Annotated in this window: 44 protein-coding genes; 25 read left to right on the forward strand and 19 right to left on the reverse strand. The window is 43.0% G+C overall.

The genetic code is table 11. The annotated features are described in order from the left end of the window. Positions 1–4,151 (forward strand): VWA domain-containing protein (locus QQ041_RS21670; RefSeq protein WP_285955030.1); only part of this gene is annotated, 4,151 nt, incomplete at its 5' end. Positions 4,152–4,226: 75 nt separating this feature from the next. Here the strand turns inward: QQ041_RS21670 and QQ041_RS21675 are convergent. Together QQ041_RS21675 and QQ041_RS21680 are read right to left on the reverse strand one after the other, a co-directional pair. Next, complete coding sequence (locus tag QQ041_RS21675) at positions 4,227–5,420, reverse strand: class I SAM-dependent methyltransferase (RefSeq protein WP_285955031.1); 1,194 nt, start codon at positions 5,418–5,420, stop codon at positions 4,227–4,229. Between the two features lie 129 nt (positions 5,421–5,549). Then, the gene (locus tag QQ041_RS21680) at positions 5,550–6,953 is read right to left on the reverse strand and encodes a methyl-accepting chemotaxis protein (RefSeq protein ID WP_285955032.1); all 1,404 of its coding nucleotides are present in this window, start codon (positions 6,951–6,953) and stop codon (positions 5,550–5,552) included. A gap of 88 nt (positions 6,954–7,041) precedes the next feature. Between QQ041_RS21680 and yccX the strand changes: the two genes are divergently transcribed. Then, positions 7,042–7,329 (forward strand): acylphosphatase, encoded by a 288-nt coding sequence (yccX, locus tag QQ041_RS21685; protein WP_146489708.1) that lies wholly within the window; start codon positions 7,042–7,044, stop codon positions 7,327–7,329. 58 nt (positions 7,330–7,387) lie between these two features. Here the strand turns inward: yccX and QQ041_RS21690 are convergent, their stop codons facing one another. The 6 genes from QQ041_RS21690 to QQ041_RS21715 form a co-directional block, all read right to left on the reverse strand. Further along, positions 7,388–7,717, reverse strand: a complete 330-nt coding sequence (locus QQ041_RS21690; protein WP_017057205.1) for a TusE/DsrC/DsvC family sulfur relay protein — start codon at positions 7,715–7,717, stop codon at positions 7,388–7,390. Between the two features lie 160 nt (positions 7,718–7,877). Continuing rightward, positions 7,878–8,543, reverse strand: a complete 666-nt coding sequence (locus tag QQ041_RS21695) for a Bax inhibitor-1/YccA family protein (RefSeq protein ID WP_017057206.1) — start codon at positions 8,541–8,543, stop codon at positions 7,878–7,880. A 295-nt stretch (positions 8,544–8,838) separates the two neighbouring features. After that, the gene (locus tag QQ041_RS21700; protein ID WP_017059704.1) at positions 8,839–9,603 is read right to left on the reverse strand and encodes an amino acid ABC transporter ATP-binding protein; all 765 of its coding nucleotides are present in this window, start codon (positions 9,601–9,603) and stop codon (positions 8,839–8,841) included. A 22-nt stretch (positions 9,604–9,625) separates the two neighbouring features. Continuing rightward, entirely contained in the window at positions 9,626–10,723 is a 1,098-nt protein-coding gene (locus tag QQ041_RS21705; RefSeq protein WP_060982096.1) for an amino acid ABC transporter permease, read from the reverse strand. Between the two features lies 1 nt (position 10,724). After that, a complete protein-coding gene (locus QQ041_RS21710) occupies positions 10,725–11,930 on the reverse strand; it encodes an amino acid ABC transporter permease (protein ID WP_146489709.1) in 1,206 nt (401 codons plus the stop codon). A gap of 71 nt (positions 11,931–12,001) precedes the next feature. Beyond that, positions 12,002–13,030: an amino acid ABC transporter substrate-binding protein gene (locus tag QQ041_RS21715; RefSeq protein ID WP_004733634.1), complete on the reverse strand. Its 1,029-nt coding sequence runs from the start codon at positions 13,028–13,030 to the stop codon at positions 12,002–12,004. 479 nt (positions 13,031–13,509) lie between these two features. On the opposite strand from QQ041_RS21715, the gene QQ041_RS21720 reads away from it, so the two are divergent. After that, entirely contained in the window at positions 13,510–14,451 is a 942-nt protein-coding gene (locus QQ041_RS21720; RefSeq protein ID WP_146489710.1) for a bifunctional precorrin-2 dehydrogenase/sirohydrochlorin ferrochelatase, read from the forward strand. A gap of 149 nt (positions 14,452–14,600) precedes the next feature. Here QQ041_RS21720 and QQ041_RS21725 read toward each other — a convergent pair whose 3' ends face one another. Together QQ041_RS21725 and QQ041_RS21730 are read right to left on the reverse strand one after the other, a co-directional pair. Next, entirely contained in the window at positions 14,601–15,083 is a 483-nt protein-coding gene (locus QQ041_RS21725) for a YajQ family cyclic di-GMP-binding protein (protein ID WP_004733632.1), read from the reverse strand. A 12-nt stretch (positions 15,084–15,095) separates the two neighbouring features. Beyond that, positions 15,096–16,154, reverse strand: coding sequence for a 3-deoxy-7-phosphoheptulonate synthase (locus tag QQ041_RS21730; protein ID WP_060982093.1), 1,059 nt, complete (start codon positions 16,152–16,154; stop codon positions 15,096–15,098). 207 nt (positions 16,155–16,361) lie between these two features. Here QQ041_RS21730 and QQ041_RS21735 point away from each other — a divergent pair, with 207 nt between their 5' ends. Both QQ041_RS21735 and QQ041_RS21740 read left to right on the forward strand, forming a co-directional pair. Further along, positions 16,362–17,249 (forward strand): putative PEP-binding protein, encoded by an 888-nt coding sequence (locus tag QQ041_RS21735; RefSeq protein WP_146489711.1) that lies wholly within the window; start codon positions 16,362–16,364, stop codon positions 17,247–17,249. Positions 17,250–17,425: 176 nt separating this feature from the next. Then, positions 17,426–17,911, forward strand: a complete 486-nt coding sequence (locus QQ041_RS21740) for a PaaI family thioesterase (RefSeq protein WP_017082222.1) — start codon at positions 17,426–17,428, stop codon at positions 17,909–17,911. Positions 17,912–17,984: 73 nt separating this feature from the next. Here the strand turns inward: QQ041_RS21740 and QQ041_RS21745 are convergent, their stop codons facing one another. Continuing rightward, on the reverse strand, positions 17,985–19,340 hold the full coding sequence (locus QQ041_RS21745) for a hypothetical protein (protein WP_285955033.1): 1,356 nt from the start codon (positions 19,338–19,340) through the stop codon (positions 17,985–17,987). A gap of 28 nt (positions 19,341–19,368) precedes the next feature. On the opposite strand from QQ041_RS21745, the gene QQ041_RS21750 reads away from it, so the two are divergent. Then, positions 19,369–20,277 carry a S1-like domain-containing RNA-binding protein gene (locus tag QQ041_RS21750; RefSeq protein ID WP_285955034.1) on the forward strand — a complete coding sequence of 303 codons (909 nt, stop codon included), beginning with the start codon at positions 19,369–19,371 and terminating at the stop codon, positions 20,275–20,277. A gap of 303 nt (positions 20,278–20,580) precedes the next feature. Here the strand turns inward: QQ041_RS21750 and rsmF are convergent, their stop codons facing one another. From rsmF to QQ041_RS21770, 4 genes are all read right to left on the reverse strand, one after another. Next, positions 20,581–22,002: a 16S rRNA (cytosine(1407)-C(5))-methyltransferase RsmF gene (rsmF, locus tag QQ041_RS21755; RefSeq protein ID WP_285955035.1), complete on the reverse strand. Its 1,422-nt coding sequence runs from the start codon at positions 22,000–22,002 to the stop codon at positions 20,581–20,583. Between the two features lie 149 nt (positions 22,003–22,151). Then, positions 22,152–24,809: an MlaD family protein gene (locus tag QQ041_RS21760; protein WP_285955036.1), complete on the reverse strand. Its 2,658-nt coding sequence runs from the start codon at positions 24,807–24,809 to the stop codon at positions 22,152–22,154. Next, positions 24,796–26,079 carry a paraquat-inducible protein A gene (locus QQ041_RS21765; protein WP_285955037.1) on the reverse strand — a complete coding sequence of 428 codons (1,284 nt, stop codon included), beginning with the start codon at positions 26,077–26,079 and terminating at the stop codon, positions 24,796–24,798. The genes QQ041_RS21760 and QQ041_RS21765 overlap by 14 nt, the downstream gene beginning before the upstream one ends. A gap of 54 nt (positions 26,080–26,133) precedes the next feature. After that, positions 26,134–27,930 carry an ABC transporter ATP-binding protein gene (locus QQ041_RS21770; protein WP_285955038.1) on the reverse strand — a complete coding sequence of 599 codons (1,797 nt, stop codon included), beginning with the start codon at positions 27,928–27,930 and terminating at the stop codon, positions 26,134–26,136. An 89-nt stretch (positions 27,931–28,019) separates the two neighbouring features. Here QQ041_RS21770 and QQ041_RS21775 point away from each other — a divergent pair, with 89 nt between their 5' ends. From QQ041_RS21775 to rmf, 14 genes are all read left to right on the forward strand, one after another. After that, on the forward strand, positions 28,020–28,511 hold the full coding sequence (locus QQ041_RS21775) for a GAF domain-containing protein (RefSeq protein ID WP_086711493.1): 492 nt from the start codon (positions 28,020–28,022) through the stop codon (positions 28,509–28,511). A gap of 97 nt (positions 28,512–28,608) precedes the next feature. Beyond that, complete coding sequence (gene proQ, locus QQ041_RS21780) at positions 28,609–29,232, forward strand: RNA chaperone ProQ (RefSeq protein WP_017057223.1); 624 nt, start codon at positions 28,609–28,611, stop codon at positions 29,230–29,232. 17 nt (positions 29,233–29,249) lie between these two features. Next, on the forward strand, positions 29,250–31,244 hold the full coding sequence (gene prc / locus QQ041_RS21785) for a carboxy terminal-processing peptidase (protein WP_146489716.1): 1,995 nt from the start codon (positions 29,250–29,252) through the stop codon (positions 31,242–31,244). A 274-nt stretch (positions 31,245–31,518) separates the two neighbouring features. Beyond that, entirely contained in the window at positions 31,519–32,202 is a 684-nt protein-coding gene (locus QQ041_RS21790) for a hypothetical protein (RefSeq protein WP_285955039.1), read from the forward strand. A gap of 218 nt (positions 32,203–32,420) precedes the next feature. Continuing rightward, on the forward strand, positions 32,421–35,027 hold the full coding sequence (gene pepN, locus QQ041_RS21795; RefSeq protein ID WP_285955040.1) for an aminopeptidase N: 2,607 nt from the start codon (positions 32,421–32,423) through the stop codon (positions 35,025–35,027). 194 nt (positions 35,028–35,221) lie between these two features. Beyond that, positions 35,222–35,440, forward strand: coding sequence for a DUF2835 domain-containing protein (locus tag QQ041_RS21800; protein ID WP_004733645.1), 219 nt, complete (start codon positions 35,222–35,224; stop codon positions 35,438–35,440). A gap of 228 nt (positions 35,441–35,668) precedes the next feature. Beyond that, positions 35,669–40,510 (forward strand): NAD-glutamate dehydrogenase, encoded by a 4,842-nt coding sequence (locus tag QQ041_RS21805; RefSeq protein WP_146489720.1) that lies wholly within the window; start codon positions 35,669–35,671, stop codon positions 40,508–40,510. A gap of 348 nt (positions 40,511–40,858) precedes the next feature. Then, the gene (pyrD, locus tag QQ041_RS21810; RefSeq protein ID WP_017059681.1) at positions 40,859–41,869 is read left to right on the forward strand and encodes a quinone-dependent dihydroorotate dehydrogenase; all 1,011 of its coding nucleotides are present in this window, start codon (positions 40,859–40,861) and stop codon (positions 41,867–41,869) included. A 206-nt stretch (positions 41,870–42,075) separates the two neighbouring features. Next, a complete protein-coding gene (locus tag QQ041_RS21815) occupies positions 42,076–42,624 on the forward strand; it encodes a cell division protein ZapC (protein ID WP_285955041.1) in 549 nt (182 codons plus the stop codon). Positions 42,625–43,131: 507 nt separating this feature from the next. Further along, positions 43,132–45,252: a bifunctional 23S rRNA (guanine(2069)-N(7))-methyltransferase RlmK/23S rRNA (guanine(2445)-N(2))-methyltransferase RlmL gene (gene rlmKL / locus QQ041_RS21820; RefSeq protein WP_146489723.1), complete on the forward strand. Its 2,121-nt coding sequence runs from the start codon at positions 43,132–43,134 to the stop codon at positions 45,250–45,252. Positions 45,253–45,277: 25 nt separating this feature from the next. Further along, positions 45,278–45,538 carry a glutaredoxin family protein gene (locus tag QQ041_RS21825; protein ID WP_019823251.1) on the forward strand — a complete coding sequence of 87 codons (261 nt, stop codon included), beginning with the start codon at positions 45,278–45,280 and terminating at the stop codon, positions 45,536–45,538. Continuing rightward, positions 45,516–47,432 carry an ABC transporter ATP-binding protein gene (locus QQ041_RS21830; protein WP_285955042.1) on the forward strand — a complete coding sequence of 639 codons (1,917 nt, stop codon included), beginning with the start codon at positions 45,516–45,518 and terminating at the stop codon, positions 47,430–47,432. The genes QQ041_RS21825 and QQ041_RS21830 overlap by 23 nt, the downstream gene beginning before the upstream one ends. Before the next feature lie 9 nt (positions 47,433–47,441). Further along, positions 47,442–49,151: a DUF3466 family protein gene (locus QQ041_RS21835; protein WP_285955043.1), complete on the forward strand. Its 1,710-nt coding sequence runs from the start codon at positions 47,442–47,444 to the stop codon at positions 49,149–49,151. 161 nt (positions 49,152–49,312) lie between these two features. Further along, on the forward strand, positions 49,313–49,486 hold the full coding sequence (rmf, locus tag QQ041_RS21840) for a ribosome modulation factor (RefSeq protein WP_017059676.1): 174 nt from the start codon (positions 49,313–49,315) through the stop codon (positions 49,484–49,486). A gap of 251 nt (positions 49,487–49,737) precedes the next feature. Here the strand turns inward: rmf and fabA are convergent, their stop codons facing one another. Then, on the reverse strand, positions 49,738–50,253 hold the full coding sequence (gene fabA, locus QQ041_RS21845) for a bifunctional 3-hydroxydecanoyl-ACP dehydratase/trans-2-decenoyl-ACP isomerase (protein ID WP_017059675.1): 516 nt from the start codon (positions 50,251–50,253) through the stop codon (positions 49,738–49,740). 70 nt (positions 50,254–50,323) lie between these two features. Next, positions 50,324–51,976 (reverse strand): Lon protease family protein, encoded by a 1,653-nt coding sequence (locus tag QQ041_RS21850; RefSeq protein WP_017066880.1) that lies wholly within the window; start codon positions 51,974–51,976, stop codon positions 50,324–50,326. Positions 51,977–52,165: 189 nt separating this feature from the next. Here QQ041_RS21850 and matP point away from each other — a divergent pair, with 189 nt between their 5' ends. From matP to QQ041_RS21870, 4 genes are all read left to right on the forward strand, one after another. Then, complete coding sequence (matP, locus tag QQ041_RS21855) at positions 52,166–52,621, forward strand: macrodomain Ter protein MatP (RefSeq protein WP_010440786.1); 456 nt, start codon at positions 52,166–52,168, stop codon at positions 52,619–52,621. A gap of 23 nt (positions 52,622–52,644) precedes the next feature. Next, on the forward strand, positions 52,645–52,953 hold the full coding sequence (locus QQ041_RS21860; RefSeq protein WP_017059672.1) for a DUF3634 family protein: 309 nt from the start codon (positions 52,645–52,647) through the stop codon (positions 52,951–52,953). Between the two features lie 104 nt (positions 52,954–53,057). Continuing rightward, positions 53,058–53,369 (forward strand): hypothetical protein, encoded by a 312-nt coding sequence (locus tag QQ041_RS21865; RefSeq protein WP_146489727.1) that lies wholly within the window; start codon positions 53,058–53,060, stop codon positions 53,367–53,369. Between the two features lie 142 nt (positions 53,370–53,511). Further along, positions 53,512–54,732, forward strand: coding sequence for a hypothetical protein (locus QQ041_RS21870; protein ID WP_146489728.1), 1,221 nt, complete (start codon positions 53,512–53,514; stop codon positions 54,730–54,732). Between the two features lie 96 nt (positions 54,733–54,828). On the opposite strand, the gene QQ041_RS21875 is transcribed toward QQ041_RS21870, so the two are convergent. Beyond that, the gene (locus QQ041_RS21875) at positions 54,829–55,431 is read right to left on the reverse strand and encodes a DUF2971 domain-containing protein (RefSeq protein ID WP_146489729.1); all 603 of its coding nucleotides are present in this window, start codon (positions 55,429–55,431) and stop codon (positions 54,829–54,831) included. Between the two features lie 845 nt (positions 55,432–56,276). Continuing rightward, on the reverse strand, positions 56,277–56,546 hold the full coding sequence (locus QQ041_RS21880) for a helix-turn-helix transcriptional regulator (RefSeq protein WP_016800762.1): 270 nt from the start codon (positions 56,544–56,546) through the stop codon (positions 56,277–56,279). A 152-nt stretch (positions 56,547–56,698) separates the two neighbouring features. On the opposite strand from QQ041_RS21880, the gene QQ041_RS21885 reads away from it, so the two are divergent. After that, entirely contained in the window at positions 56,699–57,295 is a 597-nt protein-coding gene (locus QQ041_RS21885; RefSeq protein WP_285955044.1) for a hypothetical protein, read from the forward strand. The last annotated feature ends 376 nt before the right edge of the window (positions 57,296–57,671 follow it).

The following is a 57,671-nucleotide window of genomic DNA, read 5'->3' on the forward strand; positions in this document are numbered from 1 at the left end:
CGGTGACTCAGACCAATGACAGCAGCCTGACAGGCACAGACAGCGATACCCCAGTGGTGACGGACGTGAATGACGCGCCGGAAATCACCGTGACAGCGCCAATCACAACTAATGAAGACACCCCAACCTTCATTGAATGGGATTCATTCGGAATTACCGATGTTGATTCACCTGATTCAGCTCTAGGTATTGAGATTACCAATTTACCAGATAACGGTCAGTTTGAGCATTTCGGTGATGATGGTCAGTGGCATGACATTTCGGTTGGTCAAGTTATTGACAAGGGCGAGTTTGATGCAAATAGAGTTAGATTTACTCCGGATGAAGATGAATCTGGATACGATAGCCACTCAACCCCAGGTATCGGTGATCAACAACAAGATTATGCTCATATTGGATTCAAACCAACGGATGGCGTAAACGTAGGCCAAGAGTCGACTATAGCGATAAATGTTACTCCAATTGCTGACGCGCCTAACTTGTTCACCAGCATCGATGGAATTCAACTTCCAGACCAACAATTCAACGTAAGTATGTGGAATGGTGTCTCTGTTGGTTATCAATATGGTGTTGGTAATGGTGTGGACCCTGATACCTTGATAGATGTCATTGATGGTTTGGATAGCAACAGTAGTTCTCTAAGTAATGTCAATGATGTGCGTGATGCTAGTCAAGGTGCGGGTCAAGCTACACTCATCACTGGCTTGATCTATTTAGAAGCAGGTAAATCTTATGATTTCGTTGGTAACGCGGATGATAGTTTAGCGATAAAAATTGGTGGTGATCTTACAGATGATGCTCGATGGGGGGACAGTAGTGGGAGTATCCAAGGAATTGCATTTACACCGACTGTGTCCGGTTTCTATCCGATAGAGGTTTACCACCACAACCAGAGCGGCCCTGGTAATTTTGATGTCAATGTTTCTGTAGATGGCGCGAGCCCTGTCAACTTAGACAACACAAACTTTGGTGTAGTCAGTGATGTATCTCAGCTCGATAGTATTGATATACGTACATCACAACTAATAAACGAAAATGGCGTTGAGTTCTATCAGGTCTATAAAACGAATGAAGGTCCACAAGACACGCGTATTCCACTGACGGAGCTGCAAGCATCTTTAAATGACACTGATGGTTCAGAAAGTTTGGCTGTCAATGTTAGTGGTTTCCCTATTGGTTCTGAGCTAAGTGACGGAGTTAATTCTCACACATTCACTAGTACCAATGAGACATTTGATATCAGTAGTTGGGATCTGACAAGTCTAACGGTCTTACCGCCTTCTGGGAGTCACGACGACTTTACTATTGATGTGGAAGCGATCGCTAGTGAAAAGGATTCAACAAGTACTGCTACGACTACGACCAGTATTGATGTGGTTGTTCATGAATACAATGCTACAAACACACAGCCAGATACTCGCACTGTAGATGAAGATACAAGCGTCTCTGGTAACGTTTTAACAAACGATACTGATACAGATAACACATTATCACTGCAGTCAATTGAAGTCGGAGGAACGTCCTATAACGCTGGTGACACTATCACGCTAACTGGTGGTGAGTTGACGGTTGAGCAAGATGGTAGTTACGCGTTTGTACCATCTGATCATTGGTCAGGTAACGTTCCGACGGTGACTTACACTACAAATACTGGTGTGAGCGATACTCTCGATATTACCGTTAGTGCGGTTGCTGATGCTCCTCGCGTAACTATTGCGGTCGGAGAGCTGCAACAATCACAAGCTGTACCTGAATTTGGTACTTCACCTAGTGATATTAGAGACCTTGTAAGTAGTGGTGAGACATCTATTGGGGGTGTTAACTTCGACCACGTTGTTCAGTCTCCAGCTTTCAATAATGGCAATCAAGGCGATGACTTGATGATCGCACCGGATAATGCGGCTGCTCAGCAGTTTGTTGGCGATCAGCAAGCCGTTAACCTGAGTCAACAGGGTAGCGATACGTTTGTTGGTACTAGTGGCAATGATTCGTTTTATGGTGGTAATGGGTCTCAGGATAGCAAAGTTGAAACGGATACAGTTATCTATCAAGGTAAATTGTCTGAATACGATCTTGATTTTAGAGGCCTGGAGCATAGCCAAGTACCTTATTGGTTAGTTAAAGATTCTCTTGAAAGAGATACATCTAGTGACAATTCGCCTTCTACCGAAGATGGTGACCATTTATATGGTATTGAACGAATTATTTTCTCAGATGCTGTTGTTGAGATTGATAGTGAGACCGGAGAATATACAGTCCTACAAGACAGCGTAATACCGCTAGATATTTCAGCGGAACTCGTTGATAACGATGGTAGTGAATCGCTAGGTAATGAATTTACTCTTGAAGGCATCCCTCATGGCGTTGACTTGTACGTTGATGGTCAGCTTATATCTCCAAACATCGACGGTTCGTATTCAATTGTTATACCTGCTTCTGGTGATGTTAGTGCAGAGCTTCGAATTCCTTATTCTTATGAAGGAGACCTTGATTTTGAGCTTTCTGTGTCTGCATCATCTTCTGAATTGATTAATAGTGATGAAGCAATAACTAACACGGCAGCAGATATAAGTTTCAGAAGCTATGATTTGGAATCTGGTTCTCACGGTGACGATACTATCAAAGGGACAGAGAACAACGATTTGATTGTTGGTGACGTTCAAGGGATTCAAATTGTTGCCGGTGAAGACTACAACATAGCGTTCATTCTCGATACGTCGGGTAGCATGGGAAGAGATGTTGAAACCGCAAAAGATGAACTGTTGGTTGTTTTTGACGCGATTTTTGCTAGTTCTCAGGGGCAACATTCAGGGCAAGTTAATATTCTAATCACGGATTTTTCAAACAACTCAAATACGTCAGTATCTGTCGACTTGAGCAGTCAGAACCCAAGAGAACAGTTTGTCGCAGCACTTGACTCCATCACTGATGTTGGCGGAGGTGGTACCAATTACGAAGCTGGATTTCAATCTGCTGTTGAATGGTTCGCTGACCAAAACGGTGGGAACAACATTTCATATTTCATTTCTGACGGTGAGCCGACTTCCTTTACTGACAGTAGGTTAATGAAAAGTGAGTTCGATGAAATATTGATCGATTATGATTTGAGTTCGAACCAAGTTATAACACTGGCCGATTTATTGCCCGCCGGATATACAAGTGGTGTTGTTAATTATAAAGGTAGTGTATTAATTGATGATAATGCCAAGTTATATTCACCATTAACAGGGGATAGAATTGGTGACTTAAGCATTAATGGTAATTCTTACGATTACTATGATAAGGGTGGCGTCAATAAACAAGGTCAACATATGTATCAATTACTCGCATTGATGTCATCTGTTGATGCTATTGGGCTCGGTAATTCATTAGATGAAGATGTTCTCGAAGATTACGACTCTGATGGCCTAGTTGAAACGTCAATAGACGTAACGAAATTATCAGAGGTTATTCTTGGTAAAGAGGTTAGCTTGTTGCAAGGTGAAGACCAGATCGATGCCTTGGCTGGAGATGACATCATGTTCGGTGACTTAGTGCAATTTGACGGTATTTCAGGACAGGGCGTCGCAGCGATACAGAAGTACGTAGCTCAAGAAACTGGTGAGCAATTATCTTCTGTGTCAGCGCGAGATATACACAACTATATTTCAGATAACGTACAAGATTTTGATCAATCTCGAGCGAACGACAAGGACGATGTTTTATCGGGCGGCGAAGGCGACGATATTTTGTACGGTCAAGGTGGTAAAGATACGCTTATTGGTGGTCTTGGTGATGATATCTTAACTGGTGGTGACGGTGATGATCTGTTCAAGTGGGTCGACGAACCTTTCCAAGGTGATGTTGATACGATAACCGATTTCGCTCTAGGTGAAGACCATCTTGATATCTCGCAATTATTGCCAACGGAAAATTCAATGTCTGATCTTCTGGAACATATCACTATTGAGAAAGTCGATAACGGTGGCGGTGATAAAGATTTGGTTATTACTATTTCTGAAGACGCGAATAATGGAGGTCAAACACAAACTATCATTCTTGATAATACGGGGAACCAGTTTGATTCAGTGAATGCTCAAGGTGATGGTAGTGTAATAAGTAGCGATTTGAGTAATTTGGTCAATCAATTATTCGTTAACTTACCAGACTAAAAACAAAAAAGGGCCGAAAGGCCCTTTTTTAATACTTCTGCTGTGCTATAAAAGCTAGATTCTAAAGCACGAAAATTAAAGCACCTTACAAGCAAAACCTTTTAGGTAGAAGCCTTCTGGGTAGGCCGTGTCCGTTAGGTGGTCGGCTGCTTGCTCGAAGCGTTCTACGAACTTAACAGTGCGGCCTGCGTCTAATGCAGCGTCGGCGATGATTTTCTGGAACAAATCAGTACCCATTAAACCAGAGCAAGAGTAGGTGAGTAGAGTACCACCTGGTTTCAGGATTTGCATCGCAAGCATGTTAACGTCTTTGTAGCCGTTAGCGCCTGAAGTCAGGTTGTTCTTACTTGAAACAAACTTTGGTGGATCCATGATCACTACGTCAAACTTAGTACCTTGGTCACGGTATTCACGAAGCAGTTTGAAAACGTCAGCATTTAGGAATACAGCGCGTTTTTTCGAGATATCAAACTCGTTAAGTTCAGCGTTGAACTTAGCCGTATCAAGAGCAAGTTGAGATACGTCAGCGTTGATAACACGTTTCGCGTCGCCTTTAAGTGCGTAAAGGCCAAAACCACCTGTGTATGAGAAACAGTTAAGGACATCTTTGCCTTTAACGTATTTCATAGATTCTTTGCGGCTATCACGTTGGTCCATGTAAAAGCCCGTTTTGTGGCCTTCCATAATGTTCACGCTGATTTTGACGGCATTCTCTTCAATCACTATTGACTTAGGTGGCTCTTCACCATGAAGTACGCCTACAACTTGTTCTAGGCCTTCTTTTTTACGAACCGCTACGTCTGAACGCTCGTAGATGTTGCAGTCAGGGAAGCACTCGATTAACGCTTCAACCAACACGCTTTTGTTAAACTCAGCGCCAGCACTTAGCAGTTGGCAAACAAGAAAGTCTTGATACTTATCGATTGTGATACCTGGCAGGCCATCAGATTCTGCTGCGGTAAGGCGGTAGCCCGTTAGACCATCACGTTTGATAATGTCTTCACGTAAAGACTGTGCGTCTTGAATTCGTTTTACGAAGAAGGCCTTGTTGATTTCTTCTTTTTCAAATGTCCAAACACGAGCTCGAATTTGAGATTCCGGTGAGTAAGCCGCTTTTGCAAGCCACTGACCATTTTGAGCATATACGTCTACAGTTTCACCTTGTTTTGGTTCGCCTTCGACCTTATCGATACCGCGTGAAAATACCCAAGGGTGTTTGCGGCGTAGTGATTTATCTCGGCCTTTAGCTAGATGAATTGAAGGAGTCATAATTTACTCTGTTTGTTGAATTTGAAGGAGGGGTATTGTCGGGGAAGTACAGGTGAAAAGCAAATAAGAAAGGGTTGCCAAAGCAACCCTAGTAATGATTAATCAACACATTGTGGTTGGATATCAGTATTAAGCTTTAAGACCTGTCAGCAAACCTTCCATCGTATCGCTTTGTTTACGGAGTTGGTCTACATTTGAATTACTCTTACTGATCATCTCGCAGATACTGTCTGATTGATGGCGAATCTCTTCAACACTTTGTGCAATGTTGTCAGCTACTACGCCTTGTTCTTCAGCCGCGGTAGCAATTTGAGTACTGCTATCAGAAATAGACTGGTTCTTTTCTGCTAATGAACCGATCTCGACGTTTACTTCCGACATCAGTGTTTGGCCTTCATTAGCATTGTTTACAGTTACTTCCATCAGTTTGGTCAGTGATTGGCTGTTACGTTGTAATGACTCAATCATACTTTGGATTTCAACCGTTGCTTGTTGAGTACGACCGGCAAGGGCACGAACTTCATCGGCAACAACAGCAAATCCACGACCTTGCTCACCGGCACGTGCAGCTTCGATAGCAGCGTTCAACGCTAACAGGTTAGTCTGTTCTGAAATACCGTTGATGGTTGTGACTACTTCATCGATCTGCGCCGCGTTGGCATCAAGCTCTTCTACTGCTTGTGAAGCGGATTGGATCTCTTGAGATAGGTTAGAGATAGACTCCAATGTATTTGAAACCTTGACTTGACCACTTTGAGCAACGCCGCGAGCGTCCATTGTTTGTGAACTAGACTCATGAGCAAGGGTAGCGACTTCGCGAATCGTAGCAGCCATTTGCTCCGTTGCACTTGCTAAGCTATTCAGGTGTTCTTGTTGGTTACCAGAGATGTCTGAACTTTGTTGTGTTGACTGGTTTAAGTCCGAGCTGATCTGCTGCATGAGAGCGACAGACTCTTGGATTGATAGAACCATGTTTTGTTCACGCTCTGCTACCTTGTCGATCGTAATCGCAATTTCACTGAACTCATCACGAACTAAGAAGTAGTTCATGCGGCAAGTTAGGTCACCATTCGCAAGCGTATTCAATGCTTTGTTCATAGAGAACATCGCACCACCGATGAAGGTCATGATGTAGTAAACACCCAGCGCGATAAGCGTTAGGGTTACAGCGATGATAGAAACCTGAGTCGTAGACAGAGCAGACCAAAGGTTTTGGTCATGGTTAGCAACTAGGCTGAATGCACCATTCATCACCGAAACAGAACCAGCACCGTAGCCCAAAGAGATGGTTTCAGAGCTGCTGACAAGTTGAGCGACTTGATCTTTAGTGAGTTGACCCGCTTCGATAAGCCCTTTCATCAAGAGCATTTCTTCTTGATAAAGGTTAGCCAATAAAGAGTCCGCGGCGCTATCTAAAACGAGAGTTAATATGACTAGGGCGAGAAGAGGCAATAAGAAGAGTAGATAGAACTTTTCTTGGATTTTTAGGTGAATGAGATATTTGTCAATCCAACGAAATGGGATTTCTTTCATAATCGTTATACTCGAAGTAAGTCCACCAATAAGTGGTGAATGAATAGAAGCTCAACTATATCATTCATATAATTTATGAGGCAACGTTATGGAAAGTTCACAATATATTTTTGTCGTGTCAGGCGTAGTTCAATGTGTTGGTTTTCGTTATCACACCAGTAGGAAGGCGCAAACTCTAGGTCTTTCAGGCTATGCGAAGAACTTAAATGATGGTCGAGTTGAAGTATTCGCTGTTGGAGAGAGTCAGCAAATAGAGAAGTTACATGCTTGGCTCAATATTGGCCCTTCGAGCGCAACAGTAGACAACGTAGTGATGCATCAAGTGAAAGATAGTGAGCGTCAGGACGTACGCGTAGGGGCCTTTAAAATACTGTAGTTATAGCACTACAGTATTTATATTGAACGTAACTTAATGGCCTAAAGCAGATTAGGCACTACAAGCACTTTGCTGGTTTAGGTAAACCGGCGAGCTTGGTTGCTTGTTTTGCAGGGCCTTTTTTGAATAACTTGAAAAGGTACTTACTGTTGCCTTTTTCTGGGCCGTGCGCTTTTTCCATCGCTTTCACTAGCATACGAACTGCTGGTGACGTATTGAACTCTTCGTAAAAGCTCCTTACAAAATGTACGACTTCTAAGTGCGCATCCGTAAGTTCAATAGCTTCATCTTGAGCAAGAATTTCAATCATGCCTTCTTCCCATTGCGTGTAATCCAATAGGTAGCCTTGAGCGTCGGTTTCGATTTGCTTGCCGTTATATTCAAACATGTTTAATCCAGAATCCAATTAACTATGTGGGTAGGGTACATGACCAAGTTTATCTTTCTCAACAGAAATTGTAGCTATCCATAGAAATATCGCACTTATAGATACAAAAAAGCCCAAGAGGTAGGCTCTTGGGCTAGATATTCTTCAATGATGGAAACGATTAGTCGTCGCTGCCCATGATGCCTAGAATACTTAGTAGGCTGATGAAGATGTTGTAGATTGATACGTACAAGCTGATCGTTGCAGAGATGTAGTTTGTTTCACCGCCACGAATGATGTTTTGCGTTGTAAGCAAGATAACACCAGTCGAGAATAGGATGAACATACCGCTCATTGCCAATGATAGTAGAGGCATTTGTAGGAAGATGTTTGCAACCATACCTACAAGTAGTACTACGAAACCAGCTAATAGCATGCCGTTAAGGAACGACAGGTCACGCTTAGTTGTTAGTGCGTAAGCTGATGCGCCCATAAACGCCAGTGCTGTACCGCCAAGTGCAGTTAGGATTACATCACCCATGCCTGCGCCAACGTACATATTGAGAATTGGACCAATGGTGTAGCCTAAGAAACCCGTAAATAGGAATGTGAAGACTAGACCCATGCTGTTGTCGCGGTTCTTCTCTGTTAGGAAAAGTAGGCCGTAGAAGCCAACAAGCATGATAATAAGACCCGGGCGAGGAAGGTTCATCGCCATGGATACGCCTGCTACAACAGCAGACCAAAGTAGTGTCATAGACAGTAATGCGTAGGTGTTACGCAACACTTTATTGGTTTGCAGAGCACTTTCTTGAGATGCTGTGCGTGAAAACATAGGGCTGTTCATAATCTTCCTCGTAAGGTGACTTCAATAGTTATTAGTACATTTATGGGGGTGAAAGTTCGAAAAATCAAGTCTTTCATTCCTCTTGTATACATAAAATAATAATCAAAATAGTCGGTTAAGTGTTTCTGAAGGTGTAACAAAGTATTTCTTTAGGCTGTAATTAAGCATAGCTAAAATACGATCTTCAACCTTTAGTAGTCATAGCCTGTTATTTAGAACTTTAGAAAACCATCTATAACCTTGAAAAATAAAGAGGCGACCTAAGCCGCCTCTATAGTTTATGCATCATAACACATTAATGGTGTAAGATTTGGCTTAAGAAGTTCTGCGTTCTGTCTGATTGTGGGTTTTCAAAGAAGTCGACAGGGTTGTTCTCTTCTATGATTTCACCGGCATCCATAAAGATAACGCGATCTGCTACCTCTTTAGCAAAGCCCATCTCATGCGTTACACAAAGCATTGTCATGCCTTCTTCCGCTAGCTCAACCATTACGTCTAATACTTCTCGAACCATTTCTGGATCGAGGGCTGACGTTGGTTCATCAAACAGCATCACTTGAGGGTTCATACACAAAGAGCGAGCGATAGCTACACGCTGTTGTTGGCCACCAGAAAGCTGACCTGGGAATTTGTCTGCTTGCTCAGGAATTTTTACACGCTCTAGGTATTTCATCGCAATCGCTTCAGCTTCTTCTTTCGGCATCTTTTTGACCCAGATAGGGGCGAGAGTACAGTTCTCTAATACCGTCAGGTGTGGAAACAGATTGAAGTGCTGGAAACACATGCCGACGTCTCGGCGAACAGCTTCGATGTTCTTTAGATCTTCCGTCAATTCATTACCTGAAACGAAGATATGACCTTTTTGGTGCTCTTCTAATCGGTTGATACAGCGGATCATTGTTGATTTACCAGAGCCAGAGGGGCCACAGATAACGATTTTCTCGCCTTTTTTAACTTCTAGATTGATGTTCTTAAGTACGTGGAATTCACCGTACCATTTGTTCATGTCTTTCAACTCGATCATAAGACCTTGAGAGTTGTTTTCTGTCTGCTGCGTCATAATACGTCCTTGATCTTGTTAATTATCGTTTGTGACCGGTGTGAAGTCTGTTTTCTAGCCATATCGAATATCTCGACATGCCAAAACAAAACACCCAGAACACTAACGCGACAAATACATAACTTTCTGTTGAATACCCAAGCCATTCAGGGTCGGTATTCGCGGCTTGGCCAATTCCTAGTACATCAAACATACCAATAATCAAAACAAGACTGGTATCTTTGAACAAACCAATAAAGGTGTTCACAATTGAAGGAATCGTGATTTTAAGAGCTTGAGGCAGAATGATAAGCCCAGTTTTTTTCCAATAGCTTAACCCTAGAGCATCAGCTGCTTCGTATTGACCTTTTGGTATTGCTTGTAAACCACCACGGATTACTTCGGCCATATAGGCTGCACTGAATAGTACTACCCCAACCAGTGCTCTAATCAGCTTATCGGTTTCTGTCCCTTCAGATAAGAAGAGTGGGAGCATTACTGAAGCCATGAATAGAACTGTAATGAGCGGTACGCCACGCCAAATTTCGATGTATACGGTACACATACTGCGAATGATCGGCATCTCTGAGCGACGCCCAAGCGCAAGTGCAACACCAATCGGGAGTGACACTACAATACCAACAAGTGCGATGATCAGTGTAACCAGTAGGCCACCCCATTTATGGGTATCAACAACTTCTAATCCGAAGACACCACCGTATAGTAAACCAGCAATGATAAACGGATAGATGTTGACGAAGAACAGCCAAATCCAGGTGCGCTTAGGTGTTTTTTCATACGCTAATAAAGCAACAAAAATAGCTAAAGTAGCGTAGAAAAAGCGAGGTCGCCACAGTTCAGCTTCTGGGTAGAAGCCATACATGAATTGGTCCCAACGAACGCTAATAAAAACCCAGCAAGCGCCTTCACTAGTACAAGCGTCTCGTGTTGTTCCTATCCAATCGGCACTAATGAATGCCCAATCTGCTATTGCCCATATTAGGGTAAAAGCAAAGTAAGCAAGAACCACAGTGACAACGCTGTTAATTGGTCCATTAAATAGATTTTTTCTTAACCAACCGACAGGGCCAACGGTATTCGCTGGAGGCGGAAGATCAGGTTGAAATTGATGTGTACTCATCTTATCTCTCCACCAACGCTACTTTGCGGTTGTATATGTTCATTAGAGCAGATGTTAATAGGCTCAAGGTCAGGTAGACACCCATTGTCATCGCAATTACTTCGATAGCTTGTCCAGTTTGGTTTAATGTTGTTCCTGCAAATACAGACACAAGATCAGGGTAACCAATGGCCATCGCAAGTGATGAGTTTTTGGTCAGGTTTAGGTACTGACTGGTTAGTGGTGGGATAATAATTCTTAATGCTTGTGGAATAATGACAAGCTTGAGGGTTCTAGAACGTGGGATACCTAGAGACATAGCAGCCTCAGTTTGCCCATGGTTTACGGCGTTAATACCTGAACGAACAATCTCGGCAATGAACGCTGCGGTGTAGATACTTAAAGCAAGCATCAATGCAGCAAGCTCAGGAATTATGCTAACACCACCCTTGAAGTTAAACCCTTTCAAAACAGGGTAATCCGCAGAGATAGGCATGCCCATCACAAAGTAAGTCACTAACGGTAAGCCTAAAATCAACGCTGCAGCAATCCGCAACATAGGTGTTTGTTGGCCGGTTAGTTTTTGCTTGTTGTTAGCCCAGATGTTGATAATAAACGTAGCGATAATACCGACAATCAATGATCCGATGACAATGCTACTGCCTTGTTCTAACACTGGTGCTGGGAAGTACAATCCACGTACGTTCAAGAAAATTGCTTCACCTAGGCTCATGCTTTGACGAGCAGAAGGTAAAGCTTGCAGAACAGCGAAGTACCAGAAAAAGATTTGCAAAAGAAGAGGGATATTTCGGAATATCTCAATGTAGACCGCTGCAAATCGGCTAACCAGCCAGTTTGAAGAGAGCCTAGCGATACCCATACTAAAGCCCAGTACCGTAGCTAGCATGATGCCTAGCACCGAAACTAAAGCGGTATTGAGAAGCCCGACAAAGAATGTACGACCATATGAGAAAGTCTCGTCGTATTCAATCAGTGTTAATCCGATACCAAAACCAGCTTCTTGGGAGAGAAAATCAAAACCAGTGGCGATACCACGGGAATCTAAGTTAGTGAGTGCATTATTTACAATCGTGTAAAAGAAAGCACAAAGCGCCCCGACGGCGATGATTTGGAAAATGATGGAGCGAAAAGTGGGGTTGTAAAATAAGTTGGCACTTTTGGGCTGTGGCTTTGCCTGAGCTGGAGAAATAGTTTCATTAGGTTTCATACTACTATAACCTCAAATCCATTTAATAAATAGGGCGGAAAACTCCGCCCTAATTGATGCTTGAAAATTTATTAACGGATTGGTGGAGCGTACATAAAGCCGCCCGCATTCCATAATGCATTTACACCACGAGAGATCTGAAGTGGAGAACCTGTACCAACAGTACGCTCAAAACTCTCACCGTAGTTACCAACTTGCTTAATTACTTGGTAACCCCAGTCGTCACGAATGCCAAGGCCTTTACCTTTAGGACCGTCTACACCAAGAATACGTTTGATGTTTGGATCTTTTGACTTAAGCATTTCGTCTGCATTTTTAGAAGAGATGCCGTATTCTTCCGCATTAATCATTGCTGAAAGTGTCCACTTAGCAACGTTAAACCATTTGTCATCATCTTGACGAACAACAGGACCTAGAGGCTCTTTAGAGATGATTTCAGGAAGTACTTGTGCAGATTTAGGGTCAGCTAGGTTTAGGCGAAGTGCGTATAGACCAGATTGGTCAGTCGTTAGCACATCACAACGACCTGCGTCGAAACCTTTAGATGTTTGTGCCGCTGTATCGAATACCACTGGCTTGTAAGACATGCCACTGTTACGGAAGTAATCGGCTAGGTTAAGTTCAGTTGTTGTACCTGATTGAACACATACAGAAGCGCCATCAAGCTCTTGAGCACTTGTTAGGCCAAGCTCTTTCTTAACCATGAAGCCTTGACCATCGTAGTAGTTAACGCCTACGAAGTTAAGACCTAGAGCAGTATCACGATGTAGTGTCCATGTTGTGTTGCGAGATAGTACGTCGATTTCGCCAGATTGAAGCGCAGTAAAACGCTCTTTTGCGGTTAGAGGTACATACTTAACTTTCGTCTTGTCACCGAGTACAGCCGCTGCAAGAGCTTGACAATACTCAACATCAATTCCTTCCCATTCACCTTTTGAGTTAGGGTTAGAGAACCCTGGAAGACCGGTACTTACACCACAAGTTAGAAAACCTTGAGATGTGACTTTGTCCAGAGTGCTTTCTGCCGCTGATGCCGATGTTGCCATCATCGCAGTTGATGCAGCTACTACTGAAGCAAGAAGTGTTAGTTTATTTGTCATTTGTATCCTTCCTTGTTAACCAGGTGACACCTGATACTCGTGCTCGTTTGAGTGTCTTTATGTGTTGCGTTTTCTATGACCTTGTTGCTCAAATTACAAGAGTTGCATTTTGCAAATGAAACTGTGTGCGATTTAAGTAACTGTTTATAAGGTTAGGAAAGGATCCGTAGTTTCACAAATGTATAATTTAAAAAGAATTTTGAATGAAATCACAAATCCGAACACAATTAGAATGACCAAATGTTAACTGAATGTAAATAGTGCAACAGTTCACACTGTTGGTGCAACGAGATTTAGAGTTTTATATTGATAATCGACTAGATAAATATTCTGAATGAATGTCACAGTGGTGGAGCATTAACCTTAAAAAAGATTGAAATTTGGTCAATAAATATTTTTATTACACTTGGATAGTTATGAATATGCTTCAAATTTGGTAGCATGGCGGAATAGTTATTGAAGTAGTCTCAAGGAAGAACATGCGTTATTTCCCAATGTTTTTGGATGTAGAAAATAAGCCAATCTTAGTGGTTGGTGGAGGTGAGGTTGCTTGCCGTAAAGTCGACAGCTTGCTACGAGCTGGGGCTGATGTGACTTTAGTGTCTCCCAAGGTTGCACCTTACTTAAAGCAGCTTATCGATGAAGACAAACTTCACTGGGTGCAAAACTTTTACTCATCACAGATCATATCGAAAAATTACCTGCAGGTTTGGGCGACAACAGATAACCCTAGCCTAAATCATCAAGTACATAATGATGCAAAAAACCTGGGTATTCTTGTCAATGTAGTCGATGATTTACCCTATTGTGACTTCATTACGCCATCAATGATTAATCGCGGAAGAATCCAAATTGCCATCTCAAGTGGGGGGGCATCACCTGTTTTGGTAAGAAATATTAGAGAAAAACTCGAAACCGTCTTGCCTCAGAATATCGGCTTGATCGCAGATTTTGGTGCATCAAAACGCAACTCGATTAAAGAGTCATTTCCAACTGTCGATGAGCGTCGTAAATTTTGGGAGCGCTTTTTATCGTCCAGTTTCATCGAACAGGTGACTGACAGAGAGCAGTTAGAATCATACTACCAGCAAGCGCTAACGGAAGGCATTGATAGTGAAGGACAGGTGACTTGGATTGAATTCGAGCAGGACGTTGAGTTGCTGTCTATGAAGGCTTTACGTTTGATGCAAGAGGCAGAGCTCGTACTTTCACCGAGCGATTGTCCATTCGAATTTGTCGACCTGTGCCGTCGAGACGCAGAAAGAGAGAGCTATGCTAACAGCGGAGAGTTATCAACCAAGCTTGAGCAGGCAAGAGCTGAGAAATTGCGAGTGTGTGTGTTTATTCCACCAGCAAGCGTAGAGTTTAATTTGTTGGTCGGCAAAGACCTAAAATTGTCAGCGGCCAAAGTACTTAGTTGAGTTGGCTGATTACCAGCTAGGAACTTCGATTTAAACTGACCAGATAAATAAAAAGCCACTTCCTATAAAGAAGTGGCTTTCTGCTTTTCAAACACGATATTGTGATGATGAATGAGCAACCTAAATAAGCGGTCGCTCAAACTCAAAAATTAGTCGCGGAAGTTGTCAAACTGGAATGGTTGACCAAGCTCACCGCTGCGAACTAAAGCCATAACAGCTTGTAGATCATCACGTTTCTTACCTGTTACACGAACTTTGTCGCCTTGGATAGAAGCTTGAACTTTGACTTTGTTGTCTTTGATTAGCTTAACGATCTTCTTAGCGACATCCGTTTCGATGCCTTGCTTAAAGATAACCGTTTGGTGCCAAGTGCGACCTGTTTGGTCAGCAGCCTTCGCTTCCATCGCGTTAGGATCAACATTACGCTTTGTTAGGTTGCTACGAAGGATATCGCGCATTTGCTTCAGTTGGAAATCGTCTTGAGCAGTCAATTTTACTGATTCATCTTTGTAATCAAAGCTTGCTTCAACTCCGCGGAAATCGAAACGAGTCGATAGTTCGCGGTTTGCGTTGTCTACCGCGTTACGCAGTTCTACTGCTTCTACTTCAGAGATAATGTCAAATGATGGCATTGTGTTGTTTCCTTAAGCTAAGTTTCTATCTTTAATTGCTGTTGCAAGCATGTCTAGCATTGTTGCCGTATCTTCCCAGCTTAGGCATGGGTCCGTAATCGACTTGCCATATTCTAGGTTGTTGATGTCTGTCATTGGCTGGTTGCCTTCAATAATGAAGCTTTCTGCCATGATGCCTGCAATTTGGTTCTTGTTAGATTTAATTTGCTCACAAATGTCTTGTGCCACTTCTAACTGTTTACGGTGTTGTTTCTGACAGTTAGCGTGGCTAAAGTCTACAACCAAACGTTGAGGTAGGTCGAATTCAGCCAGTTGCTTACATGCAGTATCTACAGATTCAGCGTCGAAGTTAGGGCCTTTATCACCACCACGTAGAATAACGTGACCGTATGGATTGCCAGAAGTACGGTAAACCGTCATGCGGCCGTTCTTATCTGGCGAGTAGAAGTAGTGTGAAGCATGTGCTGCACGAATTGCATCGATAGCAATCTTGATGTTGCCGTTGGTTGCGTTCTTGAAGCCAACTGGGCAAGACAGTGCAGAAGCCATTTCACGGTGAATCTGAGATTCAGTCGTACGAGCGCCAATCGCGCCCCAAGTGATAAGGTCCGCAATGTACTGACCTGTGATCATATCAAGGAATTCAGTCGCAGTAGCTAGGCCAAGCTTGTTGATATCTAGAAGAAGCTTACGTGCTTTGTTCAAACCTGTTTCAAGAGCGTACGAACCATCAAGGTTAGGATCGGTAATTAAACCCTTCCAACCTACAACAGTACGAGGCTTCTCGAAGTAGGTTCTCATTACAACGAACAGTTCATCTTTGTACTGGTCTTGAATTTGACTTAGACGTTCAGCGTAATCAAGTGCCGCATCTGTATCGTGAACAGAGCAAGGGCCTACGATAACTAATAGGCGGTTATCACGACCAGTTAGGATATCTTCGATTTGGCGGCGAGAATTTTTAATGCGCTCAGCAACGTCGTCAGTAATAGGGTGTGCATTGCCTAGTTCGGCAGGAGTTGGCATAGGACCCAGAGCTTGGGTTCTCAACTCATCAGTTTTTAATGGCATGTGATAGCTTTTTTATTCTATTGCGAAGTGGTTAAGATAACGGAATTGAACAGAGGAATAAACTCTCTTAAGTCAAAGTTATCTCTGTTATTGCTAATATTCTTATTTTTATCAGCAGGCCAGCGTCAAATAAGGGATTTTCACTTGTATTAACAGGCAGCTATCGGTATTTTCGTTTGAACACAACATAAAAATGCTGGAGCAGCAATGACTCAAGAAAATCAAAGCACTTTGCACCCAGAACTTGTTTTAGGTGATGTGCTGCCTTCTTACAACGATAATAATAATTCCAACCACTTATACGTTTCATTATCCGAACTGGTAATGGACCGTGTCTTCTACCACCCAAGTATTGAAAGTCATCTAGATACACTTACTGATATCGAAAAAACGTCTTTAAATGCGATCCTTGGTGATAAAACAGTTGATGAGCATTTTGTTTCGACCTTGGTGATTGCGATTCAAGCTGCCGTTCAGCCAAATCACACTTCTGTTCGTATCGCATTAAGCAGTGCAGACAGCTATGGTTTCCGTTCACTGCTAGGCGGCAATTGTGAAGCTGAAGAGATTAACCCAGCGCTCGGTATTCGCGGCGTAGCTCGTTATGCGACACCAGAGTACAGCAAGGCTTTCGCTTTAGAGTGTCAGGTCATTAAAACGTTGCGAGAGCAGGGTATTAACGTTGAAGTGGTTGTACCGTATGTACGAGCATTAAGCGATGCTGCTAAGATTATCGATCTGCTTGCCGAGCAAGGCCTACCACGTGGTCTGAACGGTTTGAAAGTACTGTTCTCGTGCGATGTGCCGTCTGCAGTGCTACTAAGCGAAAGATTACTGCATTACTTCGATGGTGTTGTGGTAAACATTGATAGCTTAGCGTCTTTCACTTTAGGTGTAGACAAGCATAATGAAGCTCAGCAACATGCTTTTGATCCTCAAAATGAGGCGGTTATTACCTTGTTGGATATGATTGTTAAAGCGACACTGCACGCGAAGAAACCAGTACTGCTAGTGACCCAAGGCTTAGTGGATTACCCACGCCTACAAGGTTACATTGCCGATCTTGAAGGTGTAGAAACGGTCGTGACTGCATAAAATAGATTGTTGTTTTAATCAATCAACGTGCGGTATCAGTTTGTTTGAAGCGAAAAAGCTTTGAGAATGAAAGAGATATCATTATGCGATGATATCTCTTTTTTGTAACATTTTTTTGACATTCACATCGCTAACCGATTTACTGGTCTGATGACTTAATTGATTAGGCAATCCGAATGTTGACCCCCCTACAAAAAGCAAATTTCTACTTGAGTATGTTTGGCTTTTTTAAAGTGCCTCTGATCTGGTTATGCAGACCAAAATTGCTCGCATTGGATAACCAGCATGTTGAGGTCAAAATCCCTCTTAAAAGACGAACGAAGAATCACCTTAATAGTATGTACTTTGGCGTATTGGCTGTGGGTGCTGATGTGGCGGGTGGTTTTCTTGCGATGAGCAAATCTCAGCAGCAAGGTGAAAAGATATCGTTGGCATTTAAAGAGGTGACGGGCAACTTCTTAAAGCGTCCAGAAGGCGATGTGCATTTCACTTGTAACGATGGTGAGTTGATCAACACCATGCTGGCAGAAACCATGTCTACAGGGGAGCGTGTCAACCAACCTGTAACCATTATTGCGACTTGCCCATCTTTGCATGGTGACGAGCCAATGGCCGAGTTCACGCTAACGCTTTCGATTAAGAAAGTCCCGTCTAGGAAATAGTTTGGAAATAGATGGTCCTTTTGAATAAGTGGAGAGCGGTATGTGAATTGAATACGCACATACCGTAACAAGATTAAGATTCTTGAGTGATTTGCTCGATGTCCACTATCTTTGAACGGTTCATTACGATTTTCCAACGGTAATAGGTCGGTTCGTTATCGTGATTGTTCTCTTTAATGATTAGGTTGAGCAAGTGACGCTTTTCTACGGATTCACGGCTAACTTGCCCTTCATTCAAGCGATACACCTTATTTGATCCCTTATCCATCAAACGGGTCAGCGCTCTGAGACTGATAGATAGTGTTTCACGAGTCTCTTCATAACCACTCATGAACGTCGACGTCGACATCTCCGTATGCGAACGGTAATGCAATATTTGCTCTTCGCGTTGAACGACACGCTTCTTACGTATCGATTGAATACGGTCTGCTAACTTGGAGAAATTCGCATAGTCCAACCATTCAAGCTTATGGCCGACAGACTTATTGGTCGTTGGGTCATAGTAACGACGCTTCCATTTCGGCTTGCCTTTACGCAGCCAGCGCCAAAGGATGTCTCTCAAGTCATCTTTGAAGATTTCACGCAACGCATAGATAAATGACATCGACACGATGAAAGAGGCCGTAATTTCGCCCAAGAAATCACGGGCCAAAATGACGGTTGTCGTCACCACCACCATAACTAAGCCAGTCGCGATACCTTTAACGGCACGTTTGACGTTTTTACCCATGGAGGTGGTCTTCTCCTTGAGTACGATAGGGTGTTCTATCAAACGTCGCAGTAGTCTCATCTTATTACTCAGACGGGTGACGTCTTCACGTACTTTAGCTGAGTTGTAGCGATTAAGTTTTCGATGGGCTGTCTCTTTTTCACAAAGCGTCAAGAGGCGCTCTTTTATCGTCGAGTATTCGCTGCCACGTGGCATATGTGATACCAAAGATAAGAACTTTTGCTCCGTATACCAAGAAAGGTAATTATCGATATTGGCATAATAGCGCTTTAGGTTTTCTTCATAAGGAATACTACGACGAAGCTTCTTCAAGATGTCTAACGCGAGCTCAATGACTTCATCAACCTCATCAGCTGTTACGTCGTCACTATCAGTTTTATTCAAGCTGTTTACCGCTTTATCTAAAGCAATAACATATTGGTAGGCGAACAAACTCAAACTGACACGATACTGTGTTGTCGATAAGCGTCCACGTTTTGCCAAGCGGCTATGTACTAGTGGTAATAGTGTCTTGTCACTATGGTAAGCGCGCTTTTGAGTAATTGAGCTGTAGAAAAAGGCACTTTCAGAAAGTACTTCAGGAGTCAGTCCGAGTTCACCGGGAATGAATAGATAAACGTCCATGTCGAGCTTTTTGGTCTTCGCCATCGCATGGTTAATTTTAAGTGTTATCGCATCTTGTTTGTCAACGGTGATCAACGATGTCTCCTAGAATGTAAAAATATGAATGAAACTAGCGAAAGCATATCAGAGATCACGTATAATCTCCGCCAAATTTAAAGTAGAGACAATCTTGATGATTAATATTGGTCAAATAAACAACTTAGAAGTAGTAAAACAAGCAGACTTCGGTGTATTCCTTGGCGCTAGCGACTATGGAACCGTGTTGCTGCCGAAACGATTTACTCCTGAAGGTGTTGAAATTGGTCAAAAGCTAGATGTGTTCTTATACATTGATTCTGATAACCAGATCGCTGCAACCACTGAAACCCCAATTGCCCAAGTAGGCCAGTTTGGCTTGATGACAGTTGAAGGTGTTAACAGTACGGGTGCATTCATGAGCTGGGGCGTGAAAGGTAAAGACCTTCTTGTTCCTTTCAGCGAGCAGCGCGGTCGTTTAAACGAAGGCCAGTCAATCTTAGTCTATGTGTATATCGATAAAGCATCGAGCCGCATTGTAGGTACAACAAAGTTCAACAAATGGTTAGACAACACACCTGCGACTTATAAGCAAAATGAACAAGTGGATCTTATAATCGCTGAACGTAGCCAATTGGGTTACAAAGCGATTGTGAACGGTGAACACTGGGGTATGATTTTCCCGTCAGACATTATCGGTAAGCTGTTCATTGGTAAAACGCTAAAAGGCTACATTAAAAACGTTCGTGAAGAAGACGGTAAGATTGACTTGTCTCTTCAGAAGATTGGTGTAGCTAAAATGGATGACCTGAGCACAAAGGTTCTTGACCTACTTGAAAAGAAAGGCGGTTACTTGCCTCTGAATGATAAGTCTTCTCCTGAGGTTATTTTCTCTGCATTCAGAACCAGCAAGGGTACTTTCAAGAAGACGATAGGTGGTTTGTACAAATCTGGTAAGATCACTATCGACAAAGAAGGTATCAGCTTAGTTAAATAAGCTAACCTGTCGGTCAAAAAAAAGCCCAAACCTTCCTGTTTGGGCTTAGGGGAAAGGGCTCCGAAGAGCCTACGCTAATTGTTTTAATCTCTGGACCATAGATAGAAGTCTAGTTTAAATTCTCCAATAAGCGATTTTTGTTTTTTAAAATAGCGACTTGAATTGATATTTGTATAATTAAGTGTTGATTTTTCAGTGCTTCCCTTGAAATGAACTAGCCGACAAGAATAGAAAAAGCCCAAACAATGAATGTTGTTTGGGCTTTTTGTTTTTCTCAGTACAGTGTGAGCTTTAATCGAACGACTAGAAAAGGTTTTTGTCGCGTACTAGCTCTCTTGGTAAGCCGTTCTTCAATCGGTTACCTACCCATTTACCAAGGCCGATGATTGCGCCGTTGTATTTTACTAGCACTTCGCCTTTGTCTGACAAGCCTTCTGGGCGAACGTCTCGGCCCATGAACCATTCTCGAGCATCTTCGATGCTGAGGTCTACGATGTTAGCTTCATTACCTGTCGCGAGCGTTGTCGCGACTTGGTGCTGCCATCGGTAACCTTTTTTATGGGTTTCCGCGATCTTAATTCCCATGCGAGAGAAACGGAATTCACCGATCATCGGCTCTAGCGCTTCTGGGAATAGCCAAACGTCTTTATCTCGAATCCAAACTTGAGTATCACTTGGCAATTCGATATCGAGAGTACTCATTAGTTGTTCAGCGACTTCTTGCTGAGTTTTCTTTGATGCTTTCTCAAATGGGAATTTACCCATACGCTTTTTAACTTCTGGTGGAGTAACTGACGCTAATTTACGGATACGTGCAACGAAGAAACCTTCTGAGTCATACACCTGTGGGAAAATGTGTAGAAAGCCTTCTTCTGTTGTGGTTGCTTTCGCATTGTCGAACAGTGATTCAAGGGATTCGAATTCTACCGCATCACCAAAGGTTTCTTTTAGGTGATGGCACACTTGTTGGTTCTCTTCAGTACTTAACGTACATGTTGAGTAAACCAAAATACCATTAGGTTTAAGAGCATGAAACGCGCTTTCAATCAGATCTTTTTGAGTGTCAGCAATATCGACTACAGATTGATAAGTCCAGTTCTTCATCGCATCAGCGTCTTTACGAATGGTACCTTCGCCAGAGCAGGGCGCGTCTAGCAGCACAGCATCAAACTGTTCTGGTAACCAACCACCGAAAACTCGACCGTCAAAGTTACTTAGAGCGGCATTACGAACACCACAACGTTCGATGTTAGCGTGAAGGACTTTCACACGGCTTGCTGCGTATTCATTGGCAACCAATACACCGCGATTATTCATTAGCGCAGCGATTTGAGTGGTTTTAGAGCCTGGTGCAGCCGCAGTGTCTAACACCGCTTGGTAATCAGCTTCACCTTGGAAAAGTGCCGAAGGTGGCATCATCGAGCTGGCTTCTTGGATGTAGAAAAGACCAGACATGTGTTCTGCCGTATTACCTAGTGGCGCTTCACTCTCATCAGCTGTAATCCAAAAGCCCGTTTCGCACCAAGGTACAGGTTCCAGTTCCCAGCCTTTCTCTTTTGCTCGTACGAGGAAGTCTTCAACACTGATTTTCAATGTGTTGACTCGAATACTTTTACGAAGTGGTTTTTGGCATGAAGCGACAAAAGAAGCCATATCTAGATGACTAGGCATGATTGCTTCGATGTGCGTTAGGAATTCTTCTGGAATATATACGTTAGCGTGCAAAAGAGTATCTCGATTTATTGCATTAATGCGGTGAGTTTAAAGCAAAATGAGGCCGTCCTAAACCATATTTATAGCAAACAACAAAAATGCAGCCTAATGGCTGCATTTTGATGAAGAATTAATCTTCCTGAAACGTGTGGGAATTCACTCTATGGGCGAGGAATCGCGGTTCTCCATGATTTCCACTCATCTTCGGCTTGAGGATAGAGATAGAAAGACTGATCTTCGCTTGCGACTGGTTGAAGTTCATTCGTCGGTGGGGTTGAGAATGTAATACCACCTCTTAATAAGCTGTCTACCGTTCCGGCTTTGATGTTTGCGCCTGACAGACCAATAGAGACATCGACGCCCGACACGTTCCAGAACACAGTGTTTGCGCGAATTAGATACGCGTAATCAGGTTCTATTTGAATCGTAGATATAATGCGGTCGGCAAACTCGCCTAGCTGAACATCGATAACACTGCCGATTTCAAGCTCGCGGAATAGGATAGGTGTGCCTTCTGATACCGAGCCTCGCGTTTCGCTTTGTAGCTGGAATATTTTGCCTTCAGGCTGCACTGGTCCCTTGCTAAGCTCAAATTTCGTGTTTCTTTCACCTTTGCCCGGATCTACGTTGATGTGTTTAGAGAGGATCGCAGAGACGTTTTTGATGCCGTTAAGGCCAATCTCAGGTTCTGCCAACCAGAAGTGACTGTTCGCCACGGCAATCTTGTCGACGTACTCAGGTAAAATACGCGCAGTAATCTCAATACCGCCTTTGTTGAAGTTCGGAATCACCAAAGTAACCTCACCAACAGTGACACCTTGATATTTGATCGCCATACCCTTGCTGACTTCTTGATCGCCAGAAGAGGTGATAGTAATCGCGCGGCCAAATTTTCGAGCGGATTTCGAATCTTTATAAAGCTTCCACACATCACCAAGTTTGTTGTCGATTCCCGGCAGAGAGTCAAAAGCAATACCGCCTTGGATAAGAGTTTTAACTGGCGCCGCTTTAATACTGATACCCGATAGTGACGCATCAACCTCAACGCCTGAACGGTTCCAGAAAACGGTATGCTTATTGAGCAAGTGCGTATAACGATTTTCGATCGTGACTTTGATTCTTACACCACCGTCTGCAAGCTGAAAATCAGAAATACTACCCACTTGTAGGTTGCGATAGAGTAGTGGGCTGCCTTTAGAAATTGAAGGTAACTCACTGGCAAACAACGAAAGCGTCTTTGAGCCGGACTGATTAAACTTAGCGATTTCTGCTAACGATTTACTTTGGAAAAGTTGGTAGTCCGTTCGAGCTTCAGATTTACCTTCACTTACAAAGCTAATTGAGCCAGTCAGAAGCTGTTTTGCTGGTGGAACAGTAACACTCAAACCTGATTCAGTAAGCTCCGCGGTCGCACTGCCTGTCACGAAGAAACGGTTGTGACTTTTGATAAGGTGCGCGTACTCGTTGTCGATAAGCGCATCCATGAACACTTCGTGCTTATCAGAGCCAGTGCCAACACCATCGACTAAGCCCACTTGGATGATAGAGCCAACAGCAATACCTTTGTAGAGCAGTTGTGTACCGACATCCAGTCCGAACGAATTGTTTGAGGTTAAGCGAATCGCAACGGATTTCTCTTGTTCCTGACTGAATTCGTTCTTACGGATCGCAGTAAATCGACGGGCTTTTTCACCTTTGCCCGGTACCAAGGTTAAAAAGTTACCTGTCACTAAGTTGGCAATGTTTTTCATGCCAGTAAGCGATAGTTCAGCTTCTTCTAGAACGAATTTACTGCCGCTATTTAAAAAGTCACTGAATGCAGGCTGGATAGCAGCGGATGCGACCACGTTTTCACGTCCTTCGCTTAAAGATAAGTCGGTGATTTGACCGATTTCAATGCCGCGATACATGATCGGAGCGCCCGTTGCACTGATCTTGTTATCATCGGGAACAGCGATCTTGATAGAGATACCACGACCTGCTGTTTTCAAATCTGGGTAAAGTTTGAATTTGGTGTTCATCTCGACAGGCTGACCTTCTCCCGGAGAGTCGACCGCAATTGAACCGCCAAGTAGCGCACTGAGGCTTTCTAAGCGCACGTCAACACCTGAAAATCCAATACTGGCACCTAAGCCACTTACATTCCAAAAACGGCTTTGATCGGTAATGATATGGCTGTATTCATCTTTAATTGACGCTTGAATGGTTACGGATTTAGCGTTGTCGTTTAGCTGGTAGTTGTAAACCTCACCAATGGGGATTTTACGATAAACGATTTGAGAGCCAACAGACACACCACCTAGATCTTTGGTCGTCAATGAGATGTTTAGACCTTCAGAAGCCAGCAAATCAGAAGGGGACGACTCTAAAGCCTGAAAAACGGTTTCTGGCTCTTCTTTAGTTTCGCTAGGGTGTATAGCGATATAGTTACCTGAAACAAGTGCATCTAACCCAGAGATACCAGACAAACTGGCCGTTGGCTTTACGAGCCAAAAACGTGTGCCTTTTGATAGTAGTTTCTTCGCTTCTGGGTAGATGTCAGCATCGACATAGATGCTCGATAGATCTTTGGATAAGGTGATGTCGCGCACCATACCCACCTCTAAGCCTTGGTAACGAATCGTTGTTCGACCTGCGACTAAACCTGCGGCATCTGAAAAGTATATCTGAACACGTTGGCCTGCATCGTGGATCGATTTCATGACCAACCAACCGGCTAATGCGACGGTTAATATCGGCAGAATCCACAAAGGTGAGATGCCTTTGTTTTTCCTTACTTCTGGTGAATATGACGTTTGTGATTGGTTATCGTTGTTCATTCACTGACTCATCTTTAGAGGTGTAGTTATCCCAAATTAGCCTAGGATCTAAGCTTTCCGCTGCTAGCATCGTGAGAACAACCACGACGCCAAAAGCGACTGCACCATAACCTGGTGTAAAGTTTAAAATTTGTCCGCGGTCGACCAAGGTCATCATGATCGAAATAACGAATAGATCCATAACCGACCATTTTCCCACCCATTTCACGATGAAATAGATGGTCATACGTTGTCTGTGGTAAATCGTACGCTTCATCTTGATACAGATTAAGATGTACGCGAGGCCCAGTATTTTCGCGACGGGAACGACGATACTGGCAATGAAAATGATCGCTGCAATGCCATACATATCGCTATTTATTAGCGACGCGACACCGGAAATTATTGTGTCTTCTAGCCTTTGTCCGTTGGTGATAAGGATAGAAATCGGAATGACGTTGGCTGGCACAATAGCCACTGATGCGGCAAACAACAGTGCCCATGTCTTCTGTATAGAGTAGGGCTTGCGGTGGTATAAGTCATGGTGACAACGCACGCAAGTATGCCCATCCGGTTGAGATAGGTGGCAGTTGTGACAGTGTACGTTCTTACTTTCAGTAAATGAGTAGTCAGATTCTTTTGTCCAAGCTTCCCAGTAGCGACGCACGCTGGTGCGGCTTACCAACAATACACTGAAAAGCTGCAGAAGAATGAGGCCAACCAATCCAGGGCCGACAAAAATATCGGAATAGTCTTGCAGTTTGAAACATGAGACCGCCAAACTTACCAGAAACACATCCAACATCATCCAATGTTTTAATGTCTGGATGATGGCTAACGCATACCTAAATGGTGTAAAAAATTTGAAGCGCAATGATAAATGGGTAATGAGTACCGATGTACACACGAGCAACGGAGCGATCGAACTGCAGAACAGGATCAGTAAGCCAAGCAGAGGGAAGCCTTCACCCATTAAAGTAAAGACGCCGGATGGTAATGTAGCAGGTATCATGACACCAATCAGGCGAATACTGATGAATTCAAAAAAGTGCGAGGGGATAAACAGCAATAAGCAGGTAATCGCAATTGCTAGGTTTCCAGAGAGGCTAGGGGTCCCGCCTCTATAAAGCTGAGTACCACACCTTGGACAGTAAGCAGATTTCCCCAAAGGGATGTCCATTTTATCTACGGGAAGCTCGCAGCCCTGACAAAGACGCACTGAGCTGCTATCGCATTGATGCTTCGTTGATAAAGGGGTGGTAACGGATGGGGAGGTCACGCGACCTCCCAAGTTGAAACGTTAGTCAGACTCGATGCCCGACTTAAAGACTCAGAACTATAAACATCAGGCGTGCGATTGCACACTGCCGTAGAGTGTTTGATAAAGTCCTTGTTGTTCAACCAATTCACCATGTGTTCCCGTCTGTGTGACTTGCCCATCTTCTAAAACATAGATTAGATCGGCTTGTTTCACCGCTGATAATCGATGAGCCACTATCAAAGTTGTGCGATCTTTCAAAAACTCGCTCAGAGCTTTATGCAGTGCCGACTCTGTTGCAGTGTCGAGTGCAGATGTCGCTTCATCAAGAATAACAAACTTAGGATTGCTCAGCACCATGCGGGCTATTGCTAGACGTTGTCGTTGACCGCCAGACAGTCGAACTCCGTTCCTACCAATTTGTGTATCCAATCCATTACTCAGTTGCTTAATAACATCTTGCATTTGAGAGACTTCAAGCGCACGCCATAACGACATTTCATCGTATTCAGCGCCAAGGGTCAGATTATGCCTTAATGTATCGTTAAAGAGTATAGGTTGTTGTAAAACAACGGCAATTTCATTGCGGATAATATCAAAGCTGATGTCATCAGTTTTTTCGCCGTTATAGCGTATACAACCTGAATCGGCTTGATAAACCCCAATCAGCAATTGGATTAATGTGGATTTACCGCCACCACTCGCACCCACTAAAGCGACCTTTTTACCAGCAGGGATGTGCAGTGATAGGCTATTTAAAACAGTGTTTTCTAATGTGTAAGAGAATGTAACGTTTTCGATGTCTACCGTCACTTCTTGGTTTTCATTGAAAGGGTTTACCTTGCTTACTGGGCGATGCTCTTCTTCTAACTTCAGAAGATCATTGATTCGTTGTAGTGCCGCCTTCGCGCTATACCAAGAGAATTGAATCCCTAGCAGCTCTTGAACTGGGCCTAACATAAACCATAAGTAACCGAATACCGCGAAGATCTGACCGATGGTTAAGTCACTGAATAGCACCATTAACATCGCGACAGCTCGGAAAAGTTCAAAGCCTAATAGAAAGAGCAGAAACGAAACACGCCCAGCAGCTTCAGATTGCCAAGCGTATTTGTCGGCATCGATTCTTACTTGGTTCGCTTGAACCTTCAATTCATCTAGGAAGATACGTTCTTTGTTGGCTGCACGTAGCTGATAAATACCATCTAAGGTTTCAACCAAGCGGTTTTGAAAACGTTCGAAAGATTGGTTCTCGTACTTTTTAAGGTGCTTAACCTTGCTGCCTAGTTTACGGGAGAAATAAATCACAACAGGATTGACCAGTAAAATGAACAACCCTAATCGCCATTCTAACCACAATAACACGATCGCGGTGCCAAACACGGTTAAGAAGCTGATGAGGAACTTAGACAAAGTCGAGCCAATGAACTTATCTATCGTCTCTATGTCTGTTATCAGGTGGGCGTTGATACCACCGCTGCCTTTGGTTTCGTACTGTCTAATACTAATGCGGCCAAGCTTATCTATCATCTTGCTTCGCATTTGATAGGTAATTGTTTTTGAGACGAGTGTAAATTGACGCCCTTGCAGAATGTTTAACGCTTGGCTAATGGTGCGCATGATAATCACTAACAGCAAAGTTAGTGCTATATAGCCAGTCGGTGTTTGTAACGATGATGGAAGTAGGTGGTTCATCATCTCTAAGCCTGAAGCTGGCTTATCAAGTAATACTTCATCAACCATTAATGGCATGAGCAACGGGATAGGGACACTAATGAGAGTTGCAAATATGGCAATAATGTTAGCAAACAGTAATTTGGACTTGTGTTTTTTTACTTGAGTTATTAACCAAGAACGGCTAATAGTGTCTTTTGAATTGTTCATTGTAATGAGAATAAGTCCTATTTAGTTTGATGGCCGCATTCTACTGCGTTCTCTTGATAATGGAAGTCTCAATTTAATTGGAAGTTAATATGAAAATAGAACATTACCAACGCTTAACCAAACAAGCCGTTGCATTAATTGAATCAGAAACCGATCTAACTGCTAATCTTGCTAATATCAGTTCATTATTATTCATGGAATTGGATGAACTGAATTGGGCGGGTTTCTATTTAATGAAGCAGGACCAAGCTAAGGAAAAAGACGAACTTGTACTGGGTCCTTTCCAAGGTCAACCTGCTTGTGTACGAATTCCGGTAGGGCGTGGTGTGTGTGGAACTGCGGTTGCGACGAATACAGTTCAGCGCATTCATGATGTTCATGAGTTCGAAGGTCACATCGCATGTGACGCTGCAAGTAACTCAGAAATCGTCATTCCGTTCTCGATTGGCGGAAAAATCGCTGGCGTTCTTGATATCGACAGCCCAAATATTGGTCGTTTTTCTCAAATTGACGAGGACGGATTAACATTTTTCATGGCAGAAGTGGAAAAGCTGCTTAATTCGCACGCGAACAAGGCATAAATTATTCTCTTACTGTGGTTTTTCCCAAGCATCTCTCTATAATACGTAAAAATATTTTCTTAATGCTCGCGGAAAACCGCAAAAACCAGGAACCCACATGGAAAACACTGAAAAGTTAAAAAACAGCAAAGAAGTTATCGCATATATTGCTGAATGTTTCCCTAAATGCTTTACTCTAGAAGGTGAAGCGAAGCCACTTAAAATTGGTATTTTTCAAGATCTTGCTGAACGTCTAAACGAAGACGAAAAAGTAAGTAAGACTCAGCTTCGTGCAGCGTTAAGACAGTACACATCATCATGGCGTTACCTGCACGGCGTAAAAGCTGGCGCAGAACGTGTTGACCTAGACGGCAACGCGTGTGGCACACTAGAAGAAGAGCACGTTGAACACGCTAAAGCGACACTTGCAGAAAGCAAAGCGAAAGTTCAGGCTCGTCGTAAAGAACAAGCACAAAAAGCTCGTGAAGAAGGCAAAGCGAAACCTAAGGCGAAGAAAGCTCAACAGCCTCGTCGTCAAGCGCCTAAAGCACCAAAAGTAGAAAAGCCTGTAGAAACACGCGCTTTGAACGCTGACGAATTTATCGCTGGCAAAGAAGTAAATGTGAACATGGGTAAAGGAAACATGGCTGCGACCATTGTTGAAATCAATAAGGAAGATGTGCGTGTTCAGTTAGCAAACGGCCTACAAATGGTTGTTAAAGCGGAGCACTTGCGCGCTTAAAGGAGATACTCCTACGCATGAAATGCCGTTCAAAATTGACACTGATTGCTGCTAGCTTTTGGCTAGCAGCTTCAGCTCAGGCTCTCGAAGCCAAATTAGATCAGGACGATTTACCTCTACTCGCTCCTGAGGTCCAACACGAAACTGCTAGTAAACGTGTTACTTCTCGATTTACTCGTTCTCACTATAAGCACTTCAATCTCAACGATGATTTCTCTCAAGCTATCTTTAATCGTTACTTAGAGATGCTAGATTATAATCGTAATATCTTCACTCAAGCTGATATTGACTCTTTCGCTGCGTCTTCTACACAAATTGATGATCAGCTGAAATCGGGCAATAACCAGATTGCATTCGATGTTTATAATTTGTCTATGCAGAAGCGTTTTGAACGTTTTCAATATGCATTGTCTTTGCTAGATACAGAGATTAAGTTTGATACCGATGAAAGTATTGAGCTCAATCGTAGCGAAGCGGAATGGCCAAAAGATATCGCTGAAGTGAATGAGCTTTGGAGAAAACGCGTTAAATACGATGCGTTGAATCTAAAACTTACTGGTAAAGAGTGGCCAGAGATTCAAGAAGTTTTGGAAAAGCGTTACAACAATGCGATGAAGCGTATTACGCAATCGCACAACGAAGATGCTTTCCAGATCTACATGAACGCATTTGCGCGTGAAGTTGATCCGCATACCAGTTACCTTTCTCCAAGAAATGCAGAGCAATTCCAATCTGAGATGAACCTATCTCTAGAAGGTATTGGTGCTGTACTTCAGATGACAGACGACTACACCGTTATTCGATCTTTAGTTGCTGGTGGTCCTGCGTCAAATAGCAAACAGCTGAGCGATGGCGACCGTATTGTTGGTGTTGGTCAAGATGGTGAAGAGATTGTTGATGTTATCGGCTGGCGTTTAGACGATGTAGTGCAATTAATTAAAGGACCGAAAGGGACCAAAGTTAAGCTACAGATCTTGCCAGACGGTAAAGATGCAAAAAGTCACGTTGTCACAATTGTACGCGATAAGATTCGTTTAGAAGACCGCGCTGTTAAGTCAGAAGTTATCGAGAAAGATGGCAAGAAGATTGGTGTACTAGAAGTACCAAGTTTCTATGTTGGCCTTTCTAAAGATACCGATAAACTGATCACCGAACTTAAAGAGCAAGGTGTTGAAGGTATTATTGTTGATCTGCGAAACAACGGTGGTGGTGCACTAACGGAAGCAACCGAACTCTCTGGTTTGTTTATCAAAGAGGGGCCTGTTGTTCAGGTTCGTGATAGCTACGGTCGTGTCAAAGTGAACAGCGATACTGATGGTGAAATCAGTTACCAAGGTCCTTTAACGGTATTGGTGAATCGCTACAGTGCTTCGGCATCTGAGATCTTTGCAGCAGCGATGCAGGATTACGGTCGTGCAATCATCCTAGGTGAGAACTCTTTCGGTAAAGGTACGGTACAACAGCATCGTTCTTTGAATCATATTTATGATTTGTTCGACAAAGAGTTGGGCTACGTTCAATACACAATCCAAAAGTTCTACCGAATCAATGGTGGTAGTACGCAAAACAAAGGTGTAGTGCCTGATATTGCTTACCCAACACCAATTGACCCGGCAGATACCGGAGAAAGTGTTGAAGATAATGCTCTACCTTGGGACAGCATTGATAAAGCAAACTACTCAGTGTTACAGCGTAACGACGAGCAAATTGCTGCTTTAACGGCTCAACACCAAGCTCGTATTGCGACAGATATGGAATTTGGCTTTATCGCGCAAGATATTGAAAAATATAAGGCAGATAAAGACGATAATGACCTTTCTTTGAATGAAAAGGTACGTCAGCAAGAGAGCGATGATGCGGATGTACTTCGTCTAGATCGTATCAATCAACGTCAAAAAGCTGCTAAGTTAGAGGCGTTTAAAACGTTGGATGATATTCCTAAAGACTATGAAGCCCCGGATGCTTATCTTGATGAGTCTGTTGCTATCATGCTGGATATGATCAAGAAATAGAGCAAATGCCTGTTAAAGGTAATTGTTTAAAGACGCGAAATTTAAAAAGCGAGCCTAGGCTCGCTTTTTTTGTGCCTATGATTTGAAAGGAATATTTGATTATTTTGATTGAGATTGTCGCAAAGTACTTTAAATATTGAGGGGGATTTAGCTCTATTTTGCGGTCAATAATGACAGATAAGTTACTTTGCATTTGAAATTTAGTGACTTGGATCAAATTTTTTCGCTTTCTATTCATTACGTGCCTAAGCTTAAAGAAAATGAGGGGGCGCGTATGAAATGGATTCTACTATTTTTATCTTGTTTAAGTTTTGTGGCTTTCGGCAGTGAAGTAGCTCCGAGCAACCAACAATCAAAAAGTGATAGTAATCTATCTCATTTTGATCTACCTCTGTTGCTTGGCGATTGGTATTTGATGAATCCAGATCCTGAGCAAGGCACTGAAAACTTTAGAGCAATTAAGCTGACTCTTGATTCAAACTACTCATTTTCAATTGATATTCAAAAGAAAGACTACAGTGTGGATCATTGGGAAGGTTTGTATAACGCTAATGAAGACACGATTATTTTAGGTTTGAATACTTCTGAACCGCAGGTTTATGCGTACAGCAGTAACCACAATATGCTAAATCTTAACGGTGTTATGTTCACCAAAGCCTTGCCAAACGCATTAGCGGGGATCTGGTCAAGCGCCGAGCTTTCCGGAAGTGATTTACGTGCGAGTAATATTCAAAAAATGGATTTGGTTCTTCAACCAGACTTTATATTCATGTTCCGAGTTTCCGATGAAGAAGGTGGTGAAGTCATTCGCCGCGGTGTGTACTACACCGAAGGCGACCAGCTAGTGTTACTTTATGAGAATGGTGAACATGGTACTCGTTACACACTGAACAGCGATGTGTTAACACTGCAAGGTGAAGAGGGAGACATGTTTGCGGTGCTCAATCGCATCCGATAATCGTGAGTTTTAGCAGTTAAGTCGTACTCGTTGATAATATTGTGCACAGTTCATTTCTTAGGCGTTCCTGTCTGATTTGATTGATAAAATAGCAAAACATGGAGGCATTTTCTTACAATGCCTCCTTTTTTTAATATTCCCCTTGTTTTATTGGCGCTCAACCTTTAGATATAGACAGTTAAAAAATAATTACGCATAACGATCAAAAGGAACCCGTCATGGCACATACACCTCAAGCCAAGTATCGTAAAGATTATCAATCACCATCTCACACTATTTCTGAAATCGATCTTACTTTCGATTTGTACGATTCAGCATCCATCATTACGGCTGTGTCTAGTGTTAAGCAAGAGAAAGATAGCTCGACCTTAGTACTTGATGGTGAAGGCTTGAAGTTGGTTTCTGTTTTGGTAGAAGGTAAAGCGTGGACTCAGTATGAGCAGTCTGAAACTCAACTGACACTGAACGATTTACCAAAAGAATTCACATTAATGATCGTTACCGAAGTTAATCCTGAAGGGAACAGCGCACTTGAAGGATTGTACAAATCAGGTGGTGCTTTCTGTACTCAATGTGAAGCGGAAGGTTTCCGTCGTATTACTTACTACATGGATCGCCCAGACGTATTGGCGAAATTCACCACAACGGTAATCGCAGACAAAGCAGAGAACCCGTTCTTATTAAGTAATGGTAACCGTGTAGATGAAGGCGAAGTTGAAAATGGTCGTCACTGGGTGAAGTGGCAAGATCCACATCCAAAACCAGCGTACCTGTTTGCACTAGTAGCCGGTGATTTTGATGTACTTCGTGATGCTTACACTACGCAATCAGGCCGCAAGGTTGACCTAGAAATCTTTGTCGACAAAGGCAACCTAGACAGAGCTAACCACGCGATGGTTTCTTTGATTAACTCAATGAAGTGGGATGAAGAGCGTTTCAACTTAGAATACGACTTAGACATCTACATGATCGTAGCCGTTGATTTCTTCAATATGGGCGCGATGGAAAACAAAGGTCTGAACGTATTCAACTCGAAATTTGTTCTAGCGAATGACCAAACTGCAACGGATACAGACTACCTAGGTATCGAAGCGGTAATCGGTCACGAATATTTCCATAACTGGACCGGCAACCGAGTGACTTGCCGCGATTGGTTCCAACTAAGCTTGAAAGAAGGCTTAACGGTATTCCGTGACCAAGAGTTCTCTTCGGATCTTGGTTCTCGTGCAGTAAACCGTATCAACAACGTACGTATTATCCGCGGTCCACAATTCGCAGAAGATGCGAGCCCAATGTCACATCCAATTCGTCCAGATAAAGTGATAGAAATGAATAACTTCTACACTTTGACAGTGTACGAAAAGGGCAGTGAAGTGATCCGTATGATCCATACATTGTTGGGCGAAGATGGTTTCCAAAAAGGTATGAAGCTGTACTTCGAACGTCACGATGGTACGGCAGCAACATGTGAAGATTTCGTGGCAGCAATGGAAGATGCATCAGGTGTTGATCTGTCTCAGTTCCGTTTATGGTACAGCCAGTCTGGTACGCCAACGCTGTCTGTTGAAAGTCATTACGATGCAGATAAGAAACAATACACGTTAACAACTCGTCAAGTAACGGCACCAACACATGAGCAAGCTGAAAAACAAGCCCTGCATATTCCTCTAGACATCGAACTGTACACAGCGACAGGTGATGTGATTGAGTTACAATGTAACGGCAAGCCTGTTCACAATGTATTAGATGTGAAAGAAGCTGAACAGACTTTTGTGTTCGAGAACGTAAGCGAGAAACCAGTGCCATCATTGCTGCGTGAATTCTCTGCACCAGTAAAACTTGAATACGACTATTCAGATGACGAGCTGATCTTCTTAATGGTGAATGCGTGCAATGAGTTTTCTCGCTGGGATGCGGGTCAAATGCTATTGGCTAAGTACATTCGCAGTAACGTTGAGAACGTTCAACAAGGTCAGAAGTTTGAATTATCAGAGTCTGTTGTTGATGCATTCCGCGGCGTACTACTGAGTGATTCGCTAGAACCTGCATTCATCGCAGAAATGCTTTCATTGCCAAGCCACAACGAAGTATCAGGTTGGTATGAGCGTGTTGATATTGATGCGGTTGCATCTGTGTTGAATTCAATGAAGGTAACACTGGCTACAAAACTTGAAGACGAACTGGCTGCGGTTTATCACAGCAATGCACTAGCGGAATACACAATCGATCACGATTCGATTGGTAAGCGCACTTTGCGTAAAGTTTGCCTAAGTTACTTAGCACATACAGAGCAGGGTAACAATTTGGTTGTTGCAATGTACCAGCAGGCAAACAACATGACAGATACAATGGCAGCGATGGGCGCGGCAAACAGCGCACAACTGGCATGTCGTGAAACTTTGATGGCAGATTACAGCGACAAGTGGAAACACGACGGCCTTGTTATGGATAAGTGGTTTGCATTGCAAGGTACAAACCCAAGTTCAAACGCACTTGAAGTTATCAAAGCGTCGATGTCGCACCAAGCGTTCAGTTTGAAGAACCCGAACCGTACCCGTAACTTGGTCGGTTCATTCTTAAACATGAACCCGGTTCAGTTTCACGACAAGTCAGGTCAGGGCTATGAGTTTGCAGGAGAAATCTTGCGTGAACTGAACAGCAGCAACCCGCAAGTGGCTTCACGTCTGATTGACCCGCTACTTAAGTTCCGTAAGTACGATGATGAACGCCAAGCTCTTATCAAAAAAGAACTAGAGACGTTAAAGAACATGGACAACCTAGCAAAAGACTTGTTTGAGAAAGTGACGAAAGCACTAGAGGCTTAAGTCAGCAGCAGCTCATTCAGGTAAACGGTTTACTATAACTAAAGGTCATCAGTGGTAGATAATATCTACCGCTGATTTTTTGTTTCTGGTTCATCGAATTTTCGATAAGCTAGAGCAGTTTCAAGCTCAGTTTCACAGTCAGACATCGTTAAGTGCCAAAAAACACCGGCACTGTATATTTATACAGGTATTGTATGAATCGCTATATTTTCCAACTTAACATCTCATATCAGCAGTTTTTGGCCAGCTATTCTGGTGCGGCAAGTAAAGTTCAAGTGATAACAACAACAGGTTTACGTTTGCAGTTACCTGCAACTCGGTTCAGACCATTTCTTACACAAATAGGGGTTAGAGGGCAGTTTAGGCTGACAACTGACCAAAAAAATAAGTTTATTAAGTTAGAAGCTCTGTAAACCTTGGCGTGCCTAGTGAGTTAAAAGGAATCTTAATCACATAATCAAACATTTCACCTCTTACCACCTCCAAAACAATTAACTATTTTTCAATAATGCTTTTACAATAAATAAATGCATTACCTTTGCTTAACTCGTTAGTAGAAAAGCGCTCAACGGCACGTTTCAAACATCAGATTAAGTGATCCCCCTAATAATAAAATATAATTCTAATTGTGGAGTGTGACTATGACCGCACGTGAAACTGTGGTTCCAGTTTTACTTGAAAAAGTTTACAAGCTGATTCAAGACAAACTTGACCTTGCTCATCGACCTCTCGTAACTCAACTTGCTCAACACTTGTTTAGTAACGTTTCTCACGACGATCTGACTCAGAGAAACGAATCCGATTTATATGGTGCTGTAGTTAGCTTATGGCATCACATCAATGAAAAGAAAGCCGACGAAATCTCTGTACGTGTTTTCAACCCGACGGTAAGTCGTCAAGGTTGGCAGTCTACTCACACTATCGTTGAGATAGTCGTTCCAGACAGCCCATTCCTTGTTGATTCTGTAAAAATGGCACTTACTCGCCTAGATCTTTCTTCTCACCTTATGCTTCATAACCCAACACAAATCTCTCGCTCAGATAAGGGCAGTGTTGTCGGTGTTAGCAATAACGAAGGTGCATTCCAATCGCTTTTCCATATCGAAGTAGACCGTCTTAGCAGCAAAGCTGAAATGACAGCGCTCAAAACGGAACTGCTGGATATTTTTACCGACACTAGCTTAGTCGTGAACGATTGGTTGAAGATGGTTGAAAGACTTGAAGAAGTGACCAATCAAGTTGAACAGCAGAAAGAGACGATTCCAGTAGACGGCCAACGCTTTGATGAAACGTTGGCGTTTCTTCGTTGGTTAGGTGAACACAATTTCACATTCATGGGTTATAAGGAATATGACTTAGTTTCAGTTAACGGCGACACTGAGCTGCAACCGACCAAGGAGCAAGGTCTTGGTTTGTTTGCGAGTTCAGATCGTGTACGCAACGTTAAGTTGTCTGAGTTTTCTGATTCGGCACGCCTTGAAGCAAAAAAACCGTATGTACTTATCGTAACCAAGGGCAACACGGCGTCACGCATTCACCGCCCGGCTTACAACGATTACATTGGTATTAAGAAGTTTGATAAGAACGGTAAGGTCATTGGTGAGCACCGCTTTACTGGCCTTTACACATCTGCTGTTTATAACCAAACCGTTGAAACGATTCCTCTCGTCCGCGAGAAAGTAGAGCGTATCTTAGACGCGAGTGGTTACCGTGAAGGTTCATACTCTTACAAAGCGTTGCACAACATTCTTGAAAACTACCCACGTGACGAACTGCTTCAAGCTCGAGAAGAAGAGTTACTTGAAGTCGGTACGGGCGTAGTACAAATGCAAGATCGTGATCTTCTGCGTTTGTTCGTTCGCAAAGACCCGTTTGGCCGTTTCTTTAGCTGTATGGTTTACGTAACAAAAGATCGTTACAACACCGAGCTTCGTCGCCAAACACAGCGCATCTTGAAACAGTACTTTGGTTGTGAAGAAGAGGTTGAATTTACAACGTACTTCTCTGAAAGCCCACTAGCAAGAACGCACTATATTGTACGTGTTGATAACAACAACATGGATGTGGACGTGAAAACAATTGAGCAAAATTTAATGGAAGTATCGTCTACGTGGGATGACCGTCTATCTGAATCAATCATTGCAAACTTCGGTGAAAGCAAAGGTCTTCCATTGTCGAAAGAGTACATGCGTGCATTCCCACGTTCGTACAAAGAAGACATGATGCCAGGTTCTGCAGTTGCGGATATTGAGCGTTTAGAAGCACTAAGCGAAGACAACAAACTGGGTATGCTTTTCTACCGTCCTCAAGAAGAAGCAGCAGATTCAAAAGCCGTTCGTTTGAAGTTGTTTTACCACAGTGATGAGCCCATTCACCTTTCTGATGTTATGCCAATGCTTGAAAACTTTGGCCTACGCGTTATCGGTGAATCTCCATATGAAGTGCGTAAAACCAACGGTGTGACATATTGGATCCTTGATTTCTCTATGCTGCACAAGAGCGACAAGACCATTGATCTTCGTGAAGCGCGCGATCTTTTCCAACAAGCTTTTGCGGCAATTTGGGCGGGTGAGTTAGACAGCGATGGTTTCAACCGCTTAGTGCTTGGCGCTGGTCTTTCTGGCCGTGAAATCTCAATCTTACGTGCTTATGCTCGTTACATGCGTCAAGTTGGTTTCCCATTTAGCCAACAATACATTGAAGACACATTGTCTCATTACCCAGAGTTAGCGAAAGGGTTAGTAAGCCTATTCGGCAAGCGTTTTGACCCGAAACTGAAGGGCAGCGCAAAAGGCCAACAAGATCTTATTAAGAAGATCACTGAACAGTTGGATCATGTAGAGAGCTTGGATGATGATCGTATCATTCGTCGCTACATGGAAATGATCACTGCAACGCTTCGTACTAACTACTACCAAGTAGACGAAAACAAACAGTCTAAGCCTTGGTTGGCTCTGAAAATGAGACCAAGCGAGATTCCAGATATCCCAGCGCCGGTTCCTGCGTTTGAGATCTTCGTTTACGCACCAGACATTGAAGGTGTGCATCTACGTGGCGGTAAAGTAGCACGTGGTGGTTTACGTTGGTCAGACCGTCAAGAGGACTTCCGTACTGAGATTCTAGGCCTAGTTAAAGCGCAACAAGTTAAGAACACGGTTATCGTACCGGTCGGTGCTAAAGGTGGTTTCGTTTGTAAGCGTCAACACACCATGTCTGGCCGTGATGAGATCTTCGCGGAAGGTCAACGTTGTTATAAGCGATTCATTCGTGCATTGCTAGACGTTTCAGACAACATCATTGAAGGTGAGGTTATCCCACCTAAGAGCGTTGTTCGTCACGATGAAGATGACCCGTACTTGGTTGTTGCTGCCGATAAAGGTACAGCGACATTCTCAGACCTAGCGAACTCAGTAGCTGAAGAGTACAACTTCTGGTTAGGTGACGCGTTTGCCTCTGGTGGCTCTAACGGTTACGACCACAAAGCTATGGGTATCACGGCGAAAGGTGGCTGGGAATCTGTTAAACGTCACTTCCGTGAAATGGGCATCAACTGTCAAAGCACAGACTTCACTGCCATTGGTGTGGGTGATATGGCAGGTGACGTATTTGGTAACGGCATGCTGCTATCTAAGCATATTCGCTTACAAGCTGCGTTTAACCACATGCACATCTTCATTGACCCGAATCCAGAATCAGCGTCCAGTTGGGTAGAGCGTGACCGTCTGTTTAATCTGCCTCGTTCAAGCTGGGAAGATTACAATAAAGAGCTGATTTCTCAAGGTGGTGGCATCTTCTCTCGTCGAGCGAAGTCTATCTCTTTAACGCCTGAAATTCAGAAAATGTTGGGTACCAAGAAAGCATCAATGGCACCCAATGACTTGATCAAAGCGATCTTGTCTATGCAGGTTGATCTACTTTGGAATGGCGGTATCGGTACTTACGTTAAGTCTTCTAACGAGACTCATACTGATGTGGGTGACCGCGCAAATGACGTGCTACGTATTGATGGCCGTGACCTGAAAGCTAAGGTTGTTGGTGAAGGCGGTAACTTGGGTATGACTCAGTTGGGTCGTATTGAATACGCTCTAACGGGCGGTCGAGTTAATACTGACTTTGTTGATAACGTTGGTGGTGTAGATTGCTCGGATAACGAAGTTAACATTAAGATCTTCTTGAATGGCTTGGTGTCTAATGGTGATCTAACCGTTAAGCAACGTAACCAAGTTCTAGAATCTATGGAAGACGAAGTAGGCGAAATCGTACTAGACGACGCATACTGCCAAGCTGAATCTATCTCTGTTACTGAGCATCAAGGTGTTGGCTTAGTAAAAGAGCAAATCCGCTTTATCCACACAATGGAAAAAGCAGGACACTTAGACCGTGGTTTGGAATACATCCCAGATGACGAAACGCTGCTAGAGCGTGAGAAGCAGGGCCAAGCACTAACAAGACCTGAATTATCAGTATTGATCGCTTACGGTAAAATGGTTCTAAAAGAAGATCTTGTGAGTGATGATATTGCGAATGATGAGTTCCATGCTCAACAACTGATGCAATACTTCCCAACAGAGTTACGCCGTAACTATTCTCAGCACATGGATAACCATCCACTTCGTGCAGAGATCATTGCGACTGCGCTTGCTAACCAAATGGTTAACGAGATGGGCTGTAACTTTGTGACTCGCTTGCAAGAAGAGACGGGCGCGAACATTGTTGATATTGCGAATGCTTACGCGGCATCACGTGAAATCTACGGCCTGGGTAAGGTATTGAAGAGCATCCGTGAACTGGACAACATCTCAAGTTCTGAAGCTCAATACGAATTGCTTTACCATGTACGCCGTACGCTTCGTCGTCTAGCACGTTGGTTACTAAGAAACCGTACCGGTAAACAGTCAGTGAATGCATTGATTGAGCTTTACCAAGGTGATGTAGTCGCGATTACTGAGAAGCTGGATGAAAACCTAGTAGCTTCAGAAGTAGAAGAGCATCAAGCAATGGCTCAACTATGGATTGACCAAGGTGTCAACGCTGAGCTGGCTAATTCCGTGGCTCGTTTGTCTAGTTTGTACTCAGCACTGGATATATCCACAGTGGCTCGTGAAACAGGTAAAACAGTACAACAAGCTTCTAAGCTTTACTTCAACCTCGGTGATCGTTTGTCACTGCATTGGTTCTTGAAGCAAATCAATGGCCAAGCTGTAGACAACAACTGGCAAGCACTGGCGCGTGCAGCATTCAGAGAAGATCTGGATTGGCAGCAACGTCAGTTAACTGGCCAAGTACTTAACTGTGGTTGTGCTTCAGACATTGATGTAATTAAAGCGCTTGATGACTGGATGGAAAGTAACTCTGTTTCCCTACATCGTTGGGAAAGCATCTTAAACGAATTCAAAGTGGGTTCGGTTCATGAGTTTGCTAAGTTCTCAGTAGCATTGCGTGAATTGATGCTGTTGAATCTAAACTGCATGTCAAAAGACTAGTCACTAGATAAAACGAAAAAAATGAGGGCAGGCCATAAGGTCTGCCTTTTTCGTTTCGGTAAAGTGGGATCCATTGGTCTAACGATTTTTGAAGGGGCAATCTCGACGCACACGTTGTTTGTTGTTAAGTGAGTTGCTTGTTGTTAAGTGAGCTGGTGGCCGTAATCTGGTAAAGGCTAGAAATGAGCTAATAACCTGAAGAAACGATAACGTTTGCTTAATAATGAACCGCATTCGTTAGCAAACTCGATTATCTTACCCTTACAGACAGTAATAGATTGAATAGTTGGGTAAATAAGTAAATAATATCGCCCCGTTTACACGGGGCTTTTTTCTATCGGAGGCACAATGCTTTACCGTCTAGCCAGAACTGGCTTTTTCCAACTTGATGCCGAAAAGGCACATGATCTAGCAATTCAAAATTTCAAACGCTTCACAGGCACGCCTATTGATCTTTTGTATCGCCAACAATTACCTCACCGACCTGTAGAGTGCATGGGTCTTACTTTTAAAAACCCAGTTGGCCTTGCTGCCGGCCTAGATAAAAACGGCGAATGTATTGATGCGTTTGGTGCAATGGGTTTTGGTTTCGTAGAAGTAGGGACTGTTACTCCGCGTCCGCAAGCGGGTAACGACAAACCTCGTTTGTTCCGTCTTGTTGAAGCTGAAGGTATCATCAACCGCATGGGTTTTAATAACCTAGGCGTTGATAACCTTGTTGAGAATGTTAAGAAGTCGAACTACGACGGCATCTTAGGCATCAACATCGGTAAGAACAAAGACACACCAATTGAAAAGGGCGCTGAAGATTACTTGATCTGTATGGAGAAGGTATATCAATACGCTGGTTACATTGCTGTGAACATCTCTTCACCAAACACTCCAGGACTTCGTTCTCTTCAATACGGCGAAGCACTAGACGATCTATTGTCTGAACTGAAAACGAAACAATCTGAACTAGAAGAGAAGCATGGTAAATATGTTCCTCTTGCTCTTAAGATTGCTCCGGATCTAAGTGACGATGAAATCAGCCAAATTTGTGAATCATTGATCAAAAATAAGATCGATGGTGTGATCGCAACGAACACAACATTGGATCGTTCAATCGTTGAAGGCATGAAACATTGCGATGAAGCAGGTGGCCTAAGTGGACGTCCTGTTCAATCTCGCAGTACTGAAGTAGTTCGTAAACTTCACGAAGAGCTGGGTGACAAACTGCCGATCATTGGAGTAGGTGGTGTTGACTCATATGTTGCTGCAAAAGAGAAAATGATGGCAGGCGCTAAGCTTGTACAAGTTTACTCTGGTTTCATTTACAAAGGTCCAGGCCTTGTAGGCGACATCGTTAAAAATCTTTAAACGGCAAGACGCTTTTATTTCTGAAAAGCGACAATCTGGCATCGTCTTAATAAAAGAGACACTGTAACTCACTGAGTTGTAGAGAAAAGCGACAAGAAAGAGGAATTCATTTCCTCTTTTTTTTTGCCTATTGCTCAGTAAAATTACTGTAATTGAAGGTAATTTTGCGTTTTACCTAATGGAATGGTTCAACAGTGTGAGACGAAATGATGCTTAAACCTAGCGATACATGGAGTTGGTATTACGATGAGCAGCAATGTTCATTAATGCTAAACCTCGGAGAGGATATGATTTTCAAAACGAATCTGGTCCGTAATAAGCTGGTGGACTGCGCGTTTAGAGATAATGAATTCACCGTTGATGACGCATCTTCATACCAAACCTTCAAAGAACAAATTTCTGGCTTAGAACTGTCTGAGCCTCGCCAAGCTGAACTTGCACTCTATTGTGTGGCAGCAAAGCGCTTCCATAAGCCTGTACAGCCTAAGAGTTGGTTCTTCGACTCACAAGGCACTGGCCATGAATATCCTCAAGAAGGGGATATTGTACAAATGAATAACGAGCATAGCTTAGGGTATTTCATTGTATTAGAAGTGGGAGAGTGTGCGAGCCTATGTGCATTTGTCGACCTAGAAGAGTTCCTATTAACGCCTTCAAAAGGGCTGCGATTTGGAGACTCAATCAAGGTGATGCACGATAGAATGGTAGACGCGAACGCTATCCTTCATCAAGCACACATAGCGATGGTGGGTTAACCTCCAATCTAGTACATCATTTCTACCACGCATCGCAGCACACAAGCGTATAAACCTTCCTCAGAATCGGCTTAATAGCCGATTTTTTTGTGCCTAAAAAACCTCACCCTGATAAATACATCACTGCTTAACCATTTAAATAGTGAACTTACGACTATTTTTTCACCTTAATTTCTGCCTGTTTTCATCACCAGAAGAGTAAATTCCCCGTCTTTATTCCCTGTTTATGGTCTTTTGTAGCTAAATTTCACCCATAAATTACCACTGGTATATACCAATTTTAAGGTGAATATAAATTCACACTGCTACTTTGGTTAAGAAATGGTCCGAAATGGAGTTGGTTTGATAGGTCTTGTGTTCTAAGGGGATGTGGGTAAGCGATCGCTTCAAGACTGTGCATTTGCTAGCCAGTTAGTCGAAAGATTCAATGAAAAGACGTGTTTAGTGTGATGCTCTAGTTACAAATTCAGGTATAATCGAGCTCATTTTTATCAATAAAAGAACACTATGAATCAATATCTAGCGGTTACCTCAAACGGCCTTGAGAATTTATTAGTTGAAGAACTAACCCAACTAGGGATTACAAACGCAAAACCTGTTCAAGCAGGTGTTAAATTCAAAGCGACCAATGAGCAAATTTATCGTTGTTGTTTGTGGAGCCGTTTGGCTTCTCGATTTGTACGTGTCCTTTCTGAATTCACTTGTATGGACGACATGGATTTGTACCTATCAACCACTGCGGTTAACTGGGTAAATCAATTCCATAGCTCTAAGCGTTTTGTTGTTGACTTCAATGGTACGAACAACGAAATCCGTAATAGCCAATACGGTGCGATGAAAGTAAAAGATGCCGTTGTCGATTGCTTCGAGAAGAAGTCTTTGCCTCGTCCTTCTATCAGCAAAGAGAACCCAGATGTTCGTATTCACGTTCGTCTACACCGTGATAAAGCGATTCTTGGTGTTGATATGGTGGGTAGCGGTCTTCACCAACGTGGTTACCGTCCAGAATCAGGTCGTGCTCCGCTGCGTGAAACGCTAGCTGCTGCAATCCTTCTTCGTAGTGGTTGGGATGCAACGAAACCTTTCTTAGACCCTATGTGTGGTTCAGGTACGTTAGTGATTGAAGCTGCAATGATGGCTGCAAACCTAGCACCAGGTGTTAAACGTCAGAAATGGTGCTTTGAATCACTAGAAGATTTCGAACCTGAGCTTTGGGCTGAAGTTAAAGCAGAAGCTAACGTTCAAGGCCGTCGTGGCGTTAAGAAAGTCGAATGTAAGTTCTATGGCTACGATAATGATGAACGCATGATCAAAACAGCGCGTGATAACGCTCGCCGTGCTGGTGTTGAAGAGTTAATTGAATTCGAAGTAGGTGATGCTGCAAAACTTAAGCGTCCTACAGAGTTTACTGATGGTGTGATTGTTTCTAACCCACCTTACGGTGAGCGTCTCGGTACAGAGCCGGGTCTAATTGCACTTTACACGGCATTCGGTGCACAACTTAAAGCTGAGTTTGGTGGCTGCAACGCGTCTATCTTCTCTAGTTCAGACGAACTACTTAGCTGCTTACGCATGCGTGCAGACAAACAGTTCAAATTGAATAACGGTGCGTTACCGTGTCACCAAAAGAACTACTCAATTTCAGATCGTCCGATGTCAGAGCGCCCAACAGGCGAACAAGAACAATTGATTGCACCTGATTTCGCGAACCGTCTTAAAAAGAACATCGGTAAAATTGGCAAGTGGGCTAAGAAAGAGCAATTAGATTGTTACCGTATCTATGATGCTGACTTACCTGAATACAATGTAGCGATTGATGTATACCCAGGTCACCTTGTGATTCAGGAATATGCAGCGCCTAAAGATGTACCGGAAGAGAAGGCAAAACGTCGCTTAACCGATATCATCCGTGCTTCTATCCAAGTAACAGGCGTTGAAGCAAATAACGTGGTTCTTAAGGTTCGTCAGAAGCAGAAAGGCCGTTCTCAATACCAGAAGATGGCTCAAGACTCATCTAACCTAGAAGTGAACGAATACGGCGTTAAGCTGATTGTTAATCTTCATGATTACTTAGATACAGGCTTGTTCCTAGATCATAAGATCACTCGTCGTCGCATCGGTGAGATGGCCGCAGGTAAAGATTTCCTAAACCTGTTCGCTTACACAGGCAGTGCATCTGTTCATGCTGCTGTCGGTGGCGCACGCTCTACAACAACGGTTGATATGTCGAATACCTACCTTGAGTGGGCAAAGCAGAACATGGAGCTTAATGGCCGAGTTGGTCGCCAACATCAGTTTGTTCAAGCTGACTGCTTACAGTGGTTGGTTAAAGAGCAGGGTTCTTACGACCTGATCTTTATTGATCCACCTACGTTCTCAAACTCAAAGCGTATGGATCAATCTTTCGATGTTCAACGTGATCATATTCAGTTGATGGAAAACCTTAAGCGTCTTCTTCGTGAAGAAGGCACGATTGTGTTCTCTAACAACAAGCGTCACTTCAAAATGGACTTGGAAGCTCTGGATGAATTAGGTCTTAAGGCTCAGAACATCTCTGCTAAGACGCTTCCATTGGACTTCTCTCGCAATAAGCACATTCATAACTGCTGGTTGATTACTCATAAGTAGTTAAGAGATTGTATAAGGATATATAGTGCTGACTCTCTACAGTACAGAAGGGTGCCATCTATGTGAGATGGCATTCCAACTCACGGAACAGTTAAATATTAGCCATCACGTCAACGTTGTCGACATTGCATTCGATGATGAGCTCTTTTCCCGTTACGGGGTCACTATTCCTGTGCTCAAATTTGAAAGCTCTGATCTTTCTCAAAGCTCAGAGCTTAACTGGCCATTTGGCTTGTTAGAACTTAATGATTGGTTAAAGAAGAATGGCATTACTTACAATTCATAATGGGCAATTAGCGTTTGGCGATCACCCGTTATTAGATCGTGCGGACTTTGCGCTGCAAGAAAACGAACGTGTGTGTTTAGTAGGGCGCAATGGCGCTGGTAAGTCTACGTTGATGAAAATCCTGTCTGGGAACATCATCATGGACGATGGCAAGATGCAAATCACGCAAGATGTGGTTGTGTCTCGCTTGGAACAAGATCCACCGCGTAATGAACAAGGTACAGTCTATGACTACGTTGCTGGTGGCCTAGCGGAAATTGGTGAACAGTTGAAGATCTATCATGATCTTCTGGATCTCATTGGTACTGACCCGAGCGAAAAGAACCTAAACCGTCTTACTCGCGTTCAAGAGCAACTGGATCATGCGAATGCATGGCGCTTTGAAGATCGCGTAAGTAACGTATTAGCGGCACTTAAGCTGACTGCTGAAACAAAGCTGACGGATCTATCTGGTGGTTGGCAACGTAAAGCGGCGCTTGCTCGTGCACTTGTATGTGACCCAGACGTTTTACTTCTAGACGAACCGACTAACCACTTGGATGTTGCGACTATTGAATGGTTAGAAGGCTTCCTGAAAGACTTCCGTGGTTCAATTATTTTTATCTCGCATGACCGTGCTTTCATCAAATCGATGGCAACACGCATTGTTGATCTTGATCGCGGCAAACTAAGCTCGTTTCCAGGTGATTACGAAAACTACCTAGTTGAAAAAGAAGAAGCGCTACGTGTTGAAGAGATGCAGAACGCGGAATTCGATAAGAAGCTCGCTCAGGAAGAAGTATGGATTCGTCAGGGTATTAAAGCTCGTCGAACTCGTAACGAAGGCCGTGTACGTGCGCTTAAGAAGCTACGTGAAGAACGTTTGAATCGTCGTGAAGTGCAAGGAAAAGCGATCATCCAAATCGACGATGGCCAGCGTTCAGGCAAGATTGTATTTGAAGCTGAGAACATTAACTTTGGCTTCGAAGGCAAAGAGATTGTTAAAGACTTCAGCTTCAACATTATGCGTGGCGATCGTATCGCTCTTATTGGACCTAACGGTTGTGGTAAGAGTACGGTACTTAAACTGCTTCTTGATCAGCTTAAGCCAGATTCAGGTCGTCTGCATTGCGGTACTAAGCTTGAAGTCGCTTACTTCGACCAATACCGTGAAATCCTAGACCCTGAGAAGTCTGTAATTGATAACCTAGCGGATGGTAAGCAAGAAGTCACTGTAGGCGGGCGAGAGCGTCATGCACTAAGCTACTTACAAGATTTCTTATTCTCTCCAAAACGTGCTCGTACTCCTGTTAAAGCACTATCTGGTGGTGAGAAAAACCGCCTGTTATTAGCTCGTATCTTCCTTAAGTCGAACAACTTATTGATTCTTGATGAACCAACCAACGATCTAGATATCGAAACTTTGGAACTTTTAGAAGATTTGCTTGCCAACTATCAGGGTACGCTTCTTTTAGTGAGCCACGATCGTCAGTTTGTTGATAACACAGTTATGACAAGTTGGATCTTCGAAGGTAACGGTGTGATTGAAGAATTTGTTGGCGGCTATCACGATGCTCAGCAGCAAAGAAAGCAAGCATTAGAGTACCGACAGGTTGAAAAGCCATCAAAGCCTGAGAAAGTAGTTGAGGAAACTCCCAAAACTGCGCCAGTTAAGGCTAAACCTAAGAAGTTATCGTATAAGCTACAACGAGAACTAGAAGCGCTACCAATGCGTTTGGAAGAATTGGAAACTCAAATTGAAACTCTTCAGGAAGAAGTCAACGATCCAAACTTCTTTTCAAAATCTGTAGAGCAGACACAACCAGTTTTAGATAAGCTATCTGCAGCAGAGCAGGAGCTTGAAGTTGCTTTTGAGCGCTGGGAAGAGCTCGAGGCACTACAACAGGAAAGTTAAGAAGTAATAATGACTTGTACTAAATTTAAATTAACAACAGTTGCAGCGCTAGTTTTGGCTGCAACCAATGCCAACGCTGCACTTTACAAAGTAGTTGAAGTAACGCCTTCGATTACAGGTGCATCTGAAATCTTTGGTGTAGCGATTCAGCCAGCAACAGTTACAGACACTGAAAGTTGTTTTACGACTGGTACCGTTGGCGGAGTTGCATGTGATAGCTTTAAATTGGCTGGTGAAACTCGCAATACGGTCGAGGCTGTAAGTTATCGTGAAGAAGTACCATTCGCGATGGACGCTCCGTTCCAATACATCCAAGAGTTCGATGATTTCGAAAACTATTGTTATAGAGAGCTAAGATACTCTACATGTGAGAGTTGGGCGCAAAACCGTTGGAATGATACTTGGAGTAAGGAAAGGTTCGACCTAACTTACGTCAATGCAAAAGCATTTGTTGAAGGCGGCGCGACATTTGACACTCGTAATACGGTCATTAACTCTCTAGATAATAATGCTCAACCACTAGGTGTTAAATCTGAAGGTGGTATCCGTAATAATGCGATGTTTACGACGACGGCTGGGCCTACTGGCACCTCTGAAACTCGTGCATGGAAAGCGATTACGGCAAGCAACAGTACTGTTTATAATGTAGGTAGTGTATCTACGGCAGGTCCAAAAACAGACACTTCGGATACAACATTTAGCTCAAAAGCTGCTATCTGGGATGGTACTACAACAAAAGAGATTGATTGGATCAGAAGTGGAAATGCTCAACAAGATGAATACTTTGCTCAAGGCAGTATGCGTTCAATTGTTGAATCAAACTCTGTTTTCTATGGTGTTGGCTATAATACAGCAGATGGTAATGGCGACCTACAAGACATGAATGCCAGTGTTTTTGTGAGCGATTCACTTGACCTTACCAGCGCAACATGGACAACTAAACAGATTAGCGGTGCAGAGGTTAAGTCTGGTTCATCGAATGACGATGCTAGATACAGTAACTCCGTTGCGACTGATATTAACCAGAACTTGTTTGCTGTTGGCTATGCTAAGCGTAATGGCTATGTTCCTGAGAGCGGTAGTGCAGGTAACAAGATTTTTGTTGTCACTGATGCTAAAAACCCGACTGCAACGTACTTGTCTGGTGGTATCTTCTTTGGTGGTGCTAGCGGTGAAGCTAAAGCGGTGAACAACTTTAACGAGTTTGTTGGTCAGATTGACGCCGAAACAACCCGAGAAGTAGATGGCAGTGAGCGTCGTCATCGTGGTTTTATTTATCCGTATCAAGCGACTGGTACTGACGCAACAAGAATTGCGCTGTTTGAGAGCAAAGCTTGGTGGTTAGATGATCTAACGAATGATGGCAACGCTTCTGGAGAAAACAATAAGTTCCGAATTATCGATGCAACAGATATTAATGACGCGGGTGTTATTTCGGCAACAGCTATAAAATGTATGATCGATACAAATGGAGACGGTAGAGGTAACGATGAACGAGCCTACGATACTACCTCTCACAACTCATACTGTGCTGGTGCATCATCTAATGCAGTCGAAGAGGTTGTTGCTGTTAAGCTGATTCCGATTGCTGGTGCTACGAAAGCCGACATCCAAACTCGTAGCGCTGACTCAGAAAAAGTTGATCGTCAAGGCGGTAGCCTAGGTTGGCTGGGTTTGACTGTACTTGGTCTGTTAGGGTTCCGCAGAAAATTTAAATAATTTTATCTCTTGAGCCCGAGTTCACAATTCTGAACTCGGGCTTTTTTTCGCCTTGAGAAAAGTGAAAATCTGATCGATTCTTAAAGTTGGAGTCACAAAAACTCCGCAAAGTTGTAATCATTGTATGTTAGTAAATGGAACACCCGTATGAGGACTGCACTATGAAGAGACAAAAGCGTGATCGACTAGAACGAGCACAATCTCAAGGCTACAAAGCTGGTTTAAATGGTAGGTCGCAAGAAGCTTGCCCATATAGTCAAATGGATTCTCGGTCTTATTGGTTAGGTGGTTGGCGTGATGCCAAAGATGATAAGCAATCAGGTCTCTATAAATAGATAGGCCGCAAAGAATTAAAGGTCAGGGCTCCATTGTTTGTTGATACAACAGCTGGAGCCTTGTTAGTTTCAGAACAATACAAAGATTCCCAGAGCTATTTAGCATTCTAGTTTCGCTATCATAAGCGTATCGCTGGTGGATTTATTCTGTTTCAAATTAAATACGTGATACTTTAATGCACTATAACTAAATTTATTGGAGTGAAAATAAAGCAGCCATGGGCTGCTTTATTAAAAATCTAACTAACAGATTAGAATGCTGACGTATCTTGGAAAAGGCCAACTTTCAAATCTTTAGCAACGTAGATCTCTTTGCCATCAACAAGTACGCGACCATCCGCAAGGCCCATAACTAGGCGGCGGTTAACAACACGCTTCATGTGGATCTCGTAAGTTACTTTTTTCGCTGTAGGCAGAATTTGACCAGTGAATTTCACTTCGCCAACCCCTAGAGCACGACCTTTACCTTCGCCGCCAACCCAACCAAGGTAGAAGCCAACAAGCTGCCACATAGCATCAAGGCCTAGACAACCCGGCATTACAGGGTCACCTGGGAAGTGACAATCGAAGAACCATAGGTCAGGAGTAATATCCAGCTCAGCAAGAACTAAACCTTTACCGTAATCACCTTCAGTTTCAGACATCTTAGTGATGCGATCCATCATTAGCATGTTCGGTGCTGGTAGTTGAGGGCCTTGTGGCCATAGTTCGCCTTGGCTTGATGCTAGAAGCTCTTCGCGAGTGTAAGAATCACGTTTGTTTTGCATTATCAATTACTCCGATTTTTGATAGGTGCATATTAGTGAACAGGTGTACGCTAAACAAGTCCGATCAGTACTAGACAAACCAGTTTTTAATGCGTCCAACAATTCCAATAGGGTGCTCATGTCTTTCAAAGTTTTCAATACGTTCCGCGATTTTGCTCAGAACGCTTTCTTGTTCATCGTCTCTAAATGGCTTGTTCATAATGAGAGGAATTGCTTCATCTACATTAGACACAGACCAAATATGGAATTCTTCATTTTTAATGCTTTCAATAAGGTCTGGCTTCAGTGCAAGGTGCCTTAAATTCGATCTTGGAAGGATCACGCCTTGTTCGCCAGTTAAGCCATTGTGCTTACACACATGGTAGAAGCCTTCGATTTTTTCGTTTAGCCCACCAACCGCTTGTACTCGACCAAATTGGTCCACTGCACCAGTAACCGCAATTTGTTGATTGATAGGGTATTCAGACAAAGCACTAACCAGAGAACACAACTCCGCAAGAGAAGCACTATCGCCATCTACTTCGCAGTAAGACTGCTCAAATACTACGGAAGCTGCGTATGGTAATGGATCTTCAAGGTTTAGTGCGCTGCTCACAAATGCTTGCATGATCATCATGCCTTTAGCATGAAGATTACCACCCAGCTCGGCTTTGCGCTCAACATCGGCAATATCACCATCACCAAAGTGAATAACACAGGAAATTCGTGCAGGTTCACCATACGATATTGGGTGTCCCGGTACATCGATGACCGTCAACCCATTAACTTGACCAACTTGTTCACCTTCAGTTTCGATAATGACTTGGCCATCACGAATATCATCAAGGGCGCGTTCTGGTAGATAAGATTCACGGTTGTATTTGTGCTGCTGAGCTTGCTGGATATGGTGAATATCAATCTCACCATTGTCGGCTTCAATCAAAGCTTCGTTCAATAACGCGTTGTGCCAAATAGGGCACAGTGGGATATAGCTTTGATCTTCGGTTTCTCTTGCTCCGGCAGTAAGAATGCCCGTCAACGCTTGTTGCGTGATGTTTGGTAATTCATAGCGTTGTTGAAGCCACTTAAGGTAACCAAGATATTGAGTCAGAGTGTCTTCTGAGAGCTTAATGTCCTGTTCAATTTCGCTGAATAGGCAAAAACCGGTTTGAATATCGCTGTCTAGGTAATCAAGGTCACCTAGTTGAGCTCTGTCTCCAACTACAATTAACTTAATATTGTAAGTAAGAGGTAAGGTTGGCGACTGATTCAAGTGTTCAGGGTTACTGCTGATAGGCTCTACAGCTTCACCAAGCAGCGCAGATTTAAGCAGTAACCAGCTTCCTGGGTTTGCCAAGATCAGGTTTGCTGAAACGATCAGATAACCGTTGTTTGCTCTAGCCAGTAGGCCAGGTTTTGTCGCAATAACCTTACCGTCTTTCGATTGAACTTGGTCAAACAGAGAGGCAGCATTTAAAGACTCAGTTTTGATAACTGGCAGAGTGTGATCATCTAAAGCAGTGACTAGAGATTCAACAATCATTTGACGATAGATTGAATTGTCCGGAGCATTTACCAGTAAAACGCGCGAAAGGTTAGACAAGCGAACAAAGCGGGTTAGCGCATCTTTGAATCTATGTTGAATATCTGAAAACGGGAAAGGCGAGATGTCAGGGAATTGCTCTAATTGAGCGCTATATTCGTCGTACTGAGGCGTAACATGTCGCCAATCTACTTGAGTCATTTAAGTTTCTGATTATGATAATGAGGTAGGGAGTATATAGAAAAACCGATCTCGCTTGTAGCTCTATGTGGTAGTTACTAATCACTAAGCTAATATAAGTATGATCTTGGTCTATTCTTTCAAGACAATAATTGTGAAATAACCCATTCTGGGTTACGCTGTCACTAGGATTAACTCTCGAGATTAGACATGAAATATCAGCAACTTGAAAACTTGGAATGTGGTTGGAAATGGAACTATCTGGTCAAAAAGTGGAAAGAAGGTGAATCGATTACTTGCCATATTGATTCAAGTGAAGCTGACGTTGCTGTTCAAGCCTTATTGAAGCTGGAACACCAGCCTACGGGTGTTCTTGAGTGGATCTCTAACAACATGTCTCCTGAGCTCGATAACAAGCTTAAACAAGCGATCAGAGCTAAGCGAAAACGCCACTTCAATGCTGAACAAGTTCACACCAAAAAGAAATCAATCGACCTTGATTATCGTGTATGGGAAAAGCTATCTCAACGAGCGAACGAGCTAGGTTGTACGCTTTCTGACGCCATCGAGTATTTGGTTAGCGAAGCGTCTCGTAGTGAACAGGCCAGCAAGACAGTGACTAGCCTTAAAGAAGACTTAAGCAAACTCCTTTCTGACGATAAATAACCATTAACAGTAGTGGTGACATTATGATGTACGTAATCTTAATCGGTGCGGTATTAGTTTTTTGGTTAGTAGCAGTCGATCGACCGGTATTGAAAATTAAATTTAGCGACGGGGCGATCGAACAAGTTAAAGGGCATCTTCCACCGAGCTTTAAGCACAACCTTCAAGAGATTGGTCATAATAATACCTTTAAAGGTGAGCTAAAAGTGTATGCAAAACGCTCTGGCTATAATCTCAAGTTCACTAAAGATGTGCCTAAAAACGTACAGCAACGTATTCGTAACGTGTTCCCGCATAATGGTTTTAAGTCTAAAGGCTCAAAGAAAGCGTAATTGTTGAGAAATACGCCTTACTTGGTAAACCCTCATACTTAGTTAATCCTTCACTTTCCTTAACTATCTGCATACTGTTCTCACTTCCTAACAGAGAGAACAGTATGAGATATCTAATATTCTTGTTGTGTTTTGTATCCCCATTCGCATTTCCTGATGATGCATTGGTCAACCCTGTAGCCAAAAAGATCAAAGTCACTGTTATGAAAGGCTTCAACAAGAGTAAAGTTGATTTCGATGGCTATTGCGATCTAATGATTGAGATGAAGCACTCTAAAGGCTATACAAGAATTAAGAGGGTGAGAACATCGGGCGATAGTAAGGTTTGTAAACAGGCTAAAAAGCACCTACCAAAGGAGAGAAAGTTCAAATACAGTTTCCCAGAAAAGTATATTCGTCTCCATATCGCAAATTAACGGGGTTAGTGCACTATAACTAAATAACCTCAATTTTATTGAAACAATTTCGTGAACCAATCTCTAATTTCTATTAATATTAGTTTTATTATAAAGGCAGCATATGCCGATAAAAGGCAATTAGGGCAAAGGAAAGTTACGGTTGTTGTTAGCAAATAAAAGTTACTCCCCCGAAGTTATTGAGATCTCAAGGAAGGTCACAATCAATGTTGAAGCTCGCTTTAATCGATGGTTAATCTCACCAGAATATAAGCTTGCGCAATCGACAGTAGATACGTTACTAAGTTTGGAAAATAGGTATTGTGATAGCGTCATATTTGATGAATCCGACCGTATCTCTCACAACCAACGTATTTTATTGCGCTGTGAGCAGGATCGAGTCAATGCTCATCGCGAGAAGGTCAATGCAAAACAGCAAACATTACGGTATGTGATAGACGATGTCAGCAATGCCGCTTCTGCGCTTATGCTTGAGAAACTACAAGGAACGCTAATAAGTTCTTTGTTCTCGGAACTGCCAGATTACAATGAATTCGCTAGTGCTGCGTATTCGCCATCCTTAAACTTTTCCAAACTCCATGAAATATCAGCAAAAAGCAGGCCATTGAGCTCAAGTTTAATCGAGTTTGTTTCTAATCGTGAGTTCACAGAAAAGTACGGCAAGAAGTCCAAGGTAATTCTCGATCCAAAAATTGCAGCACGCCAAATAGGTATCGAGAACTGTCGTTTATTGTTCCCATTGTTAATGAGCCAGCAGCTAATTAAATGGAATGATGGCAACATTAAACACATCACACCTAAGGTTTGGCAGCACCTGGTCGTGACGTCAAATGCGACTCGAATTCGACTTCAAGAAACATCGGTAAAAGACCCTAATGTTGGTATTCTACTTGGCGTATTGAGAACTCTCCCTTTGTTTTTGATTTGTAACCACTTTTCTTCTATATTTGAAGATGCATTAGTAAAAACTATGCTCGGTTACCGAGATGCCAGTGATAAGCATGATGAATATTATGCTTGTGCAGAAGTGCTCCCAAACACCCAGTTTCTCGAAACGATGGTAGAGAAATTAGAGCTGAAGTTACTAAAAAACCTCGTTGAATTTGTAGATTGGAGCCCAAGTAATCAGTTTATAAAGAGGGCTCTTCTAGAGGAAGTGAATGATACCCCTGTGCTTGAGCGAACAGTTTATGGTGCTGCTCTGGCCCAAGGTCGAAAGTTTTCTATTTTCGAAGCGTTAGATAACAGCGAACTATTTAACGTTAAGCATCGACCTTATTGGTTTTCTACAGTTCAAATGTCTATAACGACAATTGAACAAATGCAGGATAGGGTGCCTGGAAAACTGACGACGAACATGTAAAAAGGGGAGCCACATTTAATGTGGCTCCCCTTTTTGGTTGCACTGTAACTTAAATGCGAGAGCCTGATTTATTGTTATAATCTTGATTTATCCCGTTTAACAGACCACTTCGAATGTAAACGACTCTTGTTTGGCTATTGCGTGCTTAACGGGTATACCAAAGCGCTGACAAGTCATCAGAACTTTCAGTTTTCTGTCGGCCGGAGCGTGCTCAGAGAGGATCACCGAACTTAGGCACTCTCTATTAAGGTAGAGCTTATTACCCGTTATCTCTTCATCAGGTAACACCCAGCGATATTCCTTTTCATAACGCCAATTAGAATGCTTGAGCTTGAATATTTCGGAACCTAACCCTAATGCCTGCAATCCACTCAATGATTCTAAGTGGGACATGTTTAACTCATCTTCATATTGAACCTCAAAACAGTTGAGGTTGGCCTCGCCGCTATAGCAGTTGAGATCATACTCGATACACATGCCTTTAAAGTTGTCGCCATACTGAGACCATAGTATTGGGTGGTCGCTAGATTGAGAAAAACACATAACCTTGAAATTGTTCTGAAGTTCATTCTTGAATATATGGTTAGATTCAAAAGGGTTATTGAAAGTTTTAGCGTAATCGAACCACAACGAACACTCGGCAATCGACTGTATGTTTCTATCATGGAGAGATCTGAACTTATAAAGTTTAGGCAACATATCAAACACCTAGTTTACAAAATTGCCTGATGTTAACACTTTAATTTGCTTTCATAGCTTGAATGCATTGCATTTGATTGCTTAATCACCAAATTTATTCATATAACTGCTTGATAGATCAAAATTTAAACACGAAATGGCAGCATGTTTAAGTGGTTTATCTGGTGGTTGAGCGATAGCGAGCTAGTGTTCGCTTGTTGAAAATAAGATACAACGTAACTTCGAGTTTGTCAGGATGAGGTTGGTAAACAGGGACAGCTGTGTTTAATAAGCTTCGTGTCAATATCTTAAAGCTATCGGGATATCCCAGTAAACTAAGTGTGACGTAAAGTACCCATGTGAAACGCGTGCGCATGTTAATTGTTTTAGATGCTAGTACGAACATTGGCGTCAGAAGAAGAGCCACATGAAAAGTTGGTGACGGTTGTAGGTAAAATAACTCAATTTGATTGGCTATTGATAAAGGTGTCGTTTTGGTGTTATCAATAAAGATGGTCGCCTGTGTGAAATCTGAAAAGAAAACAACAGCATGCCCACAAGATTCACACACAACACAGCAAAAATGACTACAAACAAGAGCATGAATCAGTAAACGAGAAGAGAAAAGCTTTCTGTTGATAAAGTTTGTGTGAATGGAGACCAAATTCGACGGTACAGACGTTGGACACATATATAGCTATTTGTTTTTTGTGATCTTAAGAGAGCGCTGGTGAACGCTTAAGTAGACCAATACTGGTTAGATTAGGCGGACATTTTAAAATGGCTCAAACCGGACATTACTAAATTGCTCTAACAGCCTAAGTGCGTATTATGTATATGCGGGTAAATGCATAAATGGTCAATTCTCAAGGTCTAGATTCTTCTAAGACCTTAATAACTCTCTCATTTTTTATCTTGTGGGCGATGAGCCCCCAGACCAAATTTTGATCACTTTCGTGAAGCAAACCGGCAATATGGAAAGCTATCTTCCAGTCTATAGAATTACGACCATTCCGCCAGTTTCTTACTGTTGATTGGTCGACATTCAGTTTTTTTGCTAGTTGGTACTCTGAGGTGAGACCGAACTTAGCTTTAGTACGATTTAAAAGCGCATTTTCGTATGTAAAGCGTTCCATTATGATCCCTCATCTTTCGTTTATTGTAGGGGTGGATTTAGCTTCAATGCCATACGGGGCATGCTTGCCAGTAGCAAATAAATTCTATTAGAGTGATTTATGTCAAAGGTTTAATACTCTAGGAAGGCAACGTTTAGTTTGCTATCACTCTAATGAAAGTCAGTCAGCGATCTCCTAACAAAAGTTTCAAAAGAAGTGCGCGCCCTTTGGCCGCGCTCAATCGTGATCGCTGGAGAAAGTTACTCGAGAACCCCTCACAATATGACTATCTGCTGTCTCATTCGGGTAAATCGACACAGCGCCAATACTTAACCGATATTGGCCGAGTGATGGACTACTTGGTGAGTGAGCTTGAGTTCCGGACTTGTAAAGTAGGGGTGGTGACCGCTAAAGGGTTCTTGCTTAGAACTTGGGCGAATGTAGCCAAAGGCACTGGTTTACCGGAATGGCGCGTGAAACAGTGCGTGAGTTACGCGAAAGACCGAGGGTGGATCACGTCCAAGCAACCTCGAGAGAACATCAACGGCGACTGGTATGGATTGGCGTCCATCAAGCGCATCACCGACAAGTATTTTCGCGATCTTGGCTTAAACGTGGCCTACGCGAACGCCAAACAAGCCGCGACTAAGAACCTCAAGAAAATGGCCGCCTCAACCGGTGTACACATCCGTTACCTCCTCACACCGATCACGTTACTGCGTAAGTTTGCACGTCGTAGTACTCAACGTCATGACAGCACTGTGCCTTAAGATCAAAGCTCAAACTGTGCCTCGATCCGTCTGAACCCCGATTTCTCGGGTTTTTTCGTCTTTATTCCTCTCAAATTTCATCGATTGGATGTGGTGATCCAGCCGTTGTGGATAACCCGTTCGCTAACCGGTGTTTTAGCGCATTAACTACTCCATGAGCTCAGTCTTTGAGATCACAACGCATAGTCTAAAGACTAATGATCTATCTAAAGATAGATGTAAGGGACAGTTACTGTTACCCCGTGAAAAACGGGGATAACTGGGTAAAGGAAGCGGCTCATCGAGCTCGCCAGCGAGCTGGAGCCTTGTGTCGCGAGAAGTTCAATAGCATAGCGATAAGCACACCGTGCGCGTGTGCTGCAACGGCCATGGAGTC

Source organism: Vibrio sp. TMPB1044, assembly GCF_030442075.1.
In the GTDB taxonomy this organism is placed as follows: domain Bacteria; phylum Pseudomonadota; class Gammaproteobacteria; order Enterobacterales; family Vibrionaceae; genus Vibrio; species Vibrio satsumensis.

What these genes read in the sequence shown, in the direction of transcription:
- QQ041_RS21720 (WP_146489710.1), top strand. Translation starts at nt 13,510, where the DNA reads ATGCGTTATTTCCCAATGTTTTTGGATGTAGAAAATAAGCCAATCTTA.
- QQ041_RS21695 (WP_017057206.1), bottom strand. Translation starts at nt 8,543, where the DNA reads ATGAACAGCCCTATGTTTTCACGCACAGCATCTCAAGAAAGTGCTCTG.
- QQ041_RS21880 (WP_016800762.1), bottom strand. Translation starts at nt 56,546, where the DNA reads ATGGAACGCTTTACATACGAAAATGCGCTTTTAAATCGTACTAAAGCT.
- QQ041_RS21705 (WP_060982096.1), bottom strand. Translation starts at nt 10,723, where the DNA reads ATGAGTACACATCAATTTCAACCTGATCTTCCGCCTCCAGCGAATACC.
- QQ041_RS21860 (WP_017059672.1), top strand. Translation starts at nt 52,645, where the DNA reads ATGATGTACGTAATCTTAATCGGTGCGGTATTAGTTTTTTGGTTAGTA.
- QQ041_RS21715 (WP_004733634.1), bottom strand. Translation starts at nt 13,030, where the DNA reads ATGACAAATAAACTAACACTTCTTGCTTCAGTAGTAGCTGCATCAACT.
- QQ041_RS21735 (WP_146489711.1), top strand. Translation starts at nt 16,362, where the DNA reads ATGACTCAAGAAAATCAAAGCACTTTGCACCCAGAACTTGTTTTAGGT.
- QQ041_RS21835 (WP_285955043.1), top strand. Translation starts at nt 47,442, where the DNA reads ATGACTTGTACTAAATTTAAATTAACAACAGTTGCAGCGCTAGTTTTG.
- QQ041_RS21690 (WP_017057205.1), bottom strand. Translation starts at nt 7,717, where the DNA reads ATGTTTGAATATAACGGCAAGCAAATCGAAACCGACGCTCAAGGCTAC.
- QQ041_RS21730 (WP_060982093.1), bottom strand. Translation starts at nt 16,154, where the DNA reads ATGCCATTAAAAACTGATGAGTTGAGAACCCAAGCTCTGGGTCCTATG.
- QQ041_RS21885 (WP_285955044.1), top strand. Translation starts at nt 56,699, where the DNA reads ATGAAAGTCAGTCAGCGATCTCCTAACAAAAGTTTCAAAAGAAGTGCG.
- rmf (WP_017059676.1), top strand. Translation starts at nt 49,313, where the DNA reads ATGAAGAGACAAAAGCGTGATCGACTAGAACGAGCACAATCTCAAGGC.
- QQ041_RS21815 (WP_285955041.1), top strand. Translation starts at nt 42,076, where the DNA reads ATGATGCTTAAACCTAGCGATACATGGAGTTGGTATTACGATGAGCAG.
- QQ041_RS21700 (WP_017059704.1), bottom strand. Translation starts at nt 9,603, where the DNA reads ATGACGCAGCAGACAGAAAACAACTCTCAAGGTCTTATGATCGAGTTG.
- QQ041_RS21770 (WP_285955038.1), bottom strand. Translation starts at nt 27,930, where the DNA reads ATGAACAATTCAAAAGACACTATTAGCCGTTCTTGGTTAATAACTCAA.
- prc (WP_146489716.1), top strand. Translation starts at nt 29,250, where the DNA reads ATGAAATGCCGTTCAAAATTGACACTGATTGCTGCTAGCTTTTGGCTA.
- pepN (WP_285955040.1), top strand. Translation starts at nt 32,421, where the DNA reads ATGGCACATACACCTCAAGCCAAGTATCGTAAAGATTATCAATCACCA.
- QQ041_RS21875 (WP_146489729.1), bottom strand. Translation starts at nt 55,431, where the DNA reads ATGTTGCCTAAACTTTATAAGTTCAGATCTCTCCATGATAGAAACATA.
- QQ041_RS21675 (WP_285955031.1), bottom strand. Translation starts at nt 5,420, where the DNA reads ATGACTCCTTCAATTCATCTAGCTAAAGGCCGAGATAAATCACTACGC.
- rlmKL (WP_146489723.1), top strand. Translation starts at nt 43,132, where the DNA reads ATGAATCAATATCTAGCGGTTACCTCAAACGGCCTTGAGAATTTATTA.
- QQ041_RS21750 (WP_285955034.1), top strand. Translation starts at nt 19,369, where the DNA reads ATGAAACTAGCGAAAGCATATCAGAGATCACGTATAATCTCCGCCAAA.
- QQ041_RS21775 (WP_086711493.1), top strand. Translation starts at nt 28,020, where the DNA reads ATGAAAATAGAACATTACCAACGCTTAACCAAACAAGCCGTTGCATTA.
- QQ041_RS21805 (WP_146489720.1), top strand. Translation starts at nt 35,669, where the DNA reads ATGACCGCACGTGAAACTGTGGTTCCAGTTTTACTTGAAAAAGTTTAC.
- yccX (WP_146489708.1), top strand. Translation starts at nt 7,042, where the DNA reads ATGGAAAGTTCACAATATATTTTTGTCGTGTCAGGCGTAGTTCAATGT.
- matP (WP_010440786.1), top strand. Translation starts at nt 52,166, where the DNA reads ATGAAATATCAGCAACTTGAAAACTTGGAATGTGGTTGGAAATGGAAC.
- QQ041_RS21850 (WP_017066880.1), bottom strand. Translation starts at nt 51,976, where the DNA reads ATGACTCAAGTAGATTGGCGACATGTTACGCCTCAGTACGACGAATAT.
- QQ041_RS21800 (WP_004733645.1), top strand. Translation starts at nt 35,222, where the DNA reads ATGAATCGCTATATTTTCCAACTTAACATCTCATATCAGCAGTTTTTG.
- QQ041_RS21710 (WP_146489709.1), bottom strand. Translation starts at nt 11,930, where the DNA reads ATGAAACCTAATGAAACTATTTCTCCAGCTCAGGCAAAGCCACAGCCC.
- fabA (WP_017059675.1), bottom strand. Translation starts at nt 50,253, where the DNA reads ATGCAAAACAAACGTGATTCTTACACTCGCGAAGAGCTTCTAGCATCA.
- QQ041_RS21830 (WP_285955042.1), top strand. Translation starts at nt 45,516, where the DNA reads ATGGCATTACTTACAATTCATAATGGGCAATTAGCGTTTGGCGATCAC.
- QQ041_RS21865 (WP_146489727.1), top strand. Translation starts at nt 53,058, where the DNA reads ATGAGATATCTAATATTCTTGTTGTGTTTTGTATCCCCATTCGCATTT.
- QQ041_RS21760 (WP_285955036.1), bottom strand. Translation starts at nt 24,809, where the DNA reads ATGAACAACGATAACCAATCACAAACGTCATATTCACCAGAAGTAAGG.
- pyrD (WP_017059681.1), top strand. Translation starts at nt 40,859, where the DNA reads ATGCTTTACCGTCTAGCCAGAACTGGCTTTTTCCAACTTGATGCCGAA.
- QQ041_RS21725 (WP_004733632.1), bottom strand. Translation starts at nt 15,083, where the DNA reads ATGCCATCATTTGACATTATCTCTGAAGTAGAAGCAGTAGAACTGCGT.
- QQ041_RS21790 (WP_285955039.1), top strand. Translation starts at nt 31,519, where the DNA reads ATGAAATGGATTCTACTATTTTTATCTTGTTTAAGTTTTGTGGCTTTC.
- QQ041_RS21740 (WP_017082222.1), top strand. Translation starts at nt 17,426, where the DNA reads ATGTTGACCCCCCTACAAAAAGCAAATTTCTACTTGAGTATGTTTGGC.
- proQ (WP_017057223.1), top strand. Translation starts at nt 28,609, where the DNA reads ATGGAAAACACTGAAAAGTTAAAAAACAGCAAAGAAGTTATCGCATAT.
- QQ041_RS21680 (WP_285955032.1), bottom strand. Translation starts at nt 6,953, where the DNA reads ATGAAAGAAATCCCATTTCGTTGGATTGACAAATATCTCATTCACCTA.